At 72.0% G+C, this 55139-nt stretch carries 54 protein-coding genes and 1 tRNA gene; 27 read left to right on the top strand and 28 right to left on the bottom strand.

Annotated elements, in window-relative coordinates; all coding sequences use genetic code 11:
• Positions 1-1512 (top strand): acetate--CoA ligase (acs, locus tag ACTG9Q_RS00005; RefSeq protein ID WP_455570453.1); only part of this gene is annotated, 1512 nt, incomplete at its 5' end.
• A 44-nt stretch (positions 1513-1556) separates the two neighbouring features.
• Here the strand turns inward: acs and ACTG9Q_RS00010 are convergent.
• Positions 1557-2267, bottom strand: a complete 711-nt coding sequence (locus ACTG9Q_RS00010; RefSeq protein ID WP_455570454.1) for a lysophospholipid acyltransferase family protein — start codon at positions 2265-2267, stop codon at positions 1557-1559.
• A 48-nt stretch (positions 2268-2315) separates the two neighbouring features.
• On the opposite strand from ACTG9Q_RS00010, the gene ACTG9Q_RS00015 reads away from it, so the two are divergent.
• The 4 genes from ACTG9Q_RS00015 (at position 2316) to ACTG9Q_RS00030 (ending at position 5830) form a co-directional block, all read left to right on the top strand.
• On the top strand, positions 2316-3071 hold the full coding sequence (locus tag ACTG9Q_RS00015; RefSeq protein WP_455570455.1) for a VIT1/CCC1 transporter family protein: 756 nt from the start codon (positions 2316-2318) through the stop codon (positions 3069-3071).
• A gap of 158 nt (positions 3072-3229) precedes the next feature.
• Positions 3230-4348, top strand: a complete 1119-nt coding sequence (gene nhaA, locus ACTG9Q_RS00020; protein WP_455571277.1) for a Na+/H+ antiporter NhaA — start codon at positions 3230-3232, stop codon at positions 4346-4348.
• A gap of 53 nt (positions 4349-4401) precedes the next feature.
• Positions 4402-4890, top strand: coding sequence for a phage holin family protein (locus tag ACTG9Q_RS00025; RefSeq protein ID WP_455570456.1), 489 nt, complete (start codon positions 4402-4404; stop codon positions 4888-4890).
• A gap of 4 nt (positions 4891-4894) precedes the next feature.
• Positions 4895-5830 (top strand): alpha/beta fold hydrolase, encoded by a 936-nt coding sequence (locus tag ACTG9Q_RS00030; protein WP_455571278.1) that lies wholly within the window; start codon positions 4895-4897, stop codon positions 5828-5830.
• 30 nt (positions 5831-5860) lie between these two features.
• On the opposite strand, the gene ACTG9Q_RS00035 is transcribed toward ACTG9Q_RS00030, so the two are convergent.
• The 4 genes from ACTG9Q_RS00035 to nth are packed head-to-tail and all read right to left on the bottom strand — an operon-like array spanning position 5861 to position 9076.
• Positions 5861-7048 (bottom strand): MarP family serine protease, encoded by a 1188-nt coding sequence (locus tag ACTG9Q_RS00035; protein ID WP_455570457.1) that lies wholly within the window; start codon positions 7046-7048, stop codon positions 5861-5863.
• Positions 7045-7740 carry an NUDIX hydrolase gene (locus tag ACTG9Q_RS00040; RefSeq protein ID WP_455570458.1) on the bottom strand — a complete coding sequence of 232 codons (696 nt, stop codon included), beginning with the start codon at positions 7738-7740 and terminating at the stop codon, positions 7045-7047. The genes ACTG9Q_RS00035 and ACTG9Q_RS00040 overlap by 4 nt, the downstream gene beginning before the upstream one ends.
• The gene (locus ACTG9Q_RS00045) at positions 7737-8312 is read right to left on the bottom strand and encodes a TlpA family protein disulfide reductase (protein ID WP_455570459.1); all 576 of its coding nucleotides are present in this window, start codon (positions 8310-8312) and stop codon (positions 7737-7739) included. The genes ACTG9Q_RS00040 and ACTG9Q_RS00045 overlap by 4 nt, the downstream gene beginning before the upstream one ends.
• Before the next feature lie 8 nt (positions 8313-8320).
• Entirely contained in the window at positions 8321-9076 is a 756-nt protein-coding gene (nth, locus tag ACTG9Q_RS00050) for an endonuclease III (RefSeq protein WP_455571279.1), read from the bottom strand.
• Positions 9077-9233: 157 nt separating this feature from the next.
• Here nth and ACTG9Q_RS00055 point away from each other — a divergent pair, with 157 nt between their 5' ends.
• From ACTG9Q_RS00055 to ACTG9Q_RS00085, 7 genes are all read left to right on the top strand, one after another.
• Positions 9234-9485, top strand: coding sequence for a hypothetical protein (locus tag ACTG9Q_RS00055; RefSeq protein ID WP_455570460.1), 252 nt, complete (start codon positions 9234-9236; stop codon positions 9483-9485).
• A gap of 149 nt (positions 9486-9634) precedes the next feature.
• Positions 9635-10309, top strand: coding sequence for a Crp/Fnr family transcriptional regulator (locus ACTG9Q_RS00060; protein WP_455570461.1), 675 nt, complete (start codon positions 9635-9637; stop codon positions 10307-10309).
• A 414-nt stretch (positions 10310-10723) separates the two neighbouring features.
• The gene (locus ACTG9Q_RS00065; RefSeq protein WP_455570462.1) at positions 10724-11956 is read left to right on the top strand and encodes an MFS transporter; all 1233 of its coding nucleotides are present in this window, start codon (positions 10724-10726) and stop codon (positions 11954-11956) included.
• A gap of 94 nt (positions 11957-12050) precedes the next feature.
• Positions 12051-13145, top strand: coding sequence for a DNA polymerase III subunit beta (gene dnaN, locus ACTG9Q_RS00070; protein ID WP_455570463.1), 1095 nt, complete (start codon positions 12051-12053; stop codon positions 13143-13145).
• A 101-nt stretch (positions 13146-13246) separates the two neighbouring features.
• Positions 13247-14044, top strand: a complete 798-nt coding sequence (locus ACTG9Q_RS00075) for an NUDIX hydrolase (RefSeq protein ID WP_455571280.1) — start codon at positions 13247-13249, stop codon at positions 14042-14044.
• On the top strand, positions 14041-14832 hold the full coding sequence (locus ACTG9Q_RS00080; RefSeq protein WP_455570464.1) for an MBL fold metallo-hydrolase: 792 nt from the start codon (positions 14041-14043) through the stop codon (positions 14830-14832). Before ACTG9Q_RS00075 ends, ACTG9Q_RS00080 begins: the two co-directional genes overlap by 4 nt.
• An 8-nt stretch (positions 14833-14840) precedes the next feature.
• Complete coding sequence (locus ACTG9Q_RS00085) at positions 14841-15698, top strand: Gfo/Idh/MocA family protein (RefSeq protein WP_455570465.1); 858 nt, start codon at positions 14841-14843, stop codon at positions 15696-15698.
• 136 nt (positions 15699-15834) lie between these two features.
• Here ACTG9Q_RS00085 and ACTG9Q_RS00090 read toward each other — a convergent pair whose 3' ends face one another.
• From ACTG9Q_RS00090 to ACTG9Q_RS00105, 4 genes are read right to left on the bottom strand one after another with little or no spacing between them, the layout of a single operon-like run.
• On the bottom strand, positions 15835-16776 hold the full coding sequence (locus ACTG9Q_RS00090) for a hypothetical protein (protein WP_455570466.1): 942 nt from the start codon (positions 16774-16776) through the stop codon (positions 15835-15837).
• Between the two features lie 21 nt (positions 16777-16797).
• Entirely contained in the window at positions 16798-17400 is a 603-nt protein-coding gene (locus ACTG9Q_RS00095) for a hypothetical protein (RefSeq protein WP_455570467.1), read from the bottom strand.
• Complete coding sequence (locus ACTG9Q_RS00100) at positions 17397-17852, bottom strand: RidA family protein (RefSeq protein WP_455570468.1); 456 nt, start codon at positions 17850-17852, stop codon at positions 17397-17399. The genes ACTG9Q_RS00095 and ACTG9Q_RS00100 overlap by 4 nt, the downstream gene beginning before the upstream one ends.
• Position 17853: 1 nt before the next feature.
• Entirely contained in the window at positions 17854-18012 is a 159-nt protein-coding gene (locus ACTG9Q_RS00105) for a hypothetical protein (RefSeq protein WP_455570469.1), read from the bottom strand.
• Positions 18013-18061: 49 nt separating this feature from the next.
• Between ACTG9Q_RS00105 and ACTG9Q_RS00110 the strand changes: the two genes are divergently transcribed.
• From ACTG9Q_RS00110 to ACTG9Q_RS00120, 3 genes are read left to right on the top strand one after another with little or no spacing between them, the layout of a single operon-like run.
• A complete protein-coding gene (locus ACTG9Q_RS00110; RefSeq protein WP_455570470.1) occupies positions 18062-18310 on the top strand; it encodes a hypothetical protein in 249 nt (82 codons plus the stop codon).
• Positions 18311-18354: 44 nt separating this feature from the next.
• Positions 18355-19359 (top strand): ArsA-related P-loop ATPase, encoded by a 1005-nt coding sequence (locus ACTG9Q_RS00115; RefSeq protein ID WP_455570471.1) that lies wholly within the window; start codon positions 18355-18357, stop codon positions 19357-19359.
• Positions 19359-20477 (top strand): ArsA family ATPase, encoded by a 1119-nt coding sequence (locus ACTG9Q_RS00120; protein WP_455570472.1) that lies wholly within the window; start codon positions 19359-19361, stop codon positions 20475-20477. Before ACTG9Q_RS00115 ends, ACTG9Q_RS00120 begins: the two co-directional genes overlap by 1 nt.
• Positions 20478-20503: 26 nt before the next feature.
• On the opposite strand, the gene ACTG9Q_RS00125 is transcribed toward ACTG9Q_RS00120, so the two are convergent.
• Positions 20504-20791: a WhiB family transcriptional regulator gene (locus ACTG9Q_RS00125; protein ID WP_455570473.1), complete on the bottom strand. Its 288-nt coding sequence runs from the start codon at positions 20789-20791 to the stop codon at positions 20504-20506.
• Positions 20792-21026: 235 nt separating this feature from the next.
• Here ACTG9Q_RS00125 and ACTG9Q_RS00130 point away from each other — a divergent pair, with 235 nt between their 5' ends.
• A complete protein-coding gene (locus ACTG9Q_RS00130; protein ID WP_455570474.1) occupies positions 21027-23549 on the top strand; it encodes a transglycosylase domain-containing protein in 2523 nt (840 codons plus the stop codon).
• A gap of 155 nt (positions 23550-23704) precedes the next feature.
• Here ACTG9Q_RS00130 and ACTG9Q_RS00135 read toward each other — a convergent pair whose 3' ends face one another.
• Positions 23705-24172, bottom strand: a complete 468-nt coding sequence (locus ACTG9Q_RS00135; protein ID WP_455570475.1) for a GatB/YqeY domain-containing protein — start codon at positions 24170-24172, stop codon at positions 23705-23707.
• A gap of 68 nt (positions 24173-24240) precedes the next feature.
• Here ACTG9Q_RS00135 and ACTG9Q_RS00140 point away from each other — a divergent pair, with 68 nt between their 5' ends.
• Together ACTG9Q_RS00140 and ACTG9Q_RS00145 are read left to right on the top strand one after the other, a co-directional pair.
• Positions 24241-25188, top strand: a complete 948-nt coding sequence (locus ACTG9Q_RS00140; protein ID WP_455570476.1) for a metallophosphoesterase — start codon at positions 24241-24243, stop codon at positions 25186-25188.
• A gap of 17 nt (positions 25189-25205) precedes the next feature.
• A tRNA-Pro gene (locus ACTG9Q_RS00145) sits at positions 25206-25279 on the top strand.
• 188 nt (positions 25280-25467) lie between these two features.
• On the opposite strand, the gene ACTG9Q_RS00150 is transcribed toward ACTG9Q_RS00145, so the two are convergent.
• Positions 25468-26076 (bottom strand): hypothetical protein, encoded by a 609-nt coding sequence (locus tag ACTG9Q_RS00150; RefSeq protein ID WP_455570477.1) that lies wholly within the window; start codon positions 26074-26076, stop codon positions 25468-25470.
• A 66-nt stretch (positions 26077-26142) separates the two neighbouring features.
• Entirely contained in the window at positions 26143-26352 is a 210-nt protein-coding gene (locus tag ACTG9Q_RS00155) for a ferredoxin (RefSeq protein WP_455570478.1), read from the bottom strand.
• Positions 26353-26428: 76 nt separating this feature from the next.
• On the opposite strand from ACTG9Q_RS00155, the gene ACTG9Q_RS00160 reads away from it, so the two are divergent.
• Positions 26429-28264 carry a prolyl oligopeptidase family serine peptidase gene (locus tag ACTG9Q_RS00160; protein WP_455570479.1) on the top strand — a complete coding sequence of 612 codons (1836 nt, stop codon included), beginning with the start codon at positions 26429-26431 and terminating at the stop codon, positions 28262-28264.
• Here the strand turns inward: ACTG9Q_RS00160 and ACTG9Q_RS00165 are convergent.
• A complete protein-coding gene (locus tag ACTG9Q_RS00165) occupies positions 28221-28808 on the bottom strand; it encodes an NADPH-dependent FMN reductase (RefSeq protein ID WP_455571281.1) in 588 nt (195 codons plus the stop codon). The two genes, ACTG9Q_RS00160 and ACTG9Q_RS00165, sit on opposite strands and share 44 nt — an antisense overlap.
• A gap of 116 nt (positions 28809-28924) precedes the next feature.
• Here ACTG9Q_RS00165 and ACTG9Q_RS00170 point away from each other — a divergent pair, with 116 nt between their 5' ends.
• A complete protein-coding gene (locus ACTG9Q_RS00170) occupies positions 28925-29971 on the top strand; it encodes an alpha/beta hydrolase (RefSeq protein ID WP_455570480.1) in 1047 nt (348 codons plus the stop codon).
• Positions 29972-29996: 25 nt separating this feature from the next.
• Here the strand turns inward: ACTG9Q_RS00170 and bla are convergent, their stop codons facing one another.
• On the bottom strand, positions 29997-30953 hold the full coding sequence (gene bla / locus ACTG9Q_RS00175) for a class A beta-lactamase (protein WP_455570481.1): 957 nt from the start codon (positions 30951-30953) through the stop codon (positions 29997-29999).
• A 161-nt stretch (positions 30954-31114) separates the two neighbouring features.
• Here bla and ACTG9Q_RS00180 point away from each other — a divergent pair, with 161 nt between their 5' ends.
• Positions 31115-32287, top strand: a complete 1173-nt coding sequence (locus ACTG9Q_RS00180; protein ID WP_455570482.1) for an MFS transporter — start codon at positions 31115-31117, stop codon at positions 32285-32287.
• A gap of 39 nt (positions 32288-32326) precedes the next feature.
• Here ACTG9Q_RS00180 and ACTG9Q_RS00185 read toward each other — a convergent pair whose 3' ends face one another.
• Together ACTG9Q_RS00185 and ACTG9Q_RS00190 are read right to left on the bottom strand one after the other, a co-directional pair.
• Positions 32327-33373 carry an aspartate-semialdehyde dehydrogenase gene (locus ACTG9Q_RS00185; protein WP_455570483.1) on the bottom strand — a complete coding sequence of 349 codons (1047 nt, stop codon included), beginning with the start codon at positions 33371-33373 and terminating at the stop codon, positions 32327-32329.
• Entirely contained in the window at positions 33373-34638 is a 1266-nt protein-coding gene (locus tag ACTG9Q_RS00190) for an aspartate kinase (RefSeq protein WP_455570484.1), read from the bottom strand. Before ACTG9Q_RS00190 ends, ACTG9Q_RS00185 begins: the two co-directional genes overlap by 1 nt.
• Positions 34639-34853: 215 nt before the next feature.
• Between ACTG9Q_RS00190 and ACTG9Q_RS00195 the strand changes: the two genes are divergently transcribed.
• Both ACTG9Q_RS00195 and ACTG9Q_RS00200 read left to right on the top strand, forming a co-directional pair.
• Positions 34854-36038 (top strand): hypothetical protein, encoded by a 1185-nt coding sequence (locus ACTG9Q_RS00195; RefSeq protein ID WP_455570485.1) that lies wholly within the window; start codon positions 34854-34856, stop codon positions 36036-36038.
• 73 nt (positions 36039-36111) lie between these two features.
• A complete protein-coding gene (locus tag ACTG9Q_RS00200; protein WP_455571282.1) occupies positions 36112-36702 on the top strand; it encodes a nitroreductase family protein in 591 nt (196 codons plus the stop codon).
• Here the strand turns inward: ACTG9Q_RS00200 and ACTG9Q_RS00205 are convergent.
• Both ACTG9Q_RS00205 and ACTG9Q_RS00210 read right to left on the bottom strand, forming a co-directional pair.
• Positions 36683-37003, bottom strand: a complete 321-nt coding sequence (locus ACTG9Q_RS00205; RefSeq protein ID WP_455570486.1) for a hypothetical protein — start codon at positions 37001-37003, stop codon at positions 36683-36685. The genes ACTG9Q_RS00200 and ACTG9Q_RS00205 overlap by 20 nt on opposite strands.
• A gap of 22 nt (positions 37004-37025) precedes the next feature.
• Positions 37026-37310, bottom strand: coding sequence for a hypothetical protein (locus ACTG9Q_RS00210; protein WP_455570487.1), 285 nt, complete (start codon positions 37308-37310; stop codon positions 37026-37028).
• 234 nt (positions 37311-37544) lie between these two features.
• Between ACTG9Q_RS00210 and leuA the strand changes: the two genes are divergently transcribed.
• From leuA to fxsT (ACTG9Q_RS00225), 3 genes are read left to right on the top strand one after another with little or no spacing between them, the layout of a single operon-like run.
• Positions 37545-39329: a 2-isopropylmalate synthase gene (leuA, locus tag ACTG9Q_RS00215; protein ID WP_455570488.1), complete on the top strand. Its 1785-nt coding sequence runs from the start codon at positions 37545-37547 to the stop codon at positions 39327-39329.
• A gap of 53 nt (positions 39330-39382) precedes the next feature.
• Positions 39383-41659, top strand: a complete 2277-nt coding sequence (gene fxsT, locus ACTG9Q_RS00220; RefSeq protein ID WP_455570489.1) for an FxSxx-COOH system tetratricopeptide repeat protein — start codon at positions 39383-39385, stop codon at positions 41657-41659.
• Positions 41656-43860, top strand: coding sequence for an FxSxx-COOH system tetratricopeptide repeat protein (gene fxsT / locus ACTG9Q_RS00225; protein ID WP_455570490.1), 2205 nt, complete (start codon positions 41656-41658; stop codon positions 43858-43860). Before fxsT (ACTG9Q_RS00220) ends, fxsT (ACTG9Q_RS00225) begins: the two co-directional genes overlap by 4 nt.
• Here fxsT (ACTG9Q_RS00225) and ACTG9Q_RS00230 read toward each other — a convergent pair.
• From ACTG9Q_RS00230 to ACTG9Q_RS00265, 8 genes are all read right to left on the bottom strand, one after another.
• Positions 43857-44882, bottom strand: coding sequence for an ABC transporter ATP-binding protein (locus ACTG9Q_RS00230; RefSeq protein ID WP_455571283.1), 1026 nt, complete (start codon positions 44880-44882; stop codon positions 43857-43859). The two genes, fxsT (ACTG9Q_RS00225) and ACTG9Q_RS00230, sit on opposite strands and share 4 nt — an antisense overlap.
• 20 nt (positions 44883-44902) lie before the next feature.
• A complete protein-coding gene (locus tag ACTG9Q_RS00235) occupies positions 44903-45925 on the bottom strand; it encodes an ABC transporter ATP-binding protein (RefSeq protein WP_455570491.1) in 1023 nt (340 codons plus the stop codon).
• Positions 45925-46950, bottom strand: coding sequence for an ABC transporter permease (locus tag ACTG9Q_RS00240; protein ID WP_455570492.1), 1026 nt, complete (start codon positions 46948-46950; stop codon positions 45925-45927). The genes ACTG9Q_RS00235 and ACTG9Q_RS00240 overlap by 1 nt, the downstream gene beginning before the upstream one ends.
• A gap of 72 nt (positions 46951-47022) precedes the next feature.
• Positions 47023-48786 carry an ABC transporter substrate-binding protein gene (locus ACTG9Q_RS00245; protein ID WP_455570493.1) on the bottom strand — a complete coding sequence of 588 codons (1764 nt, stop codon included), beginning with the start codon at positions 48784-48786 and terminating at the stop codon, positions 47023-47025.
• Positions 48787-48840: 54 nt separating this feature from the next.
• Positions 48841-49839 carry an ABC transporter permease gene (locus ACTG9Q_RS00250; protein WP_455570494.1) on the bottom strand — a complete coding sequence of 333 codons (999 nt, stop codon included), beginning with the start codon at positions 49837-49839 and terminating at the stop codon, positions 48841-48843.
• 281 nt (positions 49840-50120) lie between these two features.
• Complete coding sequence (locus tag ACTG9Q_RS00255; protein WP_455570495.1) at positions 50121-50660, bottom strand: uridine kinase family protein; 540 nt, start codon at positions 50658-50660, stop codon at positions 50121-50123.
• Positions 50657-51253, bottom strand: coding sequence for a recombination mediator RecR (recR, locus tag ACTG9Q_RS00260; protein ID WP_455570496.1), 597 nt, complete (start codon positions 51251-51253; stop codon positions 50657-50659). The genes ACTG9Q_RS00255 and recR overlap by 4 nt, the downstream gene beginning before the upstream one ends.
• A gap of 3 nt (positions 51254-51256) precedes the next feature.
• Entirely contained in the window at positions 51257-51625 is a 369-nt protein-coding gene (locus ACTG9Q_RS00265) for a YbaB/EbfC family nucleoid-associated protein (protein ID WP_455570497.1), read from the bottom strand.
• An 86-nt stretch (positions 51626-51711) separates the two neighbouring features.
• On the opposite strand from ACTG9Q_RS00265, the gene ACTG9Q_RS00270 reads away from it, so the two are divergent.
• The gene (locus ACTG9Q_RS00270) at positions 51712-52551 is read left to right on the top strand and encodes a hypothetical protein (protein ID WP_455570498.1); all 840 of its coding nucleotides are present in this window, start codon (positions 51712-51714) and stop codon (positions 52549-52551) included.
• Positions 52552-52756: 205 nt separating this feature from the next.
• On the opposite strand, the gene ACTG9Q_RS00275 is transcribed toward ACTG9Q_RS00270, so the two are convergent.
• Complete coding sequence (locus tag ACTG9Q_RS00275; protein ID WP_455570499.1) at positions 52757-54880, bottom strand: DNA polymerase III subunit gamma and tau; 2124 nt, start codon at positions 54878-54880, stop codon at positions 52757-52759.
• Between the last annotated feature and the right edge of the window lie 259 nt (positions 54881-55139).

A 55139-nucleotide genomic window follows, 5' to 3' on the forward strand; every position in this document is an offset into this window, starting at 1 on the left:
GCCTGCGCCCGGCTCGGGCTGGTCCACAGCGTGGTCTTCGGCGGGTTCTCCCCCACCGCCCTGCGCTCCCGCATCGACGACGCCCAAGCCCGGGTGCTGATCACCTCCGACGGCCAATACCGGCGGGGTGAGGCCGTGGCGATGAAAGACAACACCGACGAGGCCACCACCCACACCCCCAGCATCGAACACGTGGTGGTGGTGCGCCGCACCGGCACCGACATCAACTGGGTCCAGGGCCGGGACGTGTGGTGGCACGACCTGATCGACCACCAGCCCGACACCCACACCGCGCAGGCGTTCGACGCCGAGCACCCACTGTTCATCCTCTACACCAGCGGCACCACCGGCAAACCCAAAGGCATCCTCCACACCAGCGGCGGCTACCTCACCCAAACCGCCTACACCCACCACGCCGTCTTCGACCTCAAACCCGCGACCGACATCTACTGGTGCACCGCCGACATCGGCTGGGTCACCGGCCACTCCTACATCGTCTACGGGCCCCTCGCCAACGGCGCCACCCAAGTCCTCTACGAAGGCACCCCCAACACCCCCCACCACGGCCGCCACTTCGAGATCATCGCCAAATACGGCGTCACCATCTACTACACCGCCCCGACGTTGATCCGCACCTTCATGAAATGGGGAACGGAGAACCCGGCGGCCCACGACCTGTCCTCCCTGCGGGTCCTCGGGTCGGTCGGTGAGCCGATCAACCCCGAGGCGTGGATCTGGTACCGCACCCACATCGGCGGCGAACGCTGCCCCATCGTCGACACCTGGTGGCAAACCGAAACCGGCGCCATCATGATCAGCCCCCTCCCCGGCGTCACCAACACCAAACCCGGCTCCGCCCAAACCCCGCTGCCCGGGATCAGCGCCCAAGTCGTCGACGACACCGGCACCGAGGTCGCCCACGGCTCCGGCGGCTACCTGGTGCTCACCGAACCCTGGCCCTCCATGCTGCGCGGCATCTGGGGCGACCCCGACCGCTACCGCGACACCTACTGGACCCGCTACCACGAACAGGGCTACTACTTCGCCGGCGACGGCGCCAAATACGACACCGACGGCCACATCTGGCTCCTCGGCCGCGTCGACGACGTCATGAACATCAGCGGCCACCGCATCTCCACCACCGAAGTCGAATCCGCCCTCGTCTCCCACCCCACCGTCGCCGAAGCCGCCGTCGTCGGCGCCACCGACCCCACCACCGGACAAGGCATCGTCGCCTTCGTCATCACCCGCGGCACCACCCAACACGACCGCGACCAGCACATCACCACCCTGCGCAACCACGTCGCCAACGAAATCGGGGCCATCGCCAAACCCCGCCACATCCTCATCGTCGACGAACTCCCCAAAACCCGCAGCGGCAAAATCATGCGCCGACTCCTCCGCGACATCGCCGAAAACCGCGAAATCGGCGACACCACCACCCTCGCCGACAACACCGTCATGAGCCTGATCACCGAAGGCCTGAGCAACCAGAAGTCGGCGGAGGACTGATCCCCCGTGACAAGGGCCCCGCCATGTGGCGGGGCCCTTTCGCGTCAGCCGAGCGGTGGCTGTTTCCCGCGCAGGTCCGCGAGCAGGTCGGTGATCGCGTGCATGATCCGCTTGGTGGCCTCGTCCAGCGTCTCCCGGTCGATCCCGGTCAGGTCGGAGAGGTCCACCGGCGGACCGGCCACGATGTGCACCGTGCGTCGCGGGATCAGCCGGGGGAACCGCGCGGTGGCGGGCAGCAGCTCGTGGGTGCCCCAGTTCACCACCGGGATCACCGGCGCGCCGGTCTCCAGCGCGACCCGCGACACCCCGTTCTTCACCCGCGCGGACGGCCAGTGGTCGGTGTTGTCGGAGAAACCGGCCTCCGGGAAGAACACCACGCACTCACCGCGCTGCACCGCGTCCACCGCGCCCGTGTACGCACTGCGCGCGTGGACGGAGTTGCGCTGCACGGGGATGTGGCCGCCCGCGTTGAGCACCTGTTTGATGCCCGGGACCTTCCACAGGCTCGCCTTGGCCAGATAGCGCGGGATGCGCCCGGCGGCGAGGGTGAAGGCGGTGACCGTCACCGGGTCGGCGAACGAGAGGTGGTTGGAGGCCAGCACCACCCCGCCGGTCCTGGGCAGCTCGCCGCGGAACCGCAGCCGGGCGCCGAGCGCCAGCAGCGGCCAGATGATGTCGATCGCCAGGCTGTACCAGAAGCCGCGGCCCCGCCGGGGCACGCGGAATATCAGGGTCAGCGCACGCCAGGTGCTCATGGGTCTGTCGGTTCGCACACCTCATCTTCGCCGCACGAGAACGACAGGATGCGTCGACCCGGTCAGAATTGCCGGGTGAGAACCGACAGTGAGCAGTCGAGCACCCACCCGGACGAGCCGCACCACACTCCCCTGGGCAGCAAGCTGAACTGGCTGCGCGCGGGCGTGCTCGGCGCCAACGACGGGCTCATCTCCACCGCGGGCCTGGTCGTCGGCGTCGCGGGCGCCACGACCGACCGCACCGCGATCCTCGCCGCGGGCGTGGCCGGGCTGGTCGCGGGCGCCCTATCGATGGCGGGCGGTGAGTACGCCTCGGTGAGCACGCAGCGCGACACCGAGCTGGCCGCGCTGCGCAAGGAGGCCCGCGAGCTGCGGGAGATGCCCGAGGCCGAGGAGCGCGAGCTGGCGGGCATCTACGAGGGCAAGGGCCTGTCCCCCGAGCTGGCCGCCCAGGTCGCCCGCGAGCTGTCCGAGCAGGACGCCCTCGCCGCGCACGCCGACGCGGAGCTGCAGATCGACCCGGAGAACCTGACCAGCCCGGGGCAGGCCGCCTGGGCGTCGCTGGTGGCCTTCGCGGTGGGCGCGCTGCTGCCGCTGGTGGCGATCGCGCTGCCGCCGGTGGAGCTGCGGGTGTGGACGTGCGTGGCGGCGGTGCTCGTCGGGCTCGTGCTCACCGGCACCATCAGCGCCCGGCTGGGGAGCGCGCGCGTCGGCAGGGCGGTCGGGCGCAACCTGCTCGTGGGGACGCTCGCCATGACTGTGACGTACTACGTCGGCGTTCTGTTCGGCGTCACGGTCGGTTGACGTTAAGCTTCGACACAGGTGTGCCGGGAAGTCTGGTCGGCGTATGGGACAACTGTATGCCGAGCCGGGAGTAGCCCTTGTCACAGCGACGCCGTTCCAGCACCCCCAAGGCCGCCACCGATTTCGCTCGCTACCTGCGCACCGAGACCGTCGGCGGCATGGTCCTGCTGGCCGCCACGGCCATCGCCCTGATCTGGGCGAACTCCCCGATCGGCGATTCCTACAAGGCCGTTCGCGACACCGAGTTCGGCCCGCATTTCCTGCACCTGAACCTGACCGTCGGCGACTGGGCCAAGGACGGGCTGCTCGCGCTGTTCTTCTTCGTCGTCGGCCTGGAGCTCAAGCGCGAGCTGGTCATCGGTGAGCTGTCCCGGTTCAAGGCCGCGCTGCTGCCGGCCGTCGCCGCGCTCGGCGGCATGGTCGTGCCCGCCGCGCTCGCCTTCGGGATCGCCTGGGGCGAGCCGTACGCCGGGCAGGTGTGGCCGATCCCGGTGGCCACCGACATCGCGTTCGCCCTCGGCGTGCTCGCCCTCACGGCGCGGCACATGCCCAGCAGCGCCCGGGTGTTCCTGCTCAGCCTCGCCGTGGTCGACGACCTGGGCGCCATCGCGCTGATCGCCACGCTGTTCACCACCGGCTTCGACATCCTGGCCTTCGGCATCGCCGTGGCCCTGATCGCGCTGTACTGGTTCCTGCAGCGCAAGCGGGTCACCGCGGCATGGCTCTACGTCCCGCTGGCGGTCGCGGTGTGGGTCGCGGTGCACTCCAGCGGCATCCACGCCACCGTCGCCGGGGTCGCGCTCGGCCTGCTCACCCGCGTCCGCAAGGACCCCTACGAGCGCGAGGCCCCCGCCCTGCGCCTGGAGCACCGGCTGCAGCCGTGGTCGGCGGGCGTGGCCGTGCCGGTGTTCGCCCTGTTCGCCGCGGGTGTCCCGATCGGCGCCAACGCCCTGGGCGCGGTGTTCACCGAGCGCCTCGGGCTCGCGGTGGTGATCGGGCTGGTCGTGGGCAAGCTCGTGGGCATCATCGGGTTCTCGCTGGTGGCGGTGCGGCTCAAGTGGGCGACGATGCCCGCGGGGCTGAGCTGGCGGGACATGGGCGCGGTGGCGATGCTCGGCGGCGTCGGGTTCACCGTCAGCCTGCTGATAGCCGAGCTGTCGCTGCCCACGGCCGAGGCCGAGGCGGCCAAGGCCGCCGTGCTGATCGCCTCGGCGGTGGCGTCGCTGCTGGCCGCCGCGATGCTCGCCAAGCGCAGCAAGGCGCACCAGGATTCCTGACCTGCGGGTCGTCCGGTGAGGTCGACCGGCCTCGGTGATTCGGGCATGGCACGATGACGCAGGTGACCAGCGCGCAAGGAAACGGACACCGCGACGGCCTGCCCCCCGTGCCGTCCATCCCACTGGCCGACGACCTGACCGCCGCCGCGGGTGATCACTCCATCGGCGCGCTGGTCAAAGACGCCACCGCCCACCTGTCGACCCTGGTCAGGGCCGAGGTGGAGCTGGCCAAGGCCGAGGTCGCCCGCGAGGTCAAGAAGGCGCTGATCAGCGGCGTCTTCTTCATCATCGCGCTGACCGTCTCCCTCTACGCCACGTTCTTCTTCTTCTTCTTCGCCGCGGAGGGCCTCGCCGACCTCGGCATGAAGCGCTCCTGGTCGTTCCTGAGCGTCTTCGGGTTCATGGCCGTGGTGATCGTGGTGACCGGCGTGCTCGGCTACCGCAAGATCCGCAAGATCCGCGCCCCGCAGCGCACGATCGACTCGGTCAGGGAGACCGCGGCCGTCCTGCGGCACCGCGGGTCCGACGAGCAACAGGCCTGAGGCGCTGAGCCGCACCCCGGACCCGACCGCGGTTCGCATCGACGGACCGTGGACGCATCGCGACGTCTACGCCAACGGCATCCGGCTGCACACGGCCGAGACCGGCGACGGCCCGCTGGTCGTGCTGCTGCACGGCTTCGCCGAGTTCTGGTGGACCTGGCGCCACCAGCTCACCGCGCTGGGCGACGCGGGCTTCCGCGCGGTCGCGGTCGACCTGCGCGGCTACGGCGACTCCGACAAGCCCCCGCGCGGCTACGACGCCTGGACCCTGGCCGGTGACGTCGCCGGCCTGGTCAAGTCCCTCGGCGCGCCCCGCGCCCACCTGGTCGGGCACGGCTGGGGCGGCCTGCTGGCCTGGACCGTGGCCGCCCTGCACCCCCGCCTGGTCGACTCGGTGTCCGCGGTGTCGGCCCCGCACCCCCTGGCCCTCCGAAGCGAGGCCAGGCGCACCGCCCTGCGCGGACGCGGCAGCAACCAGGCACGGGCGTTGAGCCACATCCTGCGGGCCCAGCTGCCGTTCGTCCCTGAGCACTGGCTGCGGAAGGAGGACACGCTCACCGACCTGTTCGGAGCGTGGTCAGGGGAACGTTGGCGCAACGGCCCAGCCTTCACCGAGACGATCGCGCAGTACCGCCAGGCGCTACTCGTGCCGGGCGTGGCGCACTCCGCCCTGGAGTACTACCGCTGGGCGGTGCGCTCACAGCTGCGCAGCGAGGGCAGGCGCTTCACCGAGGAGCTGCAGCGCCGCATCCGCACCCCCGTCCTCCAGCTCTACGGCGCCGACGACCCCTGCGTCCTCCCCCACACCCGCACAGCCTCGACCCCCTGGCTCCGCGGCCCCGCCGAACACCACGAACTTCCCGGCGTCGGCCACCTCCCCACCGAGGAAAACCCAGCCGCCACCAGCGCCGCCATCGCGGGCTTCCTCAAGAGCCAGTAACCAGCGATCAGGTCAGGGCCACAGCTCTGATCAGCCGGAGCAGCGGCCGGTGGAGACTGGTTTGGTGAGGCCGGGGGCGGCGGCGACCTCGGCGCGGACTTCGGCGGCGGAGAGGGCGAAGCCGGTTTCGGAGTCGTCCACGGCCGCGCCGAAGATGACGCCGAGGACGGCGCCGGTGGTGTCGACCAGGGGGCCGCCGGAGTTTCCGCTGAGCACCTTGGCGCGCAGGGTGAACACGTCGCGGTCGACGGGGGTGGGGGAGTCGTAGATGTCCGGGCCGCGCAGGGGGACGCGGTCGCGGATGCGGGCGGACTCGGCGGTGTACGGGCCGTCGAGGGGGTAGCCGAGGACGATGCCGTCCTGGCCGCTCTCGCCGTCCTCCGCGGCGAAGGGCAGGGGGTCGACGGACAGGCCGGGCACGCGCAGCACGGCGAGGTCGGTGCGGGGGTCGTAGAGGACGACCTCGGCGCGCAGGGTCTCATCGCCGGACTCGACGCTGACCTCCTCCGCGCCCGCGACGACGTGCGCGTTGGTCATGACCCGCTGCGGGGAGATGACGAACCCGCTGCCCTCAAGAGCCCGCTCGCACGCCAGGGCGCGCGCGTTGATCTTCAGCACGCTCGGCCTGACCCGCTGGACGACCGCGCTGGCCTGCAGCGCGGGGTTCGGCGGGGCCACCTCGCGCGCGGGTGTGCGGTTGAACGGGTCGACAGCGGCCGGGAAGCCGGAGACGTCGAGCAGCTTGCGCAGTTCCTCGGGCAGCCCGCGCGCCGCCTGCGGCATCACGTCGTTGACGCCGCCGAGCACCACCGACTTGTTGATCGCCGAGGCCAGCCCCGGCAGCCCGCCGACGGTCGTCAGCGGCAGCGCGATCAGCCACGACACCAGGAACACGACAGCGCCCTGCACCACCGCGCCCAGCGCGCTGTCCACGCCTGCCAGGCGCGGGGAGGAGATGCGCTGGCGGATCGTGCGCCCCACCCACACCCCCAGCGTCTCGCCGAGGGCCACCAGCAGCACGAAGATCGCGACCGCGAACGCCACCCTGGTCGGCGTCGCGGAGATGCCCGCGACCACCAGCGGCGCGACCTTCACCCCCACGACCGCGCCCAGCAGCACGCCGAGGAAGGCGGGCAGCGCGGTCACCACGCCCTGCCGGGCGCCGGAGACGGCCGCGAGCACGGCCAGCGCGAGCACCAGCACGTCGACCCAGTTCACGCACTGACCTCCGGACCCTGTGGACGGACGGAGCGCCACGCTACGTCAAGGTCCCGCACGTCGCTGTGATCCCACCCGCGATCCCACCCACCCGAGGCCAGCACCATGCTGAGCAGACCGGCGGTGAAACCCCAAACCAGCATCCCGGGAGCGGCGAACGCCGGTCCTATGTAGCCGGAGGGGTGCTTGACGCGAAACCGGTTCGCCGGGTCCGCCAGGTGCGCGATGGGCACGCGGGCCACCGCCTGGGTCTCGCGCTCGGACACCGCCCACACCCGGCTGGGCTTCTCCCAGTACGCCAGCACGGGCGTGACGTCGAAGCCGGAGACCGGGATGTGCAGGCCGGGCAGCAGCGCGACCGGGCGGACCCCGGTGGGGTCGACGCCGGTCTCCTCGACGGCCTCGCGCAGCGCGGTGGCCACGGGGTCGTCGTCCTCGGGCTCGGCGGAGCCGCCGGGGAAGCTGACCTGGTCGGAGTGGGCGTCCCCGGACGCGGCGCGCAGCTGCAGCAGCACGTCGGGGCCGTGGTGCCCGTCCTCGCCGAACAGCACGAGCACCGACGCCGCGCGGGCGCCGTCGCCCACGGCGGCGAAGCGGGTCCACGCGGCGACATCGATCTCGCCCGCCGCGACCACCAGCGGTCGCAGCCAGTCCGGCACCGACTCCGGGTCCACCAGCGGTCCGTGCGTCATCGCGTCCCCACCGCGGCGCGCACGTCCCCGACATCGCGGAACAGCCGCGGCTCGGTCACCTGCGCCACCGTGCCGTCGGCGCCGACCAGGTACGACGCGGGCAGCGCGGCGGGCAGCCGCAGGGCGCGGCTGAGCGCGCCGGACTCGTCGTGCAGGGTCGGCAGGCGCACGCCGAGGCCGCGCAGCAGGACGAGGGCGTCGCCGGGGTTGCTCTGCACGGCCACGGTGACGACGTCGACCGACTCCGGGTCCGCCGCGTACTCGGCCAGGACCGGCAGCTCGTCGCGGCACGGCAGGCACCAGGTGGCCCAGACGTTGACCAGGACCTTCCGACCGCCGAGCACATCCGCTACGTCCACCGGGTCACCAGAGCCCAGACAGACACTGACGACACCACGCAGCTGCTCGGGCCCGGGTCCGTCGCCCGCGCACGGCTCCAGGGCGGCCTCAGCGCGCGCCTGGGCGACGTCCGGACCAGGCGGCGGGGTGTGCGGGGCCGGGGCCTCGTCGCGGGGCCAGAGGGCGACGGTCGCGGCGACCAGCAGGATCACCGCGACCAGCACCCAGCGCACCCGTGGGATCATGCCCGTCCCGGGCGGTAGCCCTCGCGGACGCGCTCGGCGAGGGCCAGCAGGTGCTCGGCCTCCTCGCCCTTGACCAGCTTGTCCGAGGTCTCGGGGTCGATCGGTCCCGTCCCGTACGACGGGCACTCTTTCGCCAGGAAGCACGAGCCGCACGCGGGCTTGCGGGCGTGGCACACGCGCCTGCCGTGGAAGATCACCCAGTGCGAGAGCATCGTCCAGTCCTTGCGCGGGACCAGGGCGCCGATCGCGTGCTCGACCTTGACCGGGTCCTCCAGCCCGGTCCAGCCGAAGCGGCGCACGAGCCTGCCGAAATGCGTGTCGACGGTGATGCCGGGCACACCGAAGGCGTTGCCGAGGATGACGTTGGCGGTCTTGCGGCCGATGCCGGGCAGGGTCACCAGGTCGTCGAGGTTGCCGGGCAGCTCACCGCCGAAGCGCTCCACCAGCTCGGCGCCCAAGCCCATCAGCGAGGCGGCCTTGTTGCGGTAGAAGCCGGTGGAGCGGATCAGCTCCTCCACCTCGGCGCGGTCGGCCGCGGCGTAGTCGGCGGCCGTGCGGTACCTGGCGAACAGCGCGGGCGTGGTCAGGTTCACCCGCACGTCGGTGGACTGCGCGGACAGGATCGTGGCGACGGCCAGTTCCAGCGGGGTGGTGAAGTCCAGCTCGCAGTGCGCGTTCGGGAAACCCTCGGCGAGCGCCCTGGTCATCCGGCGGACACGCCGGGTCAGGGAGAGACTGGACTCACCCTCCATCGCGGCGGCTGCCAGGGGCGGACGTCGGGTGGTGGGAGGCACGCCGATAGCCTACGGCCCGACACGCAACCCGATATGTGCCCTCAACGTCGTAGAAGAGCAAGACCATCTAAGCCGGGACCGGGCGGGTCCGGCTGGGAGCGAGGATCGACGACACATGGCTGTCTGGTTCGTTTTCGCGGTACCGCTGGTGATCATGTTCTTCGCCCTCTTCATGGAGCGGGTGGAGACCCGGATTCGACACGTCGCGGTCCAGGAGACCGACGTCGAGGAGTTCCTCGAGTCGGCCCGGCCCGATGAGGTTCGCGCGCTTTACGGCCACGGCATCGGTCGCGCGCTGGAGTTGTTCCGGCTGCGCAGGCTGGGCGGCCGGGCCGTCAAGCTGCGTGGTCGCAGGGGCCGTGACTAGGCGTTAGGGTCTTCCGCTGGGCCTGGTTGACGATTCCACAACGGACCGTGACGGCGCGCCGCAAAGGCGTCGGCGGGGCAGGCCCTACACTGAATGCGGTGATCGGCGGCACAGCGCCTGTGCCGGCCGGGTGGAAACGGAGGACCGAGGTGGATGAGACCCTAGCCCGCGCGGGCATTTTCCAAGGGGTCGAGCCGGCCGCGGCGGAAGCGCTCGCGCAGACGCTCGAGTCGCAGGAGTTTCCGCGGGGGCACGTGATCTTCGCGGAAGGGGAGCCGGGCGACCGGCTGTACATCATCCTCTCCGGCAAGGTGAAGCTCGGCCGCAAGTCGCCCGACGGGCGGGAGAACCTGCTGGGGATCTTCGGACCCTCCGACATGTTCGGCGAGCTGTCGATCTTCGACCCGGGCCCGCGCACGTCCACCGCCACCACGGTCACCGAGGTCCGCGCGGTCACGATGGACCGGCCCGCGCTGCGCCAGTGGATCAACAACCGACCCGAGATCGCCGAGCAGCTGCTGCGGGTCATCGCGCGCAGACTGCGCCGGACGAACGGCATGCTGGCCGACCTGATCTTCACCGACGTGCCCGGCCGGGTGGCCAAGGCGCTGCTGCAGCTCGCGCAGCGCTTCGGCAGCCAGGAGGCGGGCCTGCTGCGGGTCACCCACGACCTCACGCAGGAGGAGATCGCCCAGTACGTCGGCGCCTCCCGCGAGACGGTCAACAAGGCCCTCGCCGACTTCGCCCACCGCGGCTGGCTGCGGCTGGAGGGCAAGAGCGTGCTGATCCTGGACCCCGAGCGACTGGCCCGCCGAGCTCGCTAAGACCTCACCCGCAGAGGCCCGGTCTCCCGACCGGGCCTTTCGCGCGCAAAACGAAAGGCCGGGCGCCGCCCCCGACGCGGCGCACCGGCCTCTCGCCTGCGCGGACCATCCCCCGACGATCCGCGCTCCCCGCCCTCCAACCGCAGGCCCCGACCCGTTCGGCGGAGGGAGTCAGTGTCAAGTTCGTTGCCGAACACCCGGGTGTCAGGGCAACCAAGAGAACCATCGCACGGAACCCCACCTGGAACTCAAGCGTATTCACCCTCAAGGACTCCCGGGGGCCGCGTTCGTTGCGTGGTTTCACCCCGCAGCCGGCCATCTGTTACGCGACTGAGACTTACCACCAGGACGACGTGGCTCAAACCACCGAATAAATACTGGTACGACCGTACCAGTTCGGGCACACTGGTACACATGTCCCACTCTGCCCGCCTCACCGACTACCGCGCTGCGCTCACCACCCCGGGAGCGCGCGGTCCGGTGCTGGCTTCTCTCGTGGGCAGGCTGCCGATCGCCATGGTGGGCCTGTCCCTGCTGCTGTACGTCCAGGCCAAGACGGGATCCTTCGCCATCGCGGGCCTGGTCTCGGCGGGCACGCTCGTCGGCGTGGCCATGGGGTCGGTCGCCCAGGGTCGGCTGATGGACCGCGTCGGACCGACCCGGCCGCTGCTGGTCACGGTCGTGCTGTTCGCGGCGTTCGTCTCCCTCGGCGTGCTGCTGGTGGAGGCCGCGGCGCCGACCATGGTGCTGGTGGCGGTCGGGTTCGGCATCGGGTCGACCGAGCCGATGATCGGCTCGGCGTCGCGGGCGATGTGGACGCGGCTGGTGCCGCCCGGTCCCGCGCGCACGGCGGCGTTCACGTACGAGGCGATCAGCATGGAGGTGTTCTTCATCGTCGGCCCGGCGCTGTCGGGTGTGCTGGTCGCGGCGCCGTGGGCGGGGACCGGCGTGGTGGCCGGGGCGGCGTGCATGATCGTCGGCGGGGTCGCGTTCGCGCTGATGCCGACGATCCGGCGGTACCGCCCGCCCGCCACGACCGGCAGGCGCAGCATGTTGGGCGCGCTGACCTCGCCCGGCATGAAGACCGTGGCGATCGCCGCGGCGGGCTTCGGCGTGACCATCGGGTTCGTCGAGGTGGCCGTGCCCGCTGCGGCGACCCAGGCGGGCAACGCGCCCGCGGGCGGGCTGCTGCTGGGCCTGTGGTCGGTCAGCTCGGTGATCTTCGGGGTGTACTACGGGACGCGGCCGTGGCCCCGGCCCCTGCACCTGCGGCTTCCCGTGCTGCTGGCCGGGTTCTCGCTGCTGCTGGTGCTGTTGGTGATCCCGACGTCGCTGATCGGGCTGGGCGTGGCGCTGCTGGCCGTGGGCACGCTGGTCACGCCGCAGGCGACGGCGCACTCGGCCGCGCTGGAGCTGGTGGCCCCGCCGGGGACGATCACCGAGGCGTTCGGCTGGGTGATCACGTCGGTCACGCTGGGGCTGGCGCTGGGGCAGTCGGTCAGCGGGCAGCTGGTGGAGCACGTCGGGGTGTGGGCGTCCTACCTGGCCGCCGCCGGGGCCGGGCTGCTGATCGCGCTGGTGGTGTGGCTGCGCAGGCACACGGTGGTCGACCGGTTGGCGCCCGCGCCTGTACCCGCGCTGGTCTGAGGTCCGCAAGGAGTTATCCCCAGGAGTGTGGACAACTCCCATACCTGTGGACAACTCCGCCGCGATGTCGCCGGGTGCGGTTAGCGTCGCAGGCATGGACCTCACCGCCACCACCACCGCCTTGGCCGCCGCCGCGGCCGACGTCGTCCGGCTCGTCCCCACCCGCTACACCGACCCGCTGCTCAGCGGCCTGCTCCTGACCGCGGGGCCCGACGGCGTCGTCCTGGCAGCCAGCGACCGCGAGCGCTCCGCCCGCGTGTCGTGCGGGGCGCTGGTGCACACCGAGGGCGCCGTGCTGGTCCCGGCGAAGCCCTTCGCGGAGACGCTGCGCGCTCTGGAGGTCGACCAGGTGCGGCTCGTGGTGGAGGGCAGCAGGCTCGCCATCCGGGCCGACGGCGCCCGCTTCGCCCTCCCCCTGCTGGACGTCTCGCTGCACCCCGGCGTGCCCGCGCCGCCGCGGACGTGCGGCAGCGTCGCGGGGGACCTGCTGTCCCCCGCCCTGTCGACCGTCGCGGCCACCGCCTCCCGCGACGACGCCCTCCCCGTCTTCTCCGGCGTGCGCCTGCGCGCCGAGGAGGGCGCCCTGGTCCTGCGCGCCACCGACCGCTACCGCATGGCCATCGCCACCGTGCCCGCTGACGGCCTGTCCGCCGACCTGGACGTCCTGGTGCCCGCGGCCCTGCTGTCGGAGGTGGCCAAGCAGGCCGCAGGCGAGGTCACCATGTCCGTGGACACCAACCGCTTCGCCCTGTCGTGGGGCGACACCACCGTCACCACAGGAGTCCTGGACGCGGTGTTCCTCTCCGAGTCCAACCTCGTCCTGAACACCGTCGACACCACCGTCGACCTCGACGCCGACGCGTTGGCGGGCGCCACCCGGCGCGTCTCCCTGTACACCGACCCCCGCCGCGTGGTCCAGGTGGAGGTCGGCGACCACGAGGTCCGCCTGCGCGGCACCGACCCCCAGTCGGGCGAGGCGGAGGAGACCGTCAAGGCCACAGTGGACGGCGGTCGCACCGGCCCGGCCGTCCAGTCCCGCTACCTGCTCGACGCCCTGCGCCCCTACGCGGGCAAACGCATCCGCCTCTCCATCCAACCCGGCATGCGCGCCACCGTGATCACCTCACTCGACCCGGAGGAGGTGGAGATCAAGTACCTGATGATGCCCATGCTTCCGCCGAAGCAATGACAGCCACCACAACCGGACTGGGGCGGGGTGTGGGGATCGCGTGGGTGCCGGGGGGTGGGGCGTCCGCGTAGGGTCTGGTTGTGCGTGAGCTGCCTGCGGAGATGGTCCTGCCCTCGGGGTTCGTGCCGCCTGTGCCGCCGGACCCGCCCGCCGTCCCCCGGGACGCGGCGACGGTGATGTTGGTGCGGGACACGGCCGTGGGGGTCGAGGTGTTCCTGCAGCGGCGGGTGGTGGGGATGGCCTTCGCCGGGGGGATGACGGTGTTCCCCGGTGGGGGCGTCGACCAGCGGGACGTGGATGCCACGGTGGCGTGGCACGGGCCGGAACCGCGGTGGTGGGGTGAGCGGTTCGGGTGTGGTCCGGCGCTTGCCCGGGCGTTGGTGTGCGCGGCGGTTCGGGAGACCTTCGAGGAGTCGGGGGTGTTGTTGGCGGGACCGGACGGGGGCGGTGTTGTCGCCGACGCGCGGCCCTATCACGACGCGCGGGCGGCGTTGGTGGGGCGGGAGCTGTCGTTCGCGCGGTTCCTCGCCGACACCGGGCTGGTGCTGCGGGCGGACCTGCTGCGGCCGTGGGCGAACTGGGTCACCCCGGTCGAGGAGCCGCGCCGCTACGACACGCGGTTCTTCCTCGCGGCGCTGCCCGAGGGCCAGCGGGCCGACGGGGCGACGAGCGAGGCGGACCGGGCGCACTGGCAGCGTCCGGCGGAGGCGATCGACGACTGGCGGCGGGGTGAGTGCGCGCTGATGCCGCCGACCTGGGTGGCCCTGTCCGACCTGGCCGAACACCCCACGGTCGCCGACGCCATGGCGGCCGACCGGTCGCTGGGCAAGATCATCCCCAAGGTCATCCGCGACGGCGACGTCGTGCGGGTCGTCCTGCCGGGCGGGGAGCAGCGGTGACCCATCCCGCCTACGGCGTCGTGCGCCCGGTGACGCCGTTCGCCTCGGTGCTGCTGGAGGACAACCCCGGCACGATGACCCTCGACGGCACCAACACCTGGCTGCTGCGCGCGCCCGGCGCCGAGGACTGCGTGGTCGTCGACCCCGGCTACGAGGACGAGCCGCACCTGCGCCGCGTCATCGAGGTCGCCGGGCGGGTGGCCGCCATCCTCATCACCCACCACCACGCCGACCACGTGCAAGGCGCGCCGTGGCTCTCCCGCGCCACCGGCGCCCCCGTCCGCGCCTTCGACCCGGCCCTGTCGACCGACGCCCCCCTGCGCGACGGCGAGGTGCTGAGCCTGGCGGGGCTGGACCTGGAGGTCCGGCACACCCCGGGGCACACGGCGGACTCCATCTGCCTGGCCATCACCCACGGCGGCCAGAGCGCGGTGCTCACCGGCGACACGGTGCTGGGGCGGGGCACCACCGTCATCGCCCCGCCCGACGGGCGCCTCGGGCAGTACCTGGACTCCCTGCGCCTGCTCGCGGGCAGCCCACCGGGCACCGCCGTGCTCCCCGGCCACGGGCCCGACCTGCCGGACCTGCCCACCACCGCCGCGAGGTACCTCGCCCACCGCGAGCAGCGCCTCGACCAGATCCGCGCCGCCCTGGCCCACCTGGGCCCGGACGCCACCGCCCGCCAGGTGGTCGAGGTCGTCTACGCCGACGTCGACCGGTCCCTCTGGCCCGCCGCCGAGTGGTCCGTCCACGCCCAGCTCGACTACCTGCGCGAGCCCCCCGCTTGAATGGACCCATGAGCGACGCGGTGGTGCGGTTCGGGTTGGTCGGGGCGGGTCCGTGGGCGCGGCGGGTCCATGCTCCTGGGCTTCGGAGCCACCCCGGCGTCGAGCTGGCCGGGATCTGGGCCCGCACCCCGAGGGAGGGCGCGACCACCGACTACGACGCGCTGCTGTCCGAAGTGGACGCCGTCGCGTTCGCGGTCCCGCCCGCCGTGCAGGCGGAGATGGCGCTGGAGGCGGTCAGAAGGGGCAAGCACGTGCTGCTGGAGAAGCCCGTCGCCCATGACGTCGCCGGGGCCGAGCGGCTGGCAGGCGCCATCGCGGACGCGGGCGTGGTGTCGCTGGTCAACCTCATGCGCCGCTTCGCCAAGGAGACCGTGGACTGGCTCGGCGAGGTGCGCGCCGTGGGCGGCTGGGCGGGTGGCAGCGTCCGCTGGCTCTCCGGGGCGCTGCTCGGCGGGGACTACGCCGGGTCGGCCTGGCGCCAGGACGGCGGCGCGCTCGCCGACATCGGGCCGCACGTGCTCGACCTGCTCGACGCCGCGCTGGGACCGATCGAGAAGGTCCTGTCCGCCCACAAGGGCGAGCCGGACCTCTGGCACCTCACCCTGGGCCACGCCTGCGGCGCGACGAGCACGGCGTCGCTGTCCATGCGGCTGCCGATGCGGCCCACCGTGACCGAGGTGTCGGTCTACGGCGAGGCCGGGTACCGCGAGGTCGTCGGCCGCGCCACCGATCCCGCCGACGCCTACGCCGCCGCGCTGGATCTGTTCACCGGGCTGGTGCGCCAGGGCCTGCCCGAGCACGACCTCGACGTCCGGCGCGGCCTGCACCTGCAGAAGCTGGTGGAGATGGCGCGCGCGGCGATCTAGGTCGTGTCGCAGGTGTGGTGTGCGGGAGAGCCATGATCAGTCCGCCCGCCAGCGGTGCGGACGGATCGTCCTCATACCGGTGTTGTGTTCGGGCGCATCCGGCCCGGGCGGACTGGCGCGGCTATGCAAACACGGCCTAGGGACGCTGGTCCGGCGGCTGCAGCGGCATGCCGTTGACCATGGTGTTGGCCTCGTGCCAGTCGAAGGGGTGGTTGCCGCCGGGGAGGTCGCCCTGCCAGGAGGACTGGGGCGTGCCGCCGTCGGCCTGCTCGCGGCGGGCCAGCTCCTCCTGCAGCTGGCGCAGCAGGTCCAGCTCCTGGTCGTTGAGGGAGTCCGCGGGCGGCTCCTCCATCCACGACGGTCCCAGGGGCTCACCCAAGGAAGCGGGAGCGGGCTGGGGCGAGCTGGGCACAGCGGGGGCCGGGGCGTCAGCGCCGTGGTCGGCGAGGACCTCGGTCGCGTACCGCACGGCGGTGTGGTGGTAGTCACTCTGCTCGACGCCCTCGCGCAGCACCTCGACCGACGCGGTCAGGCCCGCCCTGCGCAGGGCGTGCTGCACCCGGTACGCCGTCACGGGCGCGGACCCGGCGGGCCCGATGCCGACCACGACGATCCGCTGCGGCACCGGCCCGGAGACCGCGCCCGCGGGCGTGGTCCGCCAGACCGCCCACACCGCGCGGATGTCGGGGAGCACGTCGAGGACCCGGCTGGCCGCCTCGGCCACGCCCTCCTCGGGCGCGACCCCGTCGACCCGCCCGGCCACGAACCGGTGCCGGGTGGTCAGCGAGGGCTCGACGACCACGACGCGCTCGGCGACGGTCGGGTCGCAGTGCGTGGCGACGAGCAGGTCGCGCAGTTCGGCCTGCTCGGCGGAGGACAGTCCGATCGGGCCGGAGACCAGGCAGCCCACGACGAACTCCAGGGCGCGGTCGACCTCGGTGGCCGCGACCAGCTCCCTGGCCTCGGCCAGGGCGTCGTCGTCGAGCCTGCCCGCCAGCGCGAGCAGCAGGTCGTGCGCCCTGACCGGCAGCGCGATCTCCGGGCGGGCCGGACCCGGCCCCGCGGTGACCTGTGTCACGATCGTCCTCCCTCGTCGGGACTAGCTGTGGACCAGGTGTCCGTCGGCGACCAGCGGCTCGGACGCGGCGAGCGCGTCTCGGTGGTAGCGGGGCAGGTCGCGGCCGCGGACCAACACCTCGACCGCGGGCTCGTCGGTGCCCAGCGCCCGCAGCACGCGCTGCAGCTCCCCGGTCAGCCGCACGGCGCCCTCGGTCACGGTGACCAGCACGATCCGGGCGACCGGGTCGGTGGACCGCCCGCGCCGCCAGCTGGACCGGGCCTCGACGACCTCGGGCCGACCACGCAGCAGCGCGCCGAGCACGACTCCCACGGAGTCACCCCTGGTCACCCATTCAGGTGACTCCGCGGTGAAGGTGTAGCCGAGTTCGGGGATTTCGTCCACCCACGGAACAGCGTTGAGCCGCTCCGCGTCCGCCCCGGCGGGCACCAGCACGACGCCCAGCGCGCGGGACTCCTCGGGAGTGATGCCCACCCGCTCGCGCAGCAGCATCAGCGGCAGGGCGCGGGCCACGGCGTCAACCCCGCCCGCGGCGACCCAGTCGCGCAGCCGCCACAGCTCGCGATCGCCGATGCGCCCGGCGAAGCGCAGCAATAACTCGTGGCATTCCTCTGCGGTGCTCATGCGACCTCGACAATCAGCTCGACCTCGACCGGCACGCCCAGCGGCAGCTCGGCGACGCCCACGGCGGAGCGGGCGTGCCTGCCCGCGTCGCCGAAGACCTCGGCGAGCAGGTCGGACGCGCCGTTGAGCACGGCGGGCTGGCCGGTGAACCCCTCGGCGGAGGCGACGAACCCGACGACCTTGACCACCCGGACCACGCTGTCGATGCCCACCAGGGCGTCAATGGCGGCCAAGGCGTTCAGCGCGCAGATCCTGGCCAGCCCGGCGGCGTCCTCGGGGGTGACCTCGGCGCCGACCTTGCCCGTCGCCGCGACCTTGCCCTCGACCAGCGGGATCTGGCCCGCGGTGTAGACGAGGCCGCCGGTGCGCACCGCGGGCACGTACGACCCGGCGGGCGCGGCAACCCCGGGCAGCGTGATCCCCAGCTCGTCCAAGCGCGCGGACGCGGTCATCTCAGGCGGCCTTGGCGCGCTTGAGGTAGGCCACGTGCTGCTCGCCGGTGGGGTTGGCCAGCACGGTGACCAGCTCCCAGCCGTCCTCGCCCCACTGGTCGAGGATCTGCTTCGTCGCGTGGATCAGCAGCGGCACGGTCGCGTACTCCCAACGGGTCATGCCCCGCAGCCTAAAGCAGGGCAGATCACCCAGTCGGTACGGTGGCGCTATGGAGGGCTGGCGCATCCTCGCCACCGCACTGCTGGGCGCGGGCGGGCTGCTGCTCGTGCTGGTCACGATGGCGAAAGTGCGGGACCGCGCCCCGGCGCACGGCCCGGTCGCGATGGCGGGGGCAGTGTCGTTCACCATCCTCGCCCTGCTGTGCCTGCTGACCGCCACGGTGCTCACACCACCCGTGGCCTGGGGCGCGGTGGTCCTCGTGGGCACAGTCGCCGCGGTGCTGACGCTCGTTGGGTGAGCGTCACAGGGCGGACGGCCTAATCCGGCATTTACCCTGGACAGGTGAGCTCCCCCGTCGTCGGCTGGACCGACGAGATCGCCCGTGCCCGGCTGCACGTGGTCACCGGCAAGGGCGGGACCGGCAAGACCACCGTGGCCGCGGCGCTCGCCCTCGCGCTGGCCCACGGCGGGCGCAAGGTGCTGCTCGTCGAGGTGGAGGGCCGCCAGGGCATCGCCCAGGTCTTCGACACCCAGCCGCTGCCCTACAGCGAGGAGAAGGTCGCGCTGGCGCCCGGCGGGGGCGAGGTGCGCGCGCTGCACATCGACGTCGAGGCCGCGCTGCTGGAGTACCTGTCGATGTTCTACAACCTGGGTTTCGCGGGCCGCACGCTGCGCCGCATGGGCGCCATCGAGTTCGCCACGACCCTGGCGCCGGGCCTGCGCGACGTGCTGCTCACCGGCAAGGTCAAGGAGTGCGTCACGCGCACCGACGAGCGCGGCAGGCACGTCTACGACGCGGTGGTGGTCGACGCCCCGCCGACCGGGCGGATCGTGAAGTTCCTCGACGTCACCAAGGCGATGGCCGACCTGGCCAAGGTCGGCCCGATCCGCGGGCAGAGCGACGGCGTGGTGCGGCTGCTGCACTCCGGGGACACCGCGGTGCACCTGGTCACGCTGCTGGAGGAGATGCCGGTGCGCGAAACCGTCGAGGCCGTCGAGGAGCTCGACGGCGCTGACCTGCGCCCCGGCGCGATCATGCTCAACCGGGTCCGCCCGCCGCGCCTGCCCGCCCGCTCGGTGACCGCGGCCGCCGACGGCCGGGTGGACGCCGGGCGCGTGCGCGAGGGCCTCAGGAGCGCGGGCCTCGCCCTGGCCGACGACATCCTGGAAGGGCTCGTCGGCGAGACGGTCGAGCACGCCGTGCGCGTGCAGGCCGAGCAGCGGGCCAGGGCCCGGCTGGCCGAGGTGGACCTGCCCGCCGTCGAGCTGCCCGACCTGGTCGACGGCGTCGACACCGCCGCGCTCTACGAGCTGGCCGAGTCCCTGATCGAGCAGGGGGTCCGGTGATGACGGCGCTGCACGTCGACAAGCTGATCGACGACCCGGCGACGCGGGTCGTGGTGTGCTGCGGCTCCGGCGGGGTCGGCAAGACGACCACCGCGGCGGCCATCGCGGTGCGCGCGGCCGAGCGCGGGCGCAAGACGGTCGTGCTGACCATCGATCCGGCGCGCAGGCTGGCGCAGTCGCTGGGTCTGCGGGAGCTGGACAACACCCCGCGCCAGGTGGAGGTCGAGGGGTTCGCCCCGGCGGGCGGGCTGGCCGCGATGATGCTGGACATGCGCCGCACCTTCGACGACATGGTGCACGCGCACGCCGGGCCGGAGCGCGCCAGGGAGGTGCTGGCCAACCCGTTCTACAAGACGATCTCCACCTCGTTCTCCGGCACGCAGGAGTACATGGCGATGGAGAAGCTGGGCCAGCTCGCCGCCGAGGGCGCCTACGACCTGATCGTGGTCGACACCCCGCCCTCGCGCTCGGCGCTGGACTTCCTCGACGCGCCGCAGCGGCTGTCCACCGCGCTGGACGGGCGCATGATCAAGCTGCTGATGGGACCGGCGCGCGCGGGCGGGCGCGGGCTGCGCAAGGTGGTCAGCACCGGGTTCGGGATGTTCGCGAAGGCGGTGTCGACCGTGGTCGGCGGGCAGCTGCTGACCGACGCCTCGGCGTTCGTGCAGGCGTTCGACTCGATGTTCGGCGGCTTCCGCGAGCGCGCCCGGCTCACCGCGGAGCTGCTGCGCTCCTCGGGCACGGCGTTCCTGGTGGTCGCCGCGCCGGAGCCGGACGCGCTGCGGGAGGCGAGCTACTTCGTCGAGCGGCTGGCCGCCGAGGAGATGCCGCTGGCCGGTCTCGTGATCAACCGGACCCACCCGGTGCTGGCCAAGCTCCCCGCGGCCAAGGCGCTCAGCGCCGCCGAGGCGCTGGAGTCGGCGGGCAGCGCGCCGCTGGCCGCGGCCGTGTTGCGCCTGCACGCCGACCGGGTCGCCCTCGACCAGCGCGAGCGCAGGCTCGTGACCCGGTTCACCAAGGCGCACCCCGGTGTCGCGCTGGCGCACGTGCCCGCCATGCCAGCCGACGTGCACGACCTCGACGGGCTGCGGCTGATCGGCGAGCAGCTGGCGCGTTAGGTCGTGTTTCAGGTGTGGAGCACGACCTAACCGACCTGGAGCTGGCGGCGCGCGTCGTCGAGCAGCTCACGCCAGGAGTCGACCTCTGGTCGCCGCCTCAGCAGGGCCCGGCGCTCGCGCTCGGTCATACCGCCCCAGACACCGAACTCGATCCGGTTGTCCAGGGCCTCGGCCAGGCACTCCGTGCGCACCGGGCACGCCACGCAGACCATCTTGGCCTTGCGCTGCTCGGCGCCGCGCACAAAGAGCCCGTCCGGGTCCTCGTCTCGGCACGTCGCGCGAACCCGCCAGTCGACCTGTGCTTCGAGATACATGTATCCCCCACCCCTGTCGTCGTCGCGACCCATCAACCCGATACCCCCCGGTATCAGGTGCTTCTCCACCACCCGCAGATACACGGCCGGGGAAGAAGCTCTGTCGTGAGACGTTGACGGACTCTAGTGGTCCTCGGTTCCATCGAGAAGGGCCGGGCGCACAGCTGTTACGCAAAGTCAATATCGTCCGAGTAGTCGTCGGTGATCCAACCGGGTGACGCGTACGCTGGTGCCCGTGCGTGTTGGAGACAGCCTGCTGAAGCTACTCGGCCTTTGCCTGCTCGCCGGTGTTCTCGTCGCCGGCATGCTCTTCCCCTTGGTGGGGGCGTTGGGGGTGATGTCCAATCGAGCCAGCGACACCATCGACAGCGTGTCGGCCGACCTCGTCGCCACCGACCCGCCGCTGATCACCACGGTCACCGACGCGGCGGGCAAACCGATCGCCTCGATCTACGACCAGTACCGCCTGCCGGTGACCGCCGCGCAGATCTCCCCGACGATGACCGCCGCCCTGGTCGCCATCGAGGACCGGCGCTTCTACGAGCACAACGGCGTGGACTGGAAGGGCACCATCCGCGCCGCCATCTCCAACCAGACCGGCGGCGACGTGCAGGGCGCGTCCACGCTGACGCAGCAGTACGTCAAGAACTACCTGATCAACGTGGTCAACCGGGACAACAAGGCCGAGCAGGCCAAGGCCCAGGAGCAGACCATCGCCCGCAAGCTGCGCGAGGCCCGCATCGCCATCCAGCTCGAGCAGAAGATGTCGAAGGACGACATCCTCACCGGCTACCTCAACGTCGTCGAGTTCGCCTACGAGGTCTACGGCATCGGCGCGGCCTCCAGCGCGTACTTCGGGACGACCCCGGCCAAGCTGACCGTGGCCCAGTCGGCACTGCTGGCGGGCGCGGTGAACAACCCGGTGCTCTACAACCCGTGGCGCAACCCCGCGGGCACGCTGGCCCGGCGCGACCTGGTCATCGACGTGATGGTCGAGACGCAGAAGCTGTCGCCGGAAGCGGCGGCCGCGGCGAAGAAGGAGCCGCTGGGCATCCTGCCCAACCCCAAGAAGCCCCCGGCCAACTGCGTCGGCGCGGGCCCGGAGTACGGCTTCTTCTGCCAGTACGTGTGGGTGTACCTGCAGGAGATCGGCTTCACCCCGGACCAGATCACCACCGGCGGCTACACGATCAAGACGACCCTCGACCGGCGCGCGACGCAGCTGGCCAAGGACGCCGCCGAGGCGCAGGTGCCCAAGACGATCGACGGCATCGCCAACACCATGGCGATCGTGCGCCCGGGCAAGAAGAAGCACGAGGTCGTCGCCCTGGTGGCCAACCGCGACTACGGGCTCAACGGCGCCAAGGGCCAGACGACGATCCCGTACCCCTACGGCGTGGAGAACAAGTTCGGCGCCGGTTCCATCTTCAAGGTCTTCACGGCCGCGGCGTACCTGGAGAAGGGCGGCGGCATCAACAACGTCATCCAGACACCGGGCAAGTACGTCTCGAACAAGTTCACCGGCGGCAACGAGAAGAACTGCCCCCGCACGCCCAGGGCGGACGACGGGAACACCCGCTGGTACTGCCTGTCCAACGAGAACGACCGGTACCCGCCGCAGATGACCCTCCAGCAGGCGCTGGCGACCTCCCCGAACACGGGCTTCGTCATCCTGGAGGAGCGCGTCGGCATGGACGCCGTCGTCGACATGGCCTCCCGCCTCGGCCTGCGCAAGACGATGACGACCAACACCGCGGGCCGGACCCCGAACCCCAAGGCCAACGTCCCCGAGCTGCGGGTCAGCCAGGCCGAGCACTTCAAGCCCTCGGAGAACAACCCGTTCGGCAACGCGTCCTTCACCCTGAGCCCGTCGGCGGTCAGCACGCTGGAGCTGGCCAACGTCGCCGCGACGATCATGAGCGGCGGCGTCTGGTGCGCCCCGACCCCGCTCGTCGAGGTGCGCGACCGCAACGGGAAGAAGCTGGCCTACCCCGAGGCCCCGTGCGAGCAGGTGGTGGCCGAGCCGCTGGCCAACACCCTGGCGCACGGCATGAGCAAGGACGACGAGGGCAGCGGCACCGCGGCCCGCGCCGCCCGGCAGTTCGGCTGGAACCGCCACACCATCGGCAAGACCGGCACCACCCAGCAGTTCAAGTCCGCGGGCTTCGTCGGCGGGACCCCGCAACTCACCGGCGCCGTCCTGGTGTCCAACGACAGCCCACGCCCCCAGGGCATCTGTGATCCCCCGATCAGGGTGTGCGGCGAGAACGGCAACATCTACGGCGGCAAGGCCCCGGCGCGCACGTTCTTCCAGGCGATGAGCAAGATCCTCGAGGGCAAGCCGAACGCGCCGCTGCCGCCCGCGGACAAGCGCTACCTCGACGGCGGCCCGGAGGTCAAGGTCCCGAACGTGATCGGCAAGCCGAAGGACGAGGCCACCTCGATCCTGGAGAAGGCCGGCTACAAGGTGGTCGCCAACGACCGCAACGACGCCCGCAAGCGCGGCACCGTCGTCGGCCAGTCCCCACGCGGCGCCGCGCTGCCGGGGGAGACCATCACCATCCAGGTCAGCACCGGCTACGTCCCCCCGCCCCGCACCACAGAGCCGGCCGACACACCGAAGCCCCCGAGCCCTCCCCCCGGCTCCGGCAGCCCCGGCAGGCCACCGGGAGAGGGCAACCCCGGCAACCCGACTCCCCCCGGTGGACCACCGGATGAGGACGGCCCGCCCATCACGATCGGCCCGATCAACCCGTAGCGCGAAAGGGGCCCCGCCAGCAGGCGGGCCCCTTCTCGTCAACGTCGCAAGCGCGCATACCTGGCCCCACTGGGTGACGTGGTTGCCCGCGCCTTCCCGACGCGTGCCCGTTGGGGCATGTCCTTCTCGGAGAAGTCGGGAACGGCCGGTCTGGGTCAGGTCAGGCGCGCCTTGACGGCGGCGGCGACCCGGCCGCCCTCGGCGCGGCCCGCGACCCTGGTGTTGGCGGCCTTCATGACCTGGCCCATCTGGCGCTGGCCCGGGGCCTCGCCCAGGGCGGTGGTGACCTCGGCGATGGCCTCGTCGACCAGGGTGGTGAGTTCGGCGTCGTCGAGCTGCTTGGGCAGGTAGTCGGTGAGGACGGCGGCCTCGGCGAGCTCCAGGTCGGCCTGCTCGGCGCGGCCCGCGCCGCGGAAGGCCTCGGCGGCCTCCTTGCGCTTCTTCACCTCGCGGGTCAGGACGCGCTCGACTTCGGGGTCGGACAGCTCGCGGGCGGTGTCCCCGGCGACCTCCTCGGTCGTCACGGCGGCGAGTGCCATGCGCAGGGTGGCCGTCTTGGTCTTGTCCCGGCTTTTCATCGCGGTGGTCAGGTCGGACTGCAACCGCTCCTTGAGCTGTGCCATGCCATCAACGGTACTGCCCGCGCGCACGTGGTTTTCGTTGGCGGCGGACCGCCCGTACCCTCGACGGTGTGAGCCACCACGTCCGTTCCCTCGCCCTCGGCGCCGTCACGCTCGGCGCGGCCGCGTTCGCCTACGCGGCCGGGTACGAGCGCACCCGCTGGACGCTGCGCGAGGCGACCATCCCGGTCCTGGCCGAAGGCGCCCGCCCGCTGCGCGTGCTGCACATCAGCGACCTGCACATGCTGCCCGGCCAGAAGTCCAAGCAGCGCTGGGTCGCCGAACTGGACCGGCTCGACCCGGACCTGGTGGTCAACACCGGCGACAACCTCGCCCACCAGCAGGCCGTGCCTGCCGTGGTGCGCGCGCTGGGCCCGCTGCTCAACCGCCCCGGCGTGTTCGTCTTCGGCAGCAACGACTACTACGCCCCCAAGCCGAAGAACCCGGCCCGCTACCTGTTCCCCAGCGACAAGCGCGTCCACGGCACCGCGCTGCCCTGGCGCGACCTGCGCGCCGCCTTCATCGAGCGCGGCTGGCACGACCTGACGCACAACCGCACCCTGCTCACCGTCGACGGCCGCCAGATCGCCTTCGCGGGCGTCGACGACCCCCACCTGCACCGCGACAGCTACTCCGACATCGCGGGCAAGCCCGACCGCAAGGCCACCCTGCGCATGGGCGTCACCCACTCCCCCGAGCCCCGCGTCCTGGACTCCTTCGCCGCCGACGGCTACGACCTCGTCCTCGCCGGGCACACCCACGGCGGCCAGCTCCGCCTCCCCGGCTACGGCGCCCTGGTCACCAACTGCGAACTCGACCGCAGCCGCGCCCGCGGCACCTCCCGCTGGGGCGCCCACATGTGGCTGCACGTCTCCGCGGGCCTGGGCACCTCCCCCTACGCCCCGGTCCGCTTCGCCTGCCCCCCGGAAGCCAGCCTCCTGACCCTGGTCCCCCGCACCACCAGCCCCTCCCACGGCGAAGCGGGAACCCGATTCGGAGCCCGCGCCCGCGTCCGCTAGACTTCCCCACGTTCCACCGGGGTGTGGCGCAGCTTGGTAGCGCGCTTCGTTCGGGACGAAGAGGTCGCAGGTTCAAATCCTGTCACCCCGACGGACGATGGGCGGCGTGTTCCTGCGGAAATCGCAGGCCGCGTCGCCCGTTTCCATTTCGGTGTTCGGACCCCGGAGCCGCCACGGTGCGGCACCCCCGCGACCCGATGTGGTCGCTGATCGTCCACAGCTGACAGTGGTGTGAAGCCGAGTCCGACTCTGTCCGCGTGGACAGAGTCGGACTTCGTTCTACGGGGTTGTGGCCTGGTGGTTCATGTAGGCCGTGGCCTGGGAGGCCAGCCAGGCGTCGAGTTTGGGGAGGTTGGTGTTGGCCGGGATGCGGAAGGTTCGGGCTCGGCGGGTGTCGATGACCACCGGGGTGGCGTTGGGGAGCAGGTCGGGCATGCAGACCTGCATCAGGCGGGCGGCGGCGACTGCGGTGTCTCGGGTCAGTTCGGCTTCCTTGAGGTGGAATAGGGCCACCTCCAGGCCCGACCGGGTGCGGTAGGCCAGGTGGGGGGTCGCGTCGATGCGGAGGCCGCCGGTTTCCAGGGCTGAGGAGCCCGCGGGCACCACGACGCCGCGGGTGCGGCGCCACCAGGCGAGCAGGCCCGCGGTGGCCTCGGCGTAGGCGCGTTCCTGGCCGGAGAGTTCCAGGCCCTGCGCCGCCACCGTCAGTGCCGCGGGCGGGTCTTGGGACGCCAGGGCGACCGGGATGGCGGCGAGCAGGGGGGCGTAGAACTGCGTCCCCGGGTACTCCTCCGGTGGGACCCGCCGCGTGGTGATGATCTCGGTGCGGCGGGTGCGGGTGCCTGTGGCGTACTCGGCGAAGGTCAGCGCGCTTAGGGTCAAAGGCATGCCGTTCCCCCTTCAAATTGCGGTTCCACCAGGGGAAACGCTACCGGAGGGGTACGACAAAACCAGCTAGGCGAGTAGGTCCTTGCCGTCCTCGGTGACCAGGATCGCCAGGGCGGGGCAGGACTCCGCGGCGTCGAGGACGTTCTCGTCGGGCTCGATCTCCGTCGCGGTCGGCACCGCGGCGGCGCCTTCCAGGACAAAGCGGTCAGGGGCGGTGGCGACGCACAGGCCCGAGGCCATGCAGCGGTCGGCGCTCACTTCGATCTTCCAGGTCACACCGCACACCGTAGGCGGCAACGGCGGCGGCGTCATCCTCTGACCGGCTTTTCCCCAACCCTGGCAGGATCAGGGGGTGACCACTCATCCTGTCGCCGACGTCCCCGACCGGCTCTTCGCCGACGACGCCGCCGAGGCGCGCTGGCGGGCCCGGTTCCACGCCGCCCGGGTGACGCTGCCGGACTGGGCGCGGGAGGCCCCGGCCCGCACGGTGTACGTCTCCAACGCCAGTGGCGTGTGGGAGGTCTACGCCTGGGACCGCTCCACCGACTCCCACCGCCGGGTCACCGACCGCCCCAACGGCACCCTGCACGCGACGGTCTCCCCCGACGGCGAGCACGTGTGGTGGTTCGACGACACCGACGGCGACGAATTCGGCCTGTGGCGGCGCGAGCTGTTCGCCGGGCGCCCGTCGGGCGCCGCGCCCGAGACCGCCGTGGCCGGGGTGCCCGCGGGCTACCCGGCCGGGCTGTCGCTGGGTGCGCGGGTGTGCGCGGTCGGCGTGTCCGACGACGACGGCACCACGGTGTACCTCTCCCGCGGCCACCGGCCCGCCGAGGTCATCTACCGCGACAAGCACGACGGCGGGGTGGCCGCGCTCTCCGAGGACGAGACGCTGCTGGCCATCGCGCACTCCGAGCACGGCGACAACCGCCACCCCGCGCTGCGGGTGCTGTCGGTCGCCGACGGCTCGACCGTCGCCGAGAAGTGGGACGGCAAGGGCAAGGGCCTCGACGGCATCGCGTTCAGCCCGGTGGCGGGCGACCAGCGGCTGCTGGTGGCCCACGAGCGCCGCGGCCGCGAGGAGCTGCTGGTCTGGGACGTCGCCGCCGACAGCGAGACCGAGATCCGGCTCGACCTGCCCGGCGAGGTCACGGCCGACTGGTACCTCGACGGGGCGGCGCTGCTCATCGCGCACACCCACCAGGCCCGCAACACCCTGCACCGCTACGACATCGGCACCGGCGCGCTGTCCAACCTGGACACCCCGCCGGGCACGATCGGCTCCGCGCACACCCGCCCGGACGACACCGTGGAGTACAGCTGGTCCAGCGGGGCCGAGCCCAGCGTGGTGCGCGCGCTGTTCACCGACAGCACCGACCGGGTGCTGCTGGCCGCGCCCGGCGAGCGCGCCCCCCGCTCGCTCCCCCTGTCCGACGCCTTCGTCGACACCCCCAACGGCCCGGTGCACGCCCTGATCGCGCGCCCGGAGGGCGAGGGCCCGATGCCGACGGTGTTCAGCCTGCACGGCGGCCCGCACGCCGCCGACGAGGACCGGTTCTCGGCGTACCGGGCGCTGTGGCTCGACGCCGGGTTCGCCGTGGTGCACGTCAACTACCGCGGCTCCACCGGCTACGGCTCGGCCTGGCGCGACGCCATCGAGGGCAGGCCGGGGCTGACCGAGCTGGCCGACGTCGCCGCCGTGCACGACTGGGCCGTGGCCGACGGCCTGGCCGACCCGGCCCGCTGCGTGGTCAACGGCGCCTCCTGGGGCGGCTACCTGGCCCTGCTGGCGCTGGGCACCCAGCCGCAGCGGTGGGCGGCGGGCGTCGCCGGGGTGCCGGTGGCCGACTACCTGGCCGCCTACGAGGACGAGATGGAGCCCCTGCGCGCCTTCGACCGCGCGCTGTTCGGCGGCTCCCCGGAGGACATGCGCGAGCGCTACGTCGAGTGCTCGCCGATCACCTACGTCGACCAGGTGCGCGCGCCGGTGCTGGTGCTGGCCGGGGAGAACGACCCGCGCTGCCCGATCCGCCAGATCGACAACTACCTGGAGCGCCTCGCCGCGCGCGGGGTGCCGTACGAGACCTACCGATACGACGCCGGGCACGGGTCGCTCGTGGTCGCGGAGACGATCAAGCAGTCGGCTATTGAGGTGTATTTCGCGCTGCGAGCCCTGAAGATGCGCTGAGCGCGAACTCGGCGACCTGCAGGCCGATCGTGCGCAGGGTGCTCGCGACCTGTGGCTGCGAGCACCCGCCCACGGCGTCGAAGGCGACCTCGTTGCTGTTGACCGACGCGCCGAGGGGCGTCGGCCAGCCGCGCAGGGCGTGCACGATCGAGCGCAGGGCGGTCAGCGTGGTGACGCTGGCCTGCCAGCCCGAGGCGGTGGCCACGCAGCCCACCGCGCGGCCGTCGAGGTAGGGGCGCTCGTCGTCGCGCAGGTCCTCGATGTAGTCCAGCGCGTTCTTGAGCAGGCCGGAGACCGTGCCGTGGTAGCCGGGGGAGACGAGGATGACGCCGTCGGCCTCGCGCAGCTCCCCGACCAGCCTGCGGGCGGTGTCGGAGCGGTCGGGGACCGCCGGGTCGTAGAAGGGCAGGACGAGGTCGGCGCCGGAGAGCACGGTCGTCTTCGCCCCCGCCTCCGCCGCGCCGGACAGCGCGAGCCGCAACGCGCGCTCGGACTGCGAGTCCGCCCGCAGGGACCCGCCGATACCCACCACCGAGACCGTCACGTCGGCCATCCTTTCACCGCTTCCCGCACGGTACGACCTCCATCGTGGTGGAGGTCCAGGGCTGTGAGCGTGGTTACCGGCAGGTAGCGTCCCAAGGCGGAGCCCGAGGAGGCCGGATGCCGGAGTTGATGAGCCGTGTCCCCATCGGCGCGCAGGCGGTCCTCGCCCGTGCCGTGTTCGCCGCGCCGAAGCCGATCAGGCGGCTGATCGCGGGCGCGCCGATCCGCGTTGACGGGCAGGAGCTGGCGCTGGACGCCCAGCTGCTGCTCGCCCTCGACCGCATCGGCGGGCACGAGCTGGCGCACGGCACGCCGGAGGAGGCGCGGGCGCGCATGGCCAGGGCGGTCCCGCTGGTCTCCGGCCCGCCGATCGAGCCGGTCGCGGTGCGCGGGCTGAGCCTGGACGGCATCCCGGCGCGGCTCTACACACCCGTCGAGGACACCTCGGCGATGCTGGTCTACTACCACGGCGGCGGCTGGGTGATCGGCACGCTGGACAGCCACGACAACACCTGCCGCTACCTCGCGCGCGAGGCGGGCGTGAAGGTGCTGTCGGTGGACTACCGGCTCGCGCCCGAGCACCCGTTCCCGGCGGCCGTCGAGGACGCGGTGGCCGCCTTCCGGCACGCGCACGCCAAGGCCGCCGACTTCGGCGTCGAGCCCGGCCGCATCGCCGTCGGCGGGGACAGCGCGGGCGGCAACCTGGCCGCGGTGGCGTCCCTGCTGACCACCCGCGACGGCGGGTCCGCGCCCGCGTTCCAGCTGCTGTTCTACCCCGGCGCGGACTCCACCGTCCGCCGCCCCTCCCGCGACCTGTTCGCCGACGGGTTCTTCCTGACCAGCGACAACATCGACTGGTTCAGCGACCACTACTGCCCGGAGCTCGACCTGCGCACCGACCCCCGCTTCTCGGTGCTGCTGGCCGCGGACCTCTCCGGCCTCCCCCCGGCCTACCTGGCCACCGCCGGTTTCGACCCCCTGCGCGACGAGGGCGAGGCGTTCGGCGCCAAGCTGGCCGAGGCGGGCGTGCCGGTGACCGTCCGCCGCCACCGCGACCTGATCCACGGCTACGCCACGTTCCTCGGCATCGGCACCCGCTTCCGCGAGGCCGTCGCCGAGGCCGCGGGCGCGCTGCGCACCGGCCTGGCGCTGGCCCGCAGATAGGCAGGCAGATAAATCAGCGGGTAGGTCAGCTCAGGGCGTCGACGGCGATCCGGGTCGCGTCGGCGACAAGGGCGTCGGCGGGCTCGGCGTCCTCGGTGTCCTTGCCGGTCAGCACGGCGATGACGATGGGCGCGCCGTCCGGCGGCCAGAGGACGGCGATGTCGTTGCGCGTGCCGTATCCGCCGCCACCGGTCTTGTCGCCGACTCGCCAGCCCGCGGGCACTCCAGCGCGGATCAACTTGCCGCCGGTGGTGTTGCGCAGCAGCCAGTCGACGAGCACGCCGCGGTCCTCGGCGGCCAGGGCGTCACCGAGGACGAACGTCCGCAAGTCCTCGGCGAGGGCGCGCGGGGTGCTGGTGTCGCGGGTGTCCCCGGGGACCGCGGAGTTCAGCTCGGGCTCGACGCGGTCGACGGAGGTGACGTCGTCGCCGATCGCGGTGAGCGCTGCGTCCAGGGCCGCGGGGCCGCCAAGGTGGCGCAGCAGGAGGTTGGCGGCGGTGTTGTCGCTGTGGCGGACGGCGGCGTCGCACAGCTCGCGCAGGGTCATGCCGGTGGCCACGTGCCGCCCGGTCACCGGGGAGTGCGCGACCAGGTCGGCCTCGGTGTAGCGGACCCGCCCGTCGAGTTCGGGCGTGGTGGTCTCGTCCAGCACCACCGCGGCGGCCAGCGCCTTGAAGGTGGAGGCGTGGGCGAAGCGCTCGTCGGCGCGGAAGGCGACCGTCCGGCCGGTGCCGGTGTCGACGGCGTGGACGCCGAGGCGGGCGTCGTACCGCGCCTGCAACCGGGCGAACGCCCGCTCGACGCCGGGGTCGGCGGCGGTGCCCGTCACCGCGGGTGGGACCGGCGCGGGCTGGATCGGCGCGGACTGGACCGGTGCTGGCGGGATCGGTGCTGCCTGGGGCTGGGCAGGCTCGGCGGGCGCGCACGCGACGAGCGCGCCGATCGACGCCGCCGCGAGCCAGGCGCGCTGTCTGCCTGCCATCGGTGATCCTCCGTCGTTCGGGTGTCCCAGCCTGCCGCGAACAGACCCACCCTGCCCGAAATGAGCGTGGTGCTCCATTCAGGCCGGCCTCATCCTGGAACCAGTCAAGAAAACGGTAATGTGGTTGCACCACTCGCCATCGATCGGGTCTCATCGCAGGTATGCGGCAGTACCGGCGGATGCTCGCCCTCCCCGGCGTTCGCAACCTGATGATCGTCATGTTCTTCGCCCGGGTCCCGGTGACCGCGGCGCCGATGGTGCTCACCCTGGCCGTGGTCGAAGGGCTCGGCCGCGGCTACGGCGCCGCGGGCCTGGTCGGCGCGGCGGCGACGGTCGGCATCGCCGCGGGCGCCCCGCTGCTGGGCCGCGTCGTCGACCGGCACGGGCTGCGCCGGATGCTGGTGCTGGTCACCGTCGGGGAGACGCTGTTCTGGGCGGGCGCGCGGTTCCTGCCCTACCCGGCGCTGCTGGCGGCCGCGTTCGCAGGCGGTCTCGTCGTGGTGCCGGTCATGTCGATCGGCCGCCAGGCGATCGCCGCACTCGTCCCCGACGACATGCGGCGCGCGGCGTACTCGCTGGACTCCGTCTCGGTCGAGCTGACGTTCATGATCGGCCCGGCGGCCGCGGTCGCGGCCGTCACCCAGGTGTCCACGGGATCGGCGATGACCGCCATGGCGGTGACGGTGTTCCTGGTCGGGATCGTCCTCTATGTACTCAACCCGATGGTGCGCTCCGCGGCGGAGGCCGACGAGCCCTCGGTGCCGCGCCGGGTCTGGCTGACCCCGCGCATGATCGGCGTGCTGGCCATCGGCGCGGGCGCGATCTTCGTGCTGGCGGGCACCGAGGTCACCGCGCTGGCGATGCTGCGCGAGTCCGGGCAGCTCACGTGGACCGGCGCGGTGTTCGCCATCATCTGCGCGGCCTCGGCGATCGGCGGGCTGGTGCACGGCGCGGTCCGGCGCTCGCTGCCGCAGCTGACGCTGATGGTGGTGCTCAGCGCCCTGGTGATCCCGGCGGGCCTGCTCGGCGCGAGCTGGTGGGTGCTGGCGCTGGCCCTGGTGCCCACGAGCCTGGTCTGCGCCCCGACCATCGCCGCGACCGGTGAGGAGGTCGGCAAGCTGGCCCCGCCGGGCAGCCGCGGGGAGGCGATGGGCCTGCAGAGCACGGCGTTCACCCTGGGCGCGGCGGCGGGCGCGCCGGTGGCCGGGTTCGTCGTGGACACCACCGCGCCCGCGATGGGTTTCGCGGTCGCCGGGCTCGGCGGCCTGCTGATCGCCGGGACGGCGTTCGCGCTGTTCCGCACCCGCCCCGCCCCGGTGCCCGCGACCGTCTGACGGGCGCCCCCGAACCTCGGGAGCGCCCGTCAGGGGCGGTCAGCCGACCAGGGCCTCGGCGATCTCGTAGGTGTTGAGCGCCGCGCCCTTGCGGAGGTTGTCCCCGCAGACGAAGAAGTCCAGCGTGTTCGGGAAGTCCAGCGCCTGGCGGACCCGGCCGACGTAGGTCGGGTCGCCGCCCACCACGTCGGCGGGGGTCGGGAACCGGCCGTTGGCCGGGTCGTCGACCAGGACGACCGACGGCTGGGCGTCGAAGATCTTGTGCGCCTGCGCCACGGTGACCGGCCGCTCGAAGGTGGCGTGGACGGCCAGCGAGTGCGTGGTCACCACGGGCACGCGCACGCAGGTCGCCGAGACCTTCAGCTCCGGGATGCCCAGGATCTTGCGGGCCTCGTTGCGGACCTTCAGCTCCTCGCTCGACCAGCCGTCGTCCTTGACCGAGCCCGCCCACGGCACCACGTTGAACACCAGCGGAGCCGGGAACGGGGACTCGGCGGGCAGCTCCGAGAGCGCCTCGCGCACGTCACCGGCCCGCGAGCCGACCGCCTTGCCGGCCACCGCGGCGGCCTCGGCGTAGAGGCGGTCGACACCGTCCTGCCCCGCGCCCGAGGCGGCCTGGTAGGAGGCCACGACCAGCTCGCGCAGGCCGAACTCGTGGTGCAGCGCGCCCAGCGCCGCCATCATCGACAGCGTGGTGCAGTTGGGGTTGGAGATGATCCCGCGCGGCCGCTGCGCGATCTGCTCGCGGTTGACCTCGGGCACCACCAGCGGCACGTCGGCGTCCATCCGGAACGCGCCGGAGTTGTCCACGGCGATGGCGCCACGGGCCGCGGCGACCGGCGCCCACTGCGCGGACACGGCGTCGGGGACGTCGAACATCGCCACGTCGACGCCGTCGAAGACCTCCGGCGACAGGGCGAGCACCGTCAGCTCCTCGCCCCGCACGGTGATCTTCTTGCCCGCCGAGCGCGGGGAGGCGATCAGCCGCACCTCGCCCCACGGCCAGGTCGGGCGGCCGTTGAGGATGTCGACCATCACGGTGCCCACGGCGCCGGTCGCGCCCACCAGGGCCAGCACGGGAGCCATCAGCGACCACTCCCCGCGTACACCACGGCCTGCTCGTCGCCGCCGAGCTCGAATGCCTCGTGGATGGCCTTGACCGCGTCGTCGAGCTGGGTGTCGCGGATGAGCACCGAAATGCGGATCTCCGAGGTGTTGATGATCTCGATGTTCACCCCCGCCTTGGACAGCGCCTCGCAGAAGGTCGCCGTGACCCCCGGGTGCGAGCGCATGCCCGCGCCGACCAGCGAGACCTTGCCGATGTGGTCGTCGTAGAGCACGGCGCCGAAGCCCAGCTCGACGCGGATCTTCTCCAGCGCCTCGACCGCGGTGGGGCCGTTGCTCTTGGACAGGGTGAAGGTGATGTCGGTCTTGCCCGACTCGGTGCTGGACACGTTCTGCAGCACCATGTCGATGTCGATCTCCGCGTCGGCGACGGCGCGGAAGATCCGCGCCGCCACCCCGGCGTGATCGGGCACGCCGGTGACGGTGACCTTCGCCTCCGACCGGTCGTGCGCGACGCCGGTGATCATCGCCTGTTCCACGTTCAAGTCCTCCACTGAGCCGGACACGATGGTCCCTGGCTTGGTGCTGTACGACGAGCGGACGTGGATGCGCACGCCGTAGCGGCGCCCGTACTCCACGCAGCGCAGCATGAGCACCTTGGCCCCGCTGGCCGCCATCTCCAGCATCTCCTCGTAAGTGACCGTGTCGAGCTTGCGCGCGTCGGGGACGATCCGCGGATCGGCCGTGTACACGCCGTCGACGTCGGTGTAGATCTCGCACACGTCGGCGTTGAGCGCGGCGGCCAGCGCCACCGCGGTGGTGTCCGAGCCGCCCCGGCCGAGCGTGGTGATGTCCTTGGTGTCCTGGCTGACGCCCTGGAACCCGGCGACGAGCACGATCTTGCCCTCGTCCAGCGCGGCCTGCACCCGGCTCGGGGTCACGTCGATGATGCGCGCCTTGCCGTGCGCGGAGGTCGTGATCACCCCGGCCTGCGAGCCGGAGAACGAGCGGGCCTCGGCGCCGAGGGCGCTGATGGCCATGGCGACCAGCGAGTTGGAGATGCGCTCCCCCGCGGTCAGGAGCATGTCCATCTCCCGCTCCGGCGGGACCGGGTTCACCTGCTTGGCGAGGTCGAGCAGCTCGTCGGTGCTGTCGCCCATCGCCGAGCAGACGACCACCACCTCGTGGCCCGCCTTGCGGGTCGCCACGATGCGCTCGGCCACCCGTTTGATCCGGTCGGCGTTCTCCAGCGAGGAACCACCGTACTTCTGGACGACGAGCGCCACGGGCTGCAACCTCCTCTAGCGAGCGAGCGGGAGGCAGCACGTCCGAGCACATGGGACGGCCGCCGTCCCTATCGCGAGGAGCGTACCCGCCGCCGCTTTTCACCTCGGGCTGATCTGTGGTGTCCGCCACTGTGTGAACTGCGATGATTTCGGCCTGCCAGTGGTGCGGCGACCGAACATTAGGCTTAATGGGGTACCCGAGAGAGAGGTCGACGGTGACAGCGACTGAGGTGGCGCCCGCGCCCGTCGTCGCCCCGGCGCCACCCGGGCCGAGCCGGTGGCGGCGGGTCGCGCGGGTGCTCGCCCCCGCCGCGGTGTTCCTCGGCGTGCGCGAGGTCGGGCTGCTCGTGCTGGGCATGATGGCCGCGGCCAACAACACCAGCACCGGCGCGGCCCTGCGCTCCTGGGACGGGCAGTGGTTCCTGGCCATCGCCGCGGGCGGGTACGACGGGGTGCCCCCCGGGCTGGTCGACGCCTTCGGCAGGCGCACCGCGGAGACACCGCTGGCCTTCTTCCCCGGCTACCCCACCATCGTGGGCTGGCTCTACGACCTGGGTTTCCCGCTGGTCGGCTCCGCCCTGGCGGTCACCATCGGCTCGGGGGTGGTGTGCGCGTACGGCCTGGTCCGGCTGGGCACGCTGGTGCGCGGCGGGTCGCGGCGCACCGGGCTGGTCCTGGTGGCGCTGTTCGCCGCGGCGCCGATGTCGGTCGTGCTGTCGATGGCGTACTCCGAGGCGATGTTCTGCGCGGCGGCGGTGTGGGCGCTGGTGTTCGTGCTGGAGCGCAACTGGGTCGGCGCGGGCGTGGTCACGGCGGTGGCCGGGCTGATCCGGCCGACCGCGGCGGCGCTGGTGCTCGCCGTCGGGCTGGCCGCGCTGGTGGCGATCGCGCGGCGGCGCGACGGCTGGCGCCCGTGGGTCGCCGCGGCGCTGGCCCCGGTCGGGCTGTTCGGGTACCTGGCGTGGGTGGGGTGGCGGACCGGGGCGTGGGACGGCTGGTTCGTGCTGCAGAGCCGGGGCTGGGACTCGGAGTTCGACGGCGGGATCGCCACCGTGCGGTTCAGCCTCCAAGTGCTCGGCGACGCCCGGTCGGTGCTGGAGGTGACCACCGTCGGGTTCATCGTCGGCGCGCTGGTCCTGCTGGTCCTCTGCTGGCGGCAGCGGGTGCAGTGGCCGCTCCTGGTCTACGCCGCGGGGGTGCTGGCGATGGACCTGTGCTCAAACGGGCTGATGAACTCCAAGGCCAGGCTGATGGTCCCGGCGATGACGCTGCTGGTGCCGGTGGCCGTGGCGCTGGCCAAGCGCAGGACGTCGACGATGGTGCTCACGCTGTGCGGGATCGCGCTGTTCGGGTCTTGGTTCGGGGCGTACTCGATCACGGCGTGGGGCTATGCCATCTGAGCCAACTGGGCCATCCCAACCACCCGGGCCATTCGAACCACCGGGGCCGTCTGAACCACGGGAGCCATTCGAACTGCCGGGGCCATTCGAACCGCACCCGCTGATCGCGGCCCGGTGGAGCCCGCGGGCGCTGGACCCGGCGGCGGTGGTGCCGGGCGAGGCGCTGCGCCGCATGCTGGAGGCCGCGCGCTGGGCGCCGTCGTACGGCAACACCCAGCCCGCGCGCTACCTGGTGGGTCCACGTGGGACGTCGACCTTCGACCGGGTCTTGGCCCTGCTCAACGCAGGCAACCGGGAGTGGGCGGGGCGCGCGGGCGCGCTGCTGGTGGCGTGCGCCGAGACGGCCAACGTCAAGGGCGCGGTTCCGTTCGCGGAGTACGGGGTGGCCCTGGCCACGGAGAACCTGGTGCTGCAGGCGGTCGCGGAAGGTCTGGTCGCCCATCAGATGGCGGGCTTCGACGCGGCCGGGGTGCGCGTGGAGTTCGGGCTGCCGCGGAGCGTGCGCCCGCTGGTGGCGGTCGCGGTCGGGACGCTGGGGCCGGTGGAGCTGCTGCCGCTGGACAAGCGCGAGCGGGAGAACAGGCCGCGGCGCCGGATGCCGCTGTCGGAACTGTCCTTCACCGACGCCTGGGGGACGCCCTACCTCAAGCCAGGCGCCGGATGAGGCGCGTGGCGACGGAGGACACGACCAGCCAGAACACCGTGGCGATGCTGTAGTTGATCAGCAGGCCCAGCTTGGCGTCCTCAGGGGTGAACAGGCTCTTGAACGCCAGGGACAGCGGTACGGCCAGGTCGGCGACGACGCCGGTGATCGGGTTGTCCGGGTTGGCGTTGCCCATCACCAGGACCACGTGGACGACCAGGACCAACGCGATGAGCAGCCCGACCCAGCGCACGACTCCGGCCAGGACGCCGACCACGCGCGCGCGGTCGACGCCCCGGTCGGAGTCGGTGTGCTCGGCCATACCGGGCAGTAAAGCACAGGGCTCAGCGGACCAGCCTGGCGAGCAGGCCGGTCACGACCAGCCAGAACACCGCGGCGAGACCGTAGTTGACCAGGACGCTGATGCTGTCGTTGGCGATGGGGAAAAGGCCGGGGAAGAACAGCGCCAATGGCTTGGCTATCGAGGCGATGAATTGGACGAAGGCGTTGCCGGAGTTCGCGCCGAGGATCACCAGCAGGATGTAGATGACCTCGATGAGCGCGAACAGCGCTCCGATCCCGGTGATGATCCGGGCGGCGGACCCACGGTTGCGTGAGCGAGTGACCATGCCAGGAACGTGCCCCCCACCAGCGACGCCGTAACTGCTCCAAACGGCGCAACTCGGACACGCCCAGCATGTGGACGCGCGGTTACCGGTTCCGGCCGGATCGCCGCTAGCCTGGCCGCGTGGCTCGTAGCCTCCTGCTTCGCTGCCGCGACGGGGCCTGATCTGACCGGCCCCCCGTCGCGGAGTTCGGCGTTGCCGCCGGTCGCCTCTGTCGATCCGCTGGGAGCCCACACCATGTCCGAGACCTTCCCCTCCGCCGCGAGCCGCGTCCGCACGCCCGCCCGTGACGTCCCCGGTGAGCAGCCCCGGTGGAACCGGCAGCGCGGCAGCGCGATGCCGTACCACCGGTACAAGCCCTTCCACGAGCTGGTCGAGCCGGTCACCCTGGCCGACCGCACCTGGCCGTCCAAGCGCATCGAGCGGGCGCCGCTGTGGTGCGCGGTCGACCTGCGCGACGGCAACCAGGCGCTGATCGACCCGATGTCCCCGGCCCGCAAGCGCCGCATGTTCGACCTGCTGGTGCGCATGGGCTACAAGGAGATCGAGGTCGGCTTCCCGGCGGCGAGCCAGACCGACTTCGACTTCGTGCGGGAGATCATCGCCGAGGACGCGGTCCCCGCCGACGTGCGCATCCAGGTGCTGACCCAGGCGCGCCCCGAGCTGATCGAGCGCACGTTCGAGGCGGTCGAGGGCGCGCACAGCGCGATCGTGCACCTGTACAACTCGACGTCGATCCTGCAGCGGCGCGTGGTGTTCCGCCAGGACCGGGCCGGGATCAAGAAGATCGCCACCGACGGCGCCGAGACCGTGCTGGCCTTCGCGGAGAAGCACGGCGAGACCGACTTCCGCTTCGAGTACTCCCCGGAGTCCTACACCGGCACCGAGCTGTCCTACGCCGCGGAGGTCTGCAACGCCGTCTCCGCGGTCTGGCACGCGTCGGCGGACCGGCCGGTGATCATCAACCTGCCCGCGACGGTGGAGATGGCCACCCCGAACGTGTACGCCGACTCGATCGAGTGGATGAGCCGCAACCTGGACAACCGGGAGGCGGTCATCCTGTCGCTGCACCCGCACAACGACCGCGGCACCGGCGTCGCGGCGGCCGAGCTGGGCTACCAGGCGGGCGCCGACCGCATCGAGGGCTGCCTGTTCGGCAACGGCGAGCGCACCGGCAACGTCGACCTGGTCACCCTGGGCATGAACCTGTTCAGCCAGGGCGTCGACCCGCAGATCGACTTCTCCGACATCGACGAGATCCGCCGCACGGTCGAGTACTGCAACCAGCTGCCGGTCGCCGAGCGCCACCCGTGGGGCGGCGACCTGGTGTTCACCGCGTTCTCCGGCAGCCACCAGGACGCCATCAACAAGGGCTTCGACGCGCTGGCCGCGGCCGCCGCCGCCGAGGGCGTGCCGGTGGAGCAGATGCCGTGGGAGGTCCCGTACCTGCCGATCGACCCGAAGGACGTCGGCCGGTCCTATGAGGCGGTCATCCGGGTCAACTCGCAGTCCGGCAAGGGCGGCGTGGCCTACGTGATGAAGACCGAGCACCACCTCAACCTGCCGCGCAGGCTGCAGATCGAGTTCTCCCAGGTCGTGCAGGCGGTGACCGACAGCGAGGGCGGCGAGGTCAGCCCCAAGGAGATGTGGGACATCTTCGCCGGGGAGTTCCTGGACCGGGTGTCCCCGCTGCGCCTGCGCCGCAACCGGGTCACCGACGACGGCGACGGCCGCGACGAGATCACCGCGGTGGTCGAGGTCGAGGGCGATGAGCACGAGGTCAGCGGGGTCGGCAACGGCCCGATCGCGGCGTTCGTCGACGGGCTGGCCAGCGTCGGGTACGACGTGCGGGTGCTGGACTACTCCGAGCACGCGCTCACCTCCGGCGACGACGCGCGGGCGGCGGCCTACGTCGAGTGCGCCATCGGCGGCTCGGTGCTGTGGGGCGTCGGCGTCGACAGCTCCATCGTGACCGCGTCGCTGCGGGCGGTCGTCTCGGCGGTCAACCGGGCGCACAAGTAGCCCGTCCACTTCGGACTCACCACACCGGCGCGGGCTTCTGGGATGCTGTCCGGGTGACGCCCAGGGTCGTGTTCCTCAGCCACACGTCGGAGCTGCGCAGGCTGCCCGCGGAGGGGTCCTTCGTCGCCGCGGCGGAGTCGGCGGTGACCCGGGCGGGGGACGCGGTGGCGGACATGGCGTACTTCACCGCGGCGGACACCCCGACCGGGCAGGCGTCGCGGGAGGCCGTGGGCAAAGCCGACGTGTACGTGCTGATCGCAGGCTTCCGCTACGGCACCCCGGTGCGCGACCAGCCGGAGGTCTCGCACTGCGAACTGGAGTTCGAGGCTGCGGGCGAGGCCGGGCTGCCGCGGCTGGTGTTCATCGTCGGCCAGAACACCACGGGGACCGCGGAGCTGTTCGTGGACACCGAGTTCGGCGCGCGGCAGGCCGGGTTCCGGGCCCGGCTGTCCGACAGCGGGGTCACCGCCGCGATCGTGGACTCCCCCGCCGCGCTGACCACCGCGCTGTACCAGGCGCTGGTGGAGCTGCCCCGGGCCCGCACCAGCAAGCGGGTCTGGGGCGTCCCGGCCCGCTCGGCGCGGTTCACCGGGCGGGAGGACCTGCTCGCCGCGCTGCGGGCGCCGTTCACGGAGAAGGGCGTCGTGCAGGCGGTGCACGGCGCCGCGGGCGTCGGCAAGACCTCGACCGTCATCGAGCACGCCCACCGCCACGGCGACGAGTACGACGTGGCGTGGTGGGTCCCCGCCGAGGTCCCCGAGCTGATCCCGGTGCACCTGGCCGGGCTGGCCCGCGCGCTCGGCATCGACGCCGACGAGCACAGCGTGGCCCGGCTCATCGGCGAGCTGCGCGGCCGGGACCGGTGGCTGCTGGTCTTCGACAACGCCGAGTCCCCCGCGGCGCTCTCGCCGTTCCTGCCCGGCGGCTCGGGGCACGTGATCATCACCTCGCGCAACCCCGACTGGGGCGCCGTGGCGCGCCCGCTCGGCGTCGGGGAGTTCACCCGGGCGGAGTCCACCCAGGTGCTGCGCGAGCGCGCGGTCCACCTGTCCGACGCCGACACCGACACGGTGGCGGGCGCGCTCGGCGACCTCCCGCTGGCCGTCGACCAGGCGGCGGCGCTGCTGGCCGAGACCGGCTGGTCCGCCACGACGTTCCTGACGTTGCTCGCCGAGCGCACCGAGGACCTGCTCAGCAGCGGCGCGGCGTCGTGGGCGCTGGCCTTCGACCGGCTCGCGGGCGACGGCCCGGCGGCCCTGCAACTGCTGTCCATCGCCGCGTGGCTGGCCCCCGAGCCGGTCCCCACCACGCTGCTCACCGAGCACCCCGAGCACCTTCCCGAGCCGCTGGCGGCGGTGGCCGCCGACCCGCTGGCCTTCGCCGCGACCACGGCCACCCTGCGCCGCCGCGCGATGGCCGCGGTCACCCCCGACAGCCTGCTGCTGCACCGCGTCCCGGCGGCCCTGCTGCGCAGCCGCCCCGGCGACTGGGCCACGACGTGCGTGCGGCTGCTGCGCGCCACCGTCCCGCCGAACCCGTGGGACAACCCGGCCGTCTGGCCGACCTGGCGCCGCTACCTGCCGCACGTCCTCGCCGCCACCGCCCACGACGTCCCCCACGCCGTCGAGGAGTGGGCCTGGCTCCTCGACCGCGCCGCCAGCTACCTCCACACCCGCGGCGAGCCCGGCCTGGCAATCCCCCACCTGGAGCGCGTCCACGCCAGCACCCAGGCCCGCCACGGCGACGACGACAGCCGCACCCTGATCGCCGCCAACAACCTCGCCCTGGCCCTGGACAGCGCCAAGCACCACGCCCGCGCCAGCGCGCTGCACCAGGACACCTTCGACCGCCGCAGGCGCCTGCTCGGCGACGACGACCCGCGCACCCTCACCTCAGCGGGCAACCTCGCCCTGACCCTGCGCGCCCTCGGCAAGAACGAGGAAGCCCTTGCCCTGCACCAGGACACCCTCGATCGACGAAGGCGCCTGCTGGGCGACGACCACCAGCGCACCCTGACCTCGGCGAACAACCTCGCCTACACCCTGCGCACCCTGGACCGCCTGGACGAGGCCCGCGCCCTCTACGAGGACACCCTGGAACGCCGCCGCCGACTCCTCGGCGACGACCACCCCCGCACCCTGGTCTCGGTCAGCAACCTGGCCTTCATCCTCCGCCGCCAGGGCCACCTGACCCAGGCCAGGGACCTCCACGCCGACACCCTCACCCGCCGCCGGGCCGTCCTGGGCGACGACCACCCGGACACCAAGTCCTCCGCCCGCAGCCTCAAAGCCGTGGAGGACGAGATCGCACGGCGAGACACCACCCCGTGACCCCGCGCAGCGTCTTCCTCAGCCACACCGCCGAACTGCGCGACCACGGGTTCGTCGGCGCCGCTGAGAGCGCTGTGACACGAGCGGGCGACGCGATCGCCGACATGGCCTACTTCACCGCCCTGCCCACCCCCACCGGCGAGGCGTCCAGAGCCGCCGTCGAGCGCGCCGACGTGTACGTCCTGATCGTGGGCTTCCGCTACGGCACGCCGGTGCGGGAACGCCCGGAGCTGTCACACACGGAGTTGGAGTTCCAGGCCGCGGTCGAGTCCGGCCTGCCCCGTCTGGTCTTCCTGCTGGGCGAAGAATGCTCCGGCCCACCCGCGCTGTTCCGCGACACGCGGTTCGGCCAACGCCAACAGGAGTTCCGTGATCACCTGACCGCCAGCGGCAGCACTCTTCACACGGTCAACTCGCCCGCCGAACTGGAGACAAGGCTTTTCCAGGCCCTGATCGAGCTCCCGCGACCGGACATCACGAAGCGCGTGTGGAGCATTCCGGCCCGCCTCGCGAGTTTCGTCGGCCGCGAGAGGCTGCTCGCCGACCTGGAGTCCATATTGGACTTCCGTGGTGAAGCCGTCGTCCACGCCGTGCACGGGATGCCGGGTGTGGGCAAGACGATCACCGCCATCGAATACGCCCACCGCCGAGGTGGCCACTATGACGTGGCCTGGCTGGTCAACGCGGAGAACGCCGAGCTGATCCCCGCCCAGCTGGTCGAACTCGCCAAGGCCAGGGGGATCGTGGCCGACACGACCAAGGCGACGATCGTCCAGCTCATGGCCGAACTGCGGGTCCTCGACCGCTGGCTGCTGATCTACGACAACGCGAACTCACCCGACGACCTGAATCCCTACCTGCCTGGCGGTCGCGGCCATGTCCTGATCACCTCCCGCAACCCGTGGTGGGAAGCCGTGGCGGCCTCGGTGGACGTGCCCGAGTTCAGCCGGGCCGAGTCGGTGCAGGTGCTGCTGAGCCGGGTGCCGGACCTCGCCGAGCCGGAACGCGTGGCCGAGGCCCTCGGCGACCTCCCCCTGGCCATCGACCACGCCGCCGCCCTGCTGGCCATCACCGGCTGGTCCGCCGACACCTACCTCGACCTGCTCCGCAGCAGACCCGGCGACTTGATGGACACCTCGTGGTCACTGAGCTTCGACCGCTTGGCCGAGGCCAGCCCGGCCGCCTACCAACTCCTGTGCCTGATCGCCCGGCTGGCCCACGAGCCGGTCCCCCTCACGATGATCACCGACTACCCGATGCTGCTGCCCCAACCACTCGCCTCGGCGGTGACTGACCTAGTGGCGCTGGCCGAGATCCAGTCGGCGCTATGGCACCACGGCCTCGCGAGGGTCACCCCGGGAACGGTCCACCTGCACCGAGTTCCGGCTGCCCTCCTGCGCGCTTGGACCGGGGACCATGACTGGGGCGGTGTCGCCGTGCGGCTCCTGCGCAATGCCGCCCCGGTTGAGCCACCGCACGACCCGGCGTCGTGGCCGGTCTGGGAGCGGCTCGTTCCGCATATTTTCACGGCGACCGAGCAGGCCGCCGACACCGAGGCGACCGACGTCATCGCCTGGCTGCTCGACCGCGCCGCCGCCTACCTCCGCAGCCGTGGCCGACCGCGCCAAGTCGTTTCCCTGCTGGAACCCGCCTACGACCTCAGCCGGAGGGTGCACGGCCCGGACCACGCCCACACCTTGACAGCGGCGGACAACCTCGCCGTCGCGCTGCACGTGGCCGGTGAGCTGGATCGGGCAACAGAACTACACGAGGACACCCTTGACCGACTGGGCCGAACCCAAGGGACGGGCCACCCGAGCACGCTGGCCTCGGCCACCAACTTCCTCGACACCCTGCGCGCGAAGAAGGACTACAAGCGCGCTCGCGACCTCCACCAGGAAGTCCTCGCGGGCCTGCGGCGAACCTATGGCCCCGACGATCCCCGCACTCTCATCTCCGCCAACAACTTTGCCGCCACACTGCAGGTATGCGGCGACTTGCGGCAGGCACGGGCACTCCACGAGGACACGCTTTCCCGCTACCGCGCCACGTTGGGGGACAGCCATCCGCGCACGGTGAACTCGGCCATCAACCTGGCTGTCACCCTCCGCGCCCTGGGGAGCGCCGAGCAGGCAGACGCGCTTGAGGCCAAGTTCGGCCCCGGGCCCGCTCCCCGGGCCGAACAGGGAGGACGGGTCTAGCCTGCCGCGTGAGCGCTTCCGGTGGGGTCGAGGGTGATCTTGTCGGTGTTCTCCGGGAAGTGGCAGGCCGCGCGGTGGCCGGGGGCCAGTTCGGCGAGGGGTGGTTCCTGGGTCTTGCAGATGTCCTGGGCCTTCCAGCAGCGGGTGTGGAAGCGGCAGCCGGTGGGGGGGTTGATCGGGGAGGGGACGTCGCCCTGCAGGCGGATTCGCTCGCGGCGGTTCCTGCGGGTGGTGTCCGGGATCGGGACCGCGGAGAGCAGGGCGACGGTGTACGGGTGCATGGGGCGCTCGTACAGGGCGTTGCGGTCGGCGATCTCCATGATCTTGCCCAGGTACATCACCGCGACGCGGTCGGAGACGTGCCGGACGACGGAGAGGTCGTGGGCGATCATGACGTAGGTCAGGTCCAGCTCGTTCTGCAGGTCCTCCAGCAGGTTGATCACCTGCGCCTGGATGGAGACGTCCAAGGCGGACACCGGCTCGTCGGCCACGATCAGCTTGGGCTTGAGGGCCAGGGTGCGGGCGATGCCGATGCGCTGGCGCTGGCCGCCGGAGAACTCGTGCGGGTAGCGGTTGTAGTGCTCGGGGTTCAGGCCCACCAGTTCCAGCAGGTCCTGCACCGCGCGCTTCACCCCGTTCGGGGTCTCCACCTTCTGCAGGCGGAACGGCGCGCCCACGATGGTGCCCACGGTGTGGCGCGGGTTCAGCGAGGAGTACGGGTCCTGGAAGATCATCTGGACGTCGCGGCGCAGGGGGCGGATGGTGGCGTTGGACATGTGGGTGATGTCGCGGCCCTCGAAGACGATGCGCCCGTCGGTGGGCTCCAGCAGCCGGGTCAGCAGGCGGCCGGTGGTCGTCTTGCCGCAGCCGGACTCGCCGACCAGCGACAGGGTCTCCCCGCGGGTCACCGAGAACGACAGGCCGTCCACCGCCTGCACCGCGCCCGACTGGCGCTGCAGCAGACCCCTGCGGATCGGGAAGTACTTCCGCAGGTCGGTGACGGTCAGCAGTTCCTCGCCCATCCTGGGCTCGATCACGTCAGTCACAGCTTCGGCCTGATCTCTTCCGACCAGATCTTGTTCCGGTCCTCAGTGGACAAATGGCAGGCGATGTGGTGGCCGCCGCCGACGTCGCGGAACTCCGGGCGCTGCACGAAGCTCAGGTCGCCGTTGCGCCCCGCGAACGCGCAGCGGGGGTTGAACGGGCACCCGTCGGGGACGTTGATCAGGCTCGGCGGCGTGCCCTTGATGGGCAGCAGCCGCTCGGAGCGCGCGCGGTCCAGCCGCGGCATCGAGCCGAGCAGGCCCCAGGTGTAGGGGTGCTGCGGCGCGTTGAAGATGGCCTCGGCGCTGGCGTACTCCACCGCGCGACCGGCGTACATGACCATGATGTCGTCGGCCAGCTCGGCGACCACCCCCAGGTCGTGGGTGATGATGACGACCGCGGAGTTGAACTCCTGCTGCAGGTCCCGGATCAGGTCCAGGATCTGGGCCTGCACGGTGACGTCCAGCGCCGTGGTCGGCTCGTCGGCGATCAGCAGCTCCGGGTCGCACGACAGGGCCATGGCGATCATGGCCCGCTGGCGCATGCCGCCGGAGAACTGGTGCGGGTAGTCGTCCACGCGCGACTTCGGGTTGGGGATGCCCACCCGGTCCAGCATGTCCACCGCGTGCTTGCGCGCGACCTGCTTGCTCACCGGGTTGTGCACCCGGTACGCCTCCACGATCTGGTGGCCCACCGTGTAATACGGGTGCATCGCCGAGAGCGGGTCCTGGAAGATCATCGCCATCCGCTTGCCGCGCAGCTTGCGCACGTGCTCGGGGTCGGCGAGGACGAGGTCGTCGCCGTCGAGGCGGATCTCGCCGCTGATCGCGGCCGTGCCGCGCTTGTGCAGTCCCATGACCGACAGGCTGGTGACGCTCTTGCCCGACCCGGACTCGCCGACGATGCCGAGGGTCCTGCCCCGGTCGACGGCGAAGCTCAGGTCGTCGACGGACTTCACCACGCCGTCGTCGGTCGGGAAGTGCACCCGCAGGTTGCGCACTGTCAGGAAGGCTTCGGGCATCACTTCAGGCGCACCCTCGGGTCGACGACGGCGTACAGCAGGTCCACCACCAGGTTGGCGATGACCACGAAGAAGGCGGCCACCAGAACCACGCCCATCACCTTGGGCAGGTCGTAGTTCTTGATGCCGTCGATGGCGAACTCGCCCAGCCCCTTGAGGGAGAACGCGCTCTCGGTGAGCACCGCGCCGCCGAGCAGCAGGCCGACGTCCAGGCCGAAGATGGTCAGGATCGGGGTGAGCGCGCCGCGCAGGCCGTGCTTGACGACGACGGTGCGCTCCGGCAGGCCCTTGGCCCGCGCGGTGCGGATGAAGTCCTCGTTCATCGTCTCCAGCATTCCCGCGCGGGTGTGGCGGGCGTACTGGGCGGAGAACAGGAAGGCCAGGGTGATCCACGGCAGCAGCAGCGAGTACGCCCACTCCGCCGGATTCTCGGTGAACGGCACGAACCGTCCACCTGGGACTGTCCAGCCCAGTTGATAGCTGAAGATCGCCAGCGACAGCAGGCCGGTGAAGAAGATCGGCAGGGACACACCCGCCAGGGCCATCGACATCGCGGCCCGGTCGAAGATGCTTCCCTTGCGCAGCGCGGAGAGCGTGCCGACGAAGACGCCGCCGACCAGCCACAGGAACGCCGCGCCGACGGCCAGCGACAGGGTGACCGGGATGCGGGTCAGCAGTTCGGGCCAGACCGGCTGCAGGGTGCGGAAGGAGTACCCGAGGCAGGGCGCGGGGCACTCGGCGATGCGGGCGCCGGTGTCGTACTGCGACCCGACGAAGATGCCCTTCACCCAGTTGAAGTACTGGACCACGATCGGGTCGTTGAAGCCGAGGCGCTCGGCGGTGAGCTTGACCGTCTCAGCGGTGGCGGTGCGCCCGACGTAGCGCGCCGCGAGGGTCTCCGATGTCGCCCCGAGCAGCTTGGGGAACAGGAAGAAGATCCCGAACGTCACCGCGCTCACGATGAACAACAGCAAGACTGCCGCGAGCAGCCGCCGGATGATGTATGTGATCACAGTAGCCGGCATCCGGCGGCGGGCCGGGGGGTCGCCCCGGCCCGCCGCCGTAGTGCCTTCACCTGCCTATCGTGGTGGGAACGATCAGGACTGGACGCCCATGGCCAGGTAGTCGTACATGCCGAACGCGTCGGAGACGAACACGTTGGTCACGCTCTTGCCGCGCAGCAGCAAGCTCTTGGAGTAGACACCCGGAAGGATGACCGCCTCGTCCATGACCTTCTTGTCGATCTCGGTCCAGATCTTCTCGCGGGCGGTCACGTCGGTCTCGGCCAGTGCCTTGTCCAGCAGGGCGTCGACCTCGGGGATGCGCACGGAGGTGTTCGACGAGCCACCGGTCTCCCGGATGACGCGGCTGTCGACGATCTGGGACAGGAAGCCGAAGCCGTCGTTCCAGTCAGCACCCCAGCCGTTGACGGCCATGCCGAGCTTGTTCTGCACGACGTAGGGCGGGTTGCCCGCGAACTGGGAGAAGTAGTCGCCCTGCGGGAACGCCTTGAGGGTGACCTTGATGCCCACCCGGGCCAGCGCCTGCTGCAGCGACTCGGCGACCGCCTTCTCCTTGGGCCGCTCGGCGCGGTAGGCGATGTTGGTCTCGAAGCCGTTGGGCTGACCGCACGCGGTCAGGGCCTCCTTGGCCTTCGCCACGTCGCCCTTGTTGTCCTGGCCCGCCGGGTAGAGGTCGAACTTCTCGTAGCCGGGGATGGCCGGGGGCAGCACGGTCGAGGCGACCTCGCCGCCCGCGAAGGCGCCGCCCATCGCGGTCTGGTAGCCGGTCTTGTCGGTGGCGTAGTGGATGGCCCTGCGGCACTCGACGTTGTCCAGCGGCGCGACCGTCGGGTTCACCGAGGTGTACCAGAGGCGGGCGATGGTCGGGTTGTCCGCCTGGTCCTTCAGCGCCGGGTCGCCCAGGATGCGGGCCAGCGAGTTCGGCTGCACGCCGGTGCCCGCGATGTCCACGTGGAGGTCACCGGAGATGAGCTGGCTGTCGATGTCGTCGGCGTTGACGTTCATCGTGACTTCGTAGGAGTCCGGCAGCGCCTTGCGGTTCGGGTCGGTCGCCGGGTCCCACTGGTCGTTGCGGACCATGGTGAAGCTCTTGTCCGCCTGCAGGTTCTGGAACTTGTACGGGCCGGTGGAGAGCACCGAGTTGCGGTACTCCGCGCCGGTGTCCTTGGCCTCGGGGACCGGCACCGTCTGCGGGAGCTGGGCCATGTAGTCGAAGCCGCCGAAGGGCTGCTTCAGCTTGAAGACGATGGTCTTGTCGTCCGGGGTCTCGATCGCCTGATCGGTGTTGACGCCCTTGGACTTGTACGGGCCCTTGTAGCCCTCGGGCAGGTCGAGGAACTGCTCGAAGTACGCCGGGCCGTTGGGGAAGGTCGCCTTGTCGGTCGAGCGCAGCACCGCGTGCTTGACGTCCTTGGACGTCACCGGGGTGCCGTCCTCGTACTTGACGCCGTCGCGCAGCTTGTAGGTCCAGACCTTGCCGCCCTCGCTGGGCACGCCCAGCGCCTCGGCCAGGTCGGGCACCAGCTCGTTGCTCGCCGCGCCGGGGGCGGGCTTGAACATCACGAGCGAGCGGCCGTAGAGGCGCAGGAAGTTCCAGGAGTACCCGTAGTAGGTCTCACCGGGGTCGAGGGAGTCCCACGTGCCGCTGTTCGCGATCTTGAGGGTCCCCCCCTTCTTGTCAGACGGGTTGAAGACGTCAGTGAGGCCCGCGTTGAACGCAGGCGTCGAGCCTCCGCCGCCGCCACCGTCCCCGTCAGTGGCTGTGCCGCCACACGCAGAGAGCGCCAACACGGCAGCCGCACCGGCGGCGACCATGGACACCAAGCGCTTGCTTTTCATCTTGCTGTGCACCCTTTCTTTCCAGGACCAGATGGGACGGAAGCCGCCGCCGGGTTACCGGGATCGCGGATCGAGCGCGTCCCGCAGTCCGTCGCCGAACAGGTTGAAGGCCAGCACGGCGATGAAGATCGCCAGGCCGGGCCAGAGCATGAAATGCGGCTGGTGGTAGAGGCGCGAGGCCTCCGACAACATGCCGCCCCATGTGGCCGTGGGCGCGTTGACACCGACACCCAGGAAGGACAAGGCGGACTCGAACAGGATGTTCGTCGGGATCAGCAGCGTGGAGTACACCAGGATCGGCGCCACCAGGTTCGGCAGGATCTCCTTGAACAGGATGTACGGGTTGCGCGCGCCCATGCTGCGGGCGGCGTCGACGAACTCGCGCTCCCGCAGCGAGAGCGTCTGCCCGCGCACGATCCGGCCGATGTAGGGCCAGTTGAAGAAGCCGATGATGAAGATCAGCATCCCGATCCGGGTGGCCTCGCTGGAGAGCCCGAACGCGGAGTCGGGGATGACGCCGACCAGGGACATCGCGAACACCAGCAGCGGGAACGCCAGGAAGACGTCCATCGCGCGGCTGATCAGCGTGTCGACCCAGCCGCCTGCGAACCCGGCGACGATGCCCAGCACGGTGCCGATGACGACCGACAGCACGGTGGCCAGGAAGGCGATCAGCAGCGAGATCCAGGCGCCCGCGAAGATGCGCGAGAGCAGGTCGCGGCCGTTGATCGGCTCGATGCCCAGCGGGTGCTCCCAGCTCATGCCGCCGAAGAACCCCTTGGGGGTCAGGGTGCCGAACTCGGTGTCGATGAGGTCCTGGTTGAAGTCGTTGGGGCCCACGACGTTGAAAAACCGGTCGAGGACGAGCCCGGCGAGTGCGAAGATGACGAGCGCGACCACCACGACGCCGCCCGCGACGGCGACCTTGTCGCGCTTGAGCCTGGTCCAGGCGATCCGGCCCAGCGAGCGGCCCTCGATGGCCTTGCGCGGGGCACCGTGGACCACGGCCTCCGGAGTCGGCTCGGACCCGGTGACCTGAGGTGGAGCGGTCATGCCGCGAACCACCCGGAGTAGGGCGCCCGCACGCCCCGTCGAACCGCGCCGGGTGGGGCGTTTCGACAAGGCGGCACGGATCGCTGGTGAGCCATCACGTACTCCTCGCTGCATCCGGGGATCACACCGTGTGGTCGCCGACCATAGCCGCTTCCCTCGCCTCCACTGAATGGCGTGAGGTCACGATCCGGCCAACTGACATACACGGAATTAGCGTTGCGCGACGACGCTACAACGGTCGGTGAGAATCCGACGAGAAGTGTCCGCATGTCGAACGTCGATCACTCGATCGGTGGCCGATGCGTTGCGCGGGACCGGGTCTGGTCGACGGCGAACCAGCCCGCCTCGAAGCGCTGCCAGGCCGTGAGCGGCGCCCGGCATGACTCCCCGTCGCGGGCGACGGCCCGCTCCAGGCGGGCGGCGGGGTCCGGTAGCTCGATCCACACCAAAGCGGACATTACGGATCGTAACGATCGGCGGCCCGCGGAGACGCCCTCCAGGAGCAGCACCCCCGGCGGGTCGACGGCGAGCCAGGCGCCGGGACGCGGGCGGCCGTCGGACCACTCGGTGCGCTGGTAACCGCCTTGGCGGCCCGCCGCCAGCGGCACGAGCACGCCCTCGCGCAGCCGCGGCCACCAGGCGACCGGGTCGTCCCACGTGGCGAAGTGGTCGGTCGGGATGACCGCGGCGCCGAGGGCGTCGGCCAGCGCGGCGGCGTAGGTGGACTTGCCGGAGCCGGACGGGCCGTCGACGGCGACCAAGCGGACGCCGCCCAGGCGGGGCGGGCCCGCGAGGACGGCGTCGGCGACCCGGTCGATCACATCGTGCGGCGGCCGGAGAGGGCCCGGCCCAGGGTCAGCTCGTCGGCGAACTCCAGGTCGCCGCCCATCGGCAGGCCCGAGGCCAGCCGGGTGACGGTGAGGCCGGGGAAGTCGCGCAGCATCCGCACCAGGTAGGTGGCGGTCGCCTCGCCCTCGGTGTTGGGGTCCATGGCCAGGATGACCTCGGTGATCTCCGCGCCGCCGATGCGGGCCAGCAGCTGCCGGATGCGCAGCTGGTCGGGCCCGACGCCGGAGAGCGGGTCGAGCGCGCCGCCGAGCACGTGGTAGCGGCCGCGGAACTCGCGGGTGCGCTCCACGGCCAAGACGTCCTTGGGCTCCTCGACCACGCACACCACCGACAGGTCGCGGCGGGCGTCGCGGCAGATGCGGCAGGTCTCCTCGGCGGAGACGTTGCCGCAGACGTTGCAGAAGACCACGCCCTCCTTGACCTTCTGCAGGGCGTCCTGCAGCCGCGACACGTCCGCGGGCTCGGCGGCCAGCAGGTGGAAGGCGATGCGCTGGGCGCTCTTGGGCCCGACCCCGGGCAGCCGCCCCAGCTCATCGATCAGGTCCTGGACCGGTCCCTCGTACACGGGCTACATCCCGGGCAGGCCGAACCCGCCGCCCAGCCCGCCCGCCAGCGGGCCCATGGTGTTCTCGGCCAGCTTCTGGGCGTTGGCCCCCGCGTCGCGGACCGCCGCGACCACCAGGTCGGAGAGGGTCTCGACGTCGTCGGGGTCGACGACCTTCGGATCGATCACCAGCGCCTTGAGCTCACCGGAGCCGGACACGGTCGCGGTGACCAGCCCGCCGCCCGCCGACCCGGTCACCTCGGCCTCGGCGAGTTCCTGCTGGGCGGCGATCAGCTGCTCCTGCATCTTCTGCGCCTGCTCGAGGATCGCCTGCATGTCGGGTGTGCCGCCACCAGGGAACACTGCGGCCCCTTCCAGGTCGGGAAGTGTCATCGGTGACCAGCTTAGACGTGGTGGGAGGCGGTATCGCGGGCATCCTCGGATTCCTCCGCGGGCAGCGCTGTGCCAGGCTCTAGATCATGGCCGGGAACCGGGTACTCGACGTCGACGACCGCATCCTGATCAGCGCGGACGACCGCCTGGTCGAGGTCGACGCCGCGGGCAAGGCCACGGTGCTGGCCCCGTCGGCCGCCGCGGCGCGGTACCTGCCGGGAACGCGCGATGTCGTGTACCAGCAGGGCTCGCCCGCCCGGCTGATGCTGCGCGGCAAGCCCCTGGTCTCCGCCGCCCACTCCGTGGAGCTGCTCGGCGTCCTGCCCGGCCGGGTCGTGTACCGGGCCAACCCCCGCCACCGCCTGCTGTACGACGTGGTGATCCGCAACGTGCTGGTGGGCGAGGAGCAGGCGGTGTACGACCGCGGCGGCCAGGTGCTGGCCGCGGCCGTCAGCCCGAACAGCCGCTACATCGCCATCCGCCTGCCCCGCAAGCTCATCCTCGTCGACACGATGCCGGTCACCGAGGACGACCACGTCCGCCTCATCTGCCCGGAACCCGCCGACGGCGGCCACCACCACCTGACCTGGCTGCCGGACTCCACCCGCCTGATCGCCACGGCCGACGGCGTCGTGTCGCGCTACGACGTCGAGCGCGCCACCTGGGAGCCCCTGGTGACCGCGGGCCCCGCCGCGATCGGCACCGCCGCCCCCGACGGCCGCCGTCTGGCCATTGTGGACTGCGGGCGGGTGGCGTTCCACCACGCGGGCACCGGGGATTTCCTGCGCGCCACCGAGATCGACGCCGTCGGCGCTCCTGTGTGGACGCCGGACTCCAGCACGGTGGCCGTGGCCACGGGCGACGGGGTGGCCACTGTGGTCGCCCAGTCGGCCTTCGTGCGCCCCGTGCCCGTCCCGGCAGGCTGACAGGTCGGATCGTGCCCGCACCGGCACGGTCTTCCCTGCTCTTGAGGCCGAAGTCCCGGCTCGTGGCACAGCGTTCACAGTCAGCGCCGGACCCACACGGACGCGGTGGTGTCCCACGACCCGATGCGCACGCGCATCAATCCGCTTCCGAGCCAATCGAGCGCGACCTCAAGCTCGGCAGGGGTCTTTGACAGCGTGCGGCCGGTCAGTCGACCGGCTTGGCGCCCAGTTTCTCGGCCAGGAGTTGGAGCATGGCCTCCTCCGGGTCGGCGCGGGGGGTGCCGTCGGACTCCGGGCTGGGGTTGCGGGCCGCCTCGGCGAGGAGTTCCTCCTCGTCCTCGGGTTCCGGGGGGAGGTCCGGCTCGGGCGGGGGCTCCGGGGGGAGGTCGGCGGCCGGGACGTAGCGGCGTTGCGGTGAGTCGGCCGGGCGCGAGGAGGTCGTGGACTGCCGGGTGGGCGGCTGGCTCTGGCGGGCGGTGGCGGCGGCCGAGGCGCCCGGGGCGGCGTGGACGCAGCGGACCTGCCAGGCGCCGCCGACGACGGAGGTGATCGCCTGGGCGATGGCCTCGGCGTTGCGGGGCTCGGAGAGGCGGGCGGCGAGGGGGGCCGCGGGGTGGCCGATGACGACCGTGGAGCCCTCGACCGCGTGCACCGCGGCGGGGAGGAGCATCGCGTGGGTGCTGCGGCTGGTGGCCGTGGCGCGGACCGCGGAGAGCACCTCGGGCCAGATCCGGCGGAAGGCGGCGGCGTCCATCGTGCCGAGGGCGGACGGGTCCGCGGCGGTTTCCGGCTCGGGTGAGCCCGGGTGCCCAGCCGCAGGCGCCGCGGGGCTCTCGGACTGGCGGGGCTCGGCGGCCTGCGGGTCGGTGGGGCGGTTGGCGGGTCGGCCGTCGGCCGGGCGGGCCGAGGGGCGGGTGTACTGCTGGCGCGCGGGAGCCGGGTCGGGTTCGCGGCGGGCGGGCGCTTCCCTGGCGGGCGGGGTGGCCGCCTGGGCATCTCGCTCCGGCGGGGGCCCGGCGGTCGGGTGAGCGTCCCGGGCCTGGGCGTCTCTCTGCGGCGGGGTCGCGGCGGCAGGCCGGGTTTCCCGGGACGGCGCGGCCTGCGCTTCCCGGGACGGCGGGGTCGCGCCTGCCGGGCGGGCAGGCTGGCCGGGGGCGGCGGTCACCCGGGCTTCGAGCTGCTCAAGGCGCTGCAGCACCGCGGAGTCGGCGGCGGCGTCAGTCGGCACGGCGCCGGGCAGGAGCATGCGGGCGCACAGCAGTTCCAGCAGCAGGCGGGGGGCGGTGGCGCCGCGCATGTCGACGAGGCCGGTGTGGACGATCTCGGCGTAGCGGGTCAGGGCGGCCGGGCCGAGGCGCTGGGCCTGGCTGACCATCTTGTCGAGCTGGTCGCCGGGGGCGCTGACCAGGCCGCGGGTGGCGGCGTCGGGGACGGCGCGCAGCAGGACCAGGTCGCGGAGGCGGTCGAGCAGGTCGGCGGCGAAGCGGCGCGGGTCGTGGCCCGCCTCCACCAGCGCGTCGACCGTGCCGTACACGGCGGCGGCGTCGGCGGCGGCCAGGGCCTCGACCATGTCATCGATCAGCGCCGCGTCGGTGACGCCGAGCAGGGAGACGGCGCGCTCGTAGGTCACGCCCTCGGGCCCGGCGCCGGCCAAGAGCTGGTCGAGCACGGACTGGGTGTCCCGAGCCGACCCCCCGCCCGCGCGGATGACCAGGGGGAACACCGCCTGCTCGATGACGGCGCCCTCGGCGGCGCAGTTGCGCTCCAGCAGGTCGCGCATCGCGCCGGGCGGGATCAGGCGGAACGGGTAGTGGTGGGTGCGCGACCGGATGGTCGGCAGCACCTTCTCCGGCTCGGTCGTGGCGAAGATGAAGACCAGGTGCTCCGGCGGCTCTTCCACGATCTTCAGCAGGGCGTTGAACCCCTGCGTGGTGACCATGTGCGCCTCGTCGACGATGAAGACGCGGTAGCGCGACTGGGCGGGCGCGTAGAACGCCCGGTCCCGCAGCTCGCGGGCGTCGTCCACACCACCGTGGCTGGCCGCGTCCAGCTCCACGACATCGACGTTGCCCGGCCCGTTGGGGGCGAGCGAGACGCAGGAGTCACAGGTGCCGCAGGGCTCGTCGGTAGGCCCCTGCGAGCAGTTGAGCGACCGCGCGAGAATCCGCGCACTGGACGTCTTGCCACACCCACGCGGCCCGGAGAACAGATAGGCGTGGTTGACCCGCTTGGCGGCCAACGCCGTGCGAAGCGGGACAGTGACGTGTTCCTGCCCAACGACCTCGGCGAAGGTCGCCGGCCGGTACTTGCGGTAAAGGGCGAGCGCCACACCACGACCCTACTCGTCCCCACCGACGATCCAACGCCCCCCGCCACTCCCCCCGAACCGCGACTCCCACCCCTCTCGAACCGCTCCCACATACCCCACGCGTCATCAACCCACCGACCAAAGACGCCACCGTCACCCCACCGAATGACCAACCGCCCACCACCGACAAGCCCGCCCAGACCCACCAGAAATTTCGCGGCCAGCCGCAAACGCCCTCCGGACATCCCCCGCCACTCCCAGGGGGGCAGCCCCGCTCCAG

This window comes from Actinokineospora lacus, assembly GCF_053813445.1.

Excerpts from the sequence above, each read along its gene's own strand:
- ACTG9Q_RS00245 (WP_455570493.1), bottom strand. The coding sequence starts at position 48,786 with ATGAAAAGCAAGCGCTTGGTGTCCATGGTCGCCGCCGGTGCGGCTGCC.
- ACTG9Q_RS00015 (WP_455570455.1), top strand. The coding sequence starts at position 2,316 with ATGCGTCGACCCGGTCAGAATTGCCGGGTGAGAACCGACAGTGAGCAG.
- ACTG9Q_RS00105 (WP_455570469.1), bottom strand. The coding sequence starts at position 18,012 with ATGACCCGTTGGGAGTACGCGACCGTGCCGCTGCTGATCCACGCGACG.
- ACTG9Q_RS00110 (WP_455570470.1), top strand. The coding sequence starts at position 18,062 with ATGGAGGGCTGGCGCATCCTCGCCACCGCACTGCTGGGCGCGGGCGGG.
- ACTG9Q_RS00210 (WP_455570487.1), bottom strand. The coding sequence starts at position 37,310 with ATGGTCACTCGCTCACGCAACCGTGGGTCCGCCGCCCGGATCATCACC.
- ACTG9Q_RS00025 (WP_455570456.1), top strand. The coding sequence starts at position 4,402 with ATGACGCAGGTGACCAGCGCGCAAGGAAACGGACACCGCGACGGCCTG.
- ACTG9Q_RS00150 (WP_455570477.1), bottom strand. The coding sequence starts at position 26,076 with ATGCCTTTGACCCTAAGCGCGCTGACCTTCGCCGAGTACGCCACAGGC.
- ACTG9Q_RS00040 (WP_455570458.1), bottom strand. The coding sequence starts at position 7,740 with ATGACGCACGGACCGCTGGTGGACCCGGAGTCGGTGCCGGACTGGCTG.
- ACTG9Q_RS00135 (WP_455570475.1), bottom strand. The coding sequence starts at position 24,172 with ATGGCACAGCTCAAGGAGCGGTTGCAGTCCGACCTGACCACCGCGATG.
- ACTG9Q_RS00075 (WP_455571280.1), top strand. The coding sequence starts at position 13,247 with ATGGTCCTGCCCTCGGGGTTCGTGCCGCCTGTGCCGCCGGACCCGCCC.
- ACTG9Q_RS00065 (WP_455570462.1), top strand. The coding sequence starts at position 10,724 with ATGTCCCACTCTGCCCGCCTCACCGACTACCGCGCTGCGCTCACCACC.
- ACTG9Q_RS00055 (WP_455570460.1), top strand. The coding sequence starts at position 9,234 with ATGGCTGTCTGGTTCGTTTTCGCGGTACCGCTGGTGATCATGTTCTTC.
- ACTG9Q_RS00095 (WP_455570467.1), bottom strand. The coding sequence starts at position 17,400 with ATGAGCACCGCAGAGGAATGCCACGAGTTATTGCTGCGCTTCGCCGGG.
- ACTG9Q_RS00085 (WP_455570465.1), top strand. The coding sequence starts at position 14,841 with ATGAGCGACGCGGTGGTGCGGTTCGGGTTGGTCGGGGCGGGTCCGTGG.
- dnaN (WP_455570463.1), top strand. The coding sequence starts at position 12,051 with ATGGACCTCACCGCCACCACCACCGCCTTGGCCGCCGCCGCGGCCGAC.
- ACTG9Q_RS00125 (WP_455570473.1), bottom strand. The coding sequence starts at position 20,791 with ATGTATCTCGAAGCACAGGTCGACTGGCGGGTTCGCGCGACGTGCCGA.
- ACTG9Q_RS00180 (WP_455570482.1), top strand. The coding sequence starts at position 31,115 with ATGCGGCAGTACCGGCGGATGCTCGCCCTCCCCGGCGTTCGCAACCTG.
- ACTG9Q_RS00265 (WP_455570497.1), bottom strand. The coding sequence starts at position 51,625 with ATGACACTTCCCGACCTGGAAGGGGCCGCAGTGTTCCCTGGTGGCGGC.
- ACTG9Q_RS00185 (WP_455570483.1), bottom strand. The coding sequence starts at position 33,373 with ATGGCTCCCGTGCTGGCCCTGGTGGGCGCGACCGGCGCCGTGGGCACC.
- bla (WP_455570481.1), bottom strand. The coding sequence starts at position 30,953 with ATGGCAGGCAGACAGCGCGCCTGGCTCGCGGCGGCGTCGATCGGCGCG.
- ACTG9Q_RS00205 (WP_455570486.1), bottom strand. The coding sequence starts at position 37,003 with ATGGCCGAGCACACCGACTCCGACCGGGGCGTCGACCGCGCGCGCGTG.
- ACTG9Q_RS00100 (WP_455570468.1), bottom strand. The coding sequence starts at position 17,852 with ATGACCGCGTCCGCGCGCTTGGACGAGCTGGGGATCACGCTGCCCGGG.
- ACTG9Q_RS00230 (WP_455571283.1), bottom strand. The coding sequence starts at position 44,882 with ATGGGCGAGGAACTGCTGACCGTCACCGACCTGCGGAAGTACTTCCCG.
- ACTG9Q_RS00120 (WP_455570472.1), top strand. The coding sequence starts at position 19,359 with ATGACGGCGCTGCACGTCGACAAGCTGATCGACGACCCGGCGACGCGG.
- ACTG9Q_RS00010 (WP_455570454.1), bottom strand. The coding sequence starts at position 2,267 with ATGAGCACCTGGCGTGCGCTGACCCTGATATTCCGCGTGCCCCGGCGG.
- nhaA (WP_455571277.1), top strand. The coding sequence starts at position 3,230 with ATGGTCCTGCTGGCCGCCACGGCCATCGCCCTGATCTGGGCGAACTCC.
- ACTG9Q_RS00235 (WP_455570491.1), bottom strand. The coding sequence starts at position 45,925 with ATGCCCGAAGCCTTCCTGACAGTGCGCAACCTGCGGGTGCACTTCCCG.
- ACTG9Q_RS00170 (WP_455570480.1), top strand. The coding sequence starts at position 28,925 with ATGCCGGAGTTGATGAGCCGTGTCCCCATCGGCGCGCAGGCGGTCCTC.
- nth (WP_455571279.1), bottom strand. The coding sequence starts at position 9,076 with ATGGAGGGTGAGTCCAGTCTCTCCCTGACCCGGCGTGTCCGCCGGATG.
- ACTG9Q_RS00250 (WP_455570494.1), bottom strand. The coding sequence starts at position 49,839 with ATGACCGCTCCACCTCAGGTCACCGGGTCCGAGCCGACTCCGGAGGCC.
- ACTG9Q_RS00270 (WP_455570498.1), top strand. The coding sequence starts at position 51,712 with ATGGCCGGGAACCGGGTACTCGACGTCGACGACCGCATCCTGATCAGC.
- ACTG9Q_RS00240 (WP_455570492.1), bottom strand. The coding sequence starts at position 46,950 with ATGCCGGCTACTGTGATCACATACATCATCCGGCGGCTGCTCGCGGCA.
- leuA (WP_455570488.1), top strand. The coding sequence starts at position 37,545 with ATGTCCGAGACCTTCCCCTCCGCCGCGAGCCGCGTCCGCACGCCCGCC.